We start from the raw sequence: 56,260 nt of genomic DNA on the forward strand, positions 1-56,260 counted from the left end.
ACCGGCGGGCCTGGAGATGCCCTGCGCTATGTAGGCGTAGAAGGCGCCGGCGTTGGTGACGTAGCGGCTCATTGCCGCATAGCCCACGGCGAACAGCGCCAGGATTCCGCCCAGAATCAGGAATGACAACGGCACCCCGGTCACGCCGGTGACCGCGAAGGTGGTGGTCACGCCTCCCGCCAGCACGGTCAGCGGTGCGGAGGCCGCGATAATCATGAAGGTCACTGCCGGTACGCCGAGCCGCCTTTTGGTACCGACTGTTCCAGCGGTCCTGCCCTTGACGGGGTTATCCACGCTCATAGTGTGCTCCTGCCTCGGTGCCGCGGGAGAATTGCACGGCACGGTGTCTGTCATTCCGCAATCTTCCACCGCAGGGAGCGTGCGTGACTTGTCTCACACGGCAGGGTATTTGTCGCTGCACGCAAGCACGGCGGCACGTGTGCCCCGGTGTAGAATCGTGGGCAAGCTCACGTCCGCGTTATCGGCATACCGGCCCTGAAGGCGGCGTCGCCCGCGGGCCATTGAAAGGGAGTTTGATGACCGTCGCGGCTGATACGGGCCCCGCAACCGTGGAAACCACCGTGGCGGAGTCGTTCCAGGAGTGGAGCAAAGCAATATCCACCTCCTTCGTGCCTCTGTTGGCAACGGGGCCGCGCAGTTCTTCCCTCCACGGGGCAACCTTCCACGGAACCATGCGGGCCCGGGTGCTGGGGCAGATCTCCGTGGTGGAGATTACTGCCGGACCCCATACCGTCCTGCGCACGCCGGAGCTGATTGCAAAGTCCACAGGGCGCTTCTTCAAACTCAGCATCCAACTCGCTGGTTCGGGCCGCCTGGTTCAGGACGAACGCGAAGCCGTGTTGCGTCCCGGTGATCTCTCCATCTATGACACCTCCCGGCCCTATCAATTAACGTTCGACGACGACTTCCGCACTCTGGTGCTCATGTTCCCGCACGTGCTGCTGGACCTGCCAGCCGAAGCCATGGGCCATGTCACTGCCTTGCGCATTCCGGGCGACGAGGGCCTCGGCGAATTAATCAGCCCCTTTCTGGTAAAACTGGCCGACAACCTCGAGGCCCTCTCCGGCACGAATGGGCTCCGCTTGGTCCACAACGCCCTGGACCTGGTGACCACACTCTTCAACGGTGAACTCGATCAGCTGATCGAGACGGGCCGGGATCCGCACCTCCTGCTGCTGGGCCGCATCCACGATTACATTGAAGCCAACCTCGGCGACCCGGAGCTCTCCCCCGGAACCATCGCCGCTGCCCACTACATCTCCACGCGGCACCTGCACGATCTCTTCCAGGAAATCGGGACGACCGTGGCTTCTTCCATACGACAACGACGACTCGAACGATGCCGGCGCGACCTCAGGGATCCGGTCCTGGCCGATCGACCGGTCACTGCCATCGCAGCCCGGTGGGGGTTCACCGACGCCGCCCATTTCAGCCGGATCTTCCGGGCAGCATTCGGGAACTCCCCCACCGGTTACCGCAACAGCCACTAACGGTTCCCGCAACGGGATCCCAGCGGTCGCCGTCGAACACTGGCTATGCGGCCGCCGTCGGAGCCGTCCCCCGGTCCGTGAGGGCAGCCATCTCATCCAGCATTGCTCGCAGCAGGCGATCTTCCAGCGGGGCGAATTCAGGATCGCCCGCACGGTTGACCAGTTCCCCTGGATCGGTGTTGTGATCGTAGAGTTCGGCAATCTCCGTGCCGAAATAGCGGGTCAACCTGCCCTCAGCAGTGATGACGCTTCGCATTCGGACCGGACCTGGCAGCCCTTCCAAGCCAAAGGGTTGTTCTTCCTCCACCAGCAGCGCTTCCCGATGATGTTCAGTGTCCCCTAGCAGTAGTGGCACGAGCGAGCGGCCTTGGATTCCCCGATATCCCTTGGAGCCAGTGAGCTCAATAAGCGTCGGGGCCAAATCCGCGCTGGAAACCAAGGCCCCGGTGCGCCGCGGCGGGCTGCCGGGAAGGTGCACCAGCAAGGGAACATTGGTCACTGCGCGGTAGTGGACAAAGTGCTTCAGCATGAGGCCATGGTCCCCGAACAAGTCCCCGTGATCGCTTGTGAACACCACAATGGTGTCCTCGGCAAGGCCCTGATGATCCAATTCGTCGATTATCCGCCCAATGTGCTCGTCCATCATCGTGATCAGGCCATACTGGGCGGCAGCGGCAAACCTGTACTGTTCCTCAGTAGCCGCCCACGTCATGGTTGGGTCCGCGTTTGGCTCACCACGGTGTTCCATCATGTCCCTCACATGGGCCGGCGAAGCCGAGTGGTCCTGCTCAAAGCCAAGCGGGAGTGGCAAGTCCAAGGGATCGTAGAGGTCCGAGTAGCCTTCCGGGGGCGAGAACGGGTGATGAGGGTCCGGGAAGGACACAAACATGAAGAATGGCTGGTCCTGCCCGGCGGCATCCTTCAGGTGCTCGATTGCTTTCTCGCTCACATAGCTTGTGGGGTGCACATCAGCGGGGATAGCCGTCTGGTACACCTGATCCCACCCGCTGTACTTGCTGGACGAATTTCCTGGACCTCCCAGCGTTTCCGGGTCGACGCCCCGTTCGCGGGCCCAGTGTACGTAGTGGCCGCCTGGCCGGTCCCCGTGGCCGATTACGAGGTCTACGTGCTGGTAGCCGTAGTAGTCGGAGGGGAGCGCAATGAAGCGGTCATCGTGCGCGTCGCGGTTCTCCCATTGGTCCCACCCCGGGGGAAAGCCCTGACGGCGGGCGTCGCCTACTCCGGTGTCCAATAGCAGCGGGTCGGTGGCCCGGATCTCCTCGGCCTGGTGCGGCTCAAATTCCCACCCCATATTTTGGTGGTGCAACTTTCCCACCCCCACGGTCCGGTAGCCGCCCGCTCCCAAGGACCCCGGAACGGTCTGCGTCAGCGGATCCAAAGTGATGCCATTGCACCGCGTCCCGTGTGCGGAGGGCCACCTGCCGGTCATCAGGCTGGCACGATTGGGCATGCACGTGGGATTCGCCACGGTCGCATTCTCGAAAACAATGCTTTTGTCGGCGAGCGCGTCCAGGTTTGGCGTCTTGACGGTGGCGTTGCCACCGAAACCCAGGTGGTCGGCCCGGAGCTGGTCGGCGATGATGAAGAGGACGTTGGGCCGCCGGCTGCCGGCTGCCCGGTGCTGCCCCGTCATACGGGCCTCTTAATGAGGGACAGAACTTCGGTGCGTTGCCGGGCGAAGTCCGGCAAGGAACGTGTAGTTATTTGGTCACGCGGAGCAGGCAGGTCCACGTCCACCACCTTGAGGACGCGGGCGGGCCTGGAACCCAGGACCACCACGCGATCTGCCAGGTAGACCGCTTCGTCGATGTCGTGGGTCACCACCAAAATGGTCATGTTGAAGTCCTTCCGGATCTTCAGGCACAGATCCTCCAGGTCAAACCGGGTCTGCGCGTCCACTGAGGCGAAGGGCTCGTCCATGATGAGGATCTCCGGGCGGTACGCCAGCGCCCGGGCGATCGCCACGCGCTGCTGCATTCCGCCTGACAACTGCCAGGGATATTGATTGTCGGCATGGGACAGGCCGACGGCGGACAGGGCACTATCGCAGCGCTCCTTCACTTCCGCCGCCGGCAACTTGAGGTGCCGCAAAGGAAGGATCAGGTTCTTCCGGACAGTGAGCCAGGGCATCAGGGAGCGGTTGTAGTCCTGAAAGACCAAGGCCATTTCCGGAGGTGGGCCGCTAATGGTTCGTCCGTCAATGGCCGCCCGTCCGCTACTGGCCGGATGAAGCCCGGCCAAGCACTTCAGAAGTGTCGTCTTGCCAACACCTGAAGGACCTACGATGCACACAACTTCGCCGGCATCGACGGTGAAGGTGAGATCTTCAATAACTGTGTGTGATTTTTCGCCGCTGCCATAGGTCTTGGCAAGATGGGCCACGTCCAGCCGCGGAGTGGTCGCACTGATGCGGGTTTCTGGTTGCTGTGCCATGGTGGACTTTCTGTTTCGGATGGGAAGAGTCGGGGCCTGCCGGGCGCTCATGCTGCACGCGCCATGCGACGGGACCCGATGTACCAGGACAAGACCTTGTGCTTAAGCAGGCTGAACAGGATGTTGACCAGGAATCCGATGACACCCAGGAGCAGGATCCCGGCCCACATGTCAGCGGTCATGAAGCTCTGCTGTGCAAGCAAGGTCATGGCTCCGATACCCTGCGAACTACCCAGCATCTCGCTCGCGATCATCACAATGAATGCCACCTGGAGGCTCACCTGCAGACCGGAGAAGATTTGGGGCATCGCCGCCGGCAGCAGGACATTGAGCACCCGTTCCTTTCGGCTGAGCCGGTACACCTTGGCGACGTCCATGAGGTCGTTGCTGACGCTGCGGATGCCGTCCACGGTGGCGATCATGGTCGGAAACAATGCCGCCAGGGCAATGCTGGTCACGCGCATCTGGGTTCCGAAGCCGATGAGGGAGATAAAGATCGGGACCAGAGCCACAGGAGGGATGCCGCGGAGGAAGTGGATCAACGGATCGATCATCCACCGGACGGGAGGAACCAGCGCCGTGGCAAACCCGAGGCCAATTCCGGCCACCGCTGCGATGGCAAAGCCAATAAACAAGTTCCCCAGGCTCAGAAGGACATCGGACTGGAAGTGCTCAAAGAGCCAAAGCTCCTGAAAACGGACAAGGATGCTCTCGAGCGGCGGGAAGAAGGGATCAATGGAGTTCGCGGACAGGAACCACCACGAGGCCAGCAACAGGACGGGCGTGCCTGCACCGATCACCCAGTTTCGTATTTTGACGTTTCTCATCAGGGCACCACTTCCCGGTAGGACTCATGCCAGTGCAGGACCCGGCGCTCGGCCAGCCGGGTGGCACCTTGGAACAACAGACCCAGGACACCGAGGACAATCACCAATGCGTAGAGACTGGCGTAGTCACCTGCCGCTTGGGCTTGGTAAATGCTTTGGCCGAGGCCCGGACCCCCGCCTAGGAGTCCGGCAACGACCGTCACCACCAAGGCGGCAGGAGCTGCCACCCGCATCGCCGTACCGATGTACGGCATAGCGCTGGGCAGTACCACCCGGGCCAGGATTTCCCCCTCGCCCATGCCATAGGAGCGGGCCGTATCGCGTGCCACGGGATCGGTGCCCTGCACCCCATCGACCGTTTGCATGACGATGGGGAGCAAGCACCCGAACACCACCAGGAAGAGCGACATCTCAGCGGTAGGACCCAGTACCAGCACCGCGAGGGGGAGGATGACGATGGGCGGGACGGGCTTCAGGAATTCCAAGACTGCCAAGGTGGCGTATCGTACGGATTCGAAACTGCCCACGAGTAATCCGATAACCACTCCTGCCAAGGCCGCTACAGCCAACGCGAGCAACGCGATGCCAATGGTGGCACCCAGTGCGGACCAGAACGTGCCGGTCCCCAGAATGCCTGCAAGGGTGGTGAACACCGTGGTGGCCGTTGGCAGGGCGTTTCCTGCTACGTTTGCCGCGGCGAGAACCTGCCAGATGACCAGGGCTCCGGCGATGCCCAAGGCACTGAACACATAAGGGCGGATGGATGCCTTCATGATGAATCTCCCATGTCGCTTACGGCCTACTTACCGAAAATTATGTCGGCCGGCAGTTTCACGGGTTCACTCAGGAAGCCAAGGTCAGCGAGGTTCTTGTTGGCACGCTCAATGTCTTCCAGGCGTACATCTTCCGGCCAGTAGTTGACTGCGCCGGACTTCACGACCTCCAGCGGAGTCTTGGTGATTTCGGCGCTGAGCTGCTGTGCTTCATCGATGTGGCCGTTGGCGTAGGCGTTCGCCTTGTACATGGCCGCCTTGAAACCCTCCAACGCCTTCTCCTTGGACTTCACCGTGTTCGCCCCTGACACCCAGAGGCCAATCGCGCCCTGTTCAAAGAACTCGACGCCGGGCGAGGCCAGCAGCCTGTTGCCCTCCGACGCGGCCTTGGACGTGAACGGGGCAACCAGGGATGCGGCATCGACTCGTCCGGAATTCAGTGATTGGAGTGCCGATGACGGATCGAGGACCATCCAGTTCACCTTGGCGGGGTCGCCGCCGTCGTCCTTGACGAGCTTGCTGACCGTAACCTCCAGCTGTGCCTTGCGGGCTGGAACACTGACGCTCTTTCCTTCCAGGTCCTTCGGCCGGTTGATGGCGGACGCCTGCTGCACCAGGAGTCCGGTGTCATCTACGCGGTTGAGGTCCGCCCCCTCACTAGCCCCGTCCTTGTAGCCATCGGCCGCTGCGATGATCTTGAGCGGTACGTTCTGGCTCAGTGCATTCAAAAGTGGGATGGATGGCGTGTAGGTGACGTCAATCTGGCCGCTCTGGGCAGCTGCAATACCGGCCGGCGGATTAGCTATGACCGAAATCTCGACGTTGAGACCCTGCTCCTTGAAGTAGCCTTTGTCAGCCGCGAGGCGGATACCGGCATCGGAACCGATGCCGATTGTTCCCACCTTGAGCGTGGTGGTCCCGTCGGCGGCGGGGGCGGCGGCCGGGCCCGTCCCGCCGCCGCAGGCTGCCAACGTCATGGACAAAACTGCGGCCAGGGCCAAGGGAATAGTGCGTCGCATGGTGCTCCTTGAATCACAAATGGTTGGAACGGAAGGGAATGGTTCTAGCTGGTGGATTGGTGGACTGTGCGGCCACCGCTCAGTGTGAGCCTGACCTCTGTGTCGAGGAGCTTTTCGATCTCCTCGTCCACGGGCCAAGGGTTGGAGAGAAGGCACAGATCTGCTGCCATGCCTGGTGTCAGGGCACCTTTGAAGTGCTCGGCGTGGTCCTGCCACGCGGCGTGGATGGTCATTGCAGCCAATGCCTGTAGGCCGGTGATCCGCTCCGGATCCCGCGGTTCGCCCGGTCTGGAACGTGTGGCTCGGCGGACGGCTGCCACCACGGTGCGCCGCCAATCGGTACTGGTGACGGGGGCGTCCGAGGCAAGGTTGACATGAACTCCGGCTCCCACCGCTGACTTCAGGGGCTGGTGCCGGGAGAAACGCTCCTCACCAAGAACTTGGCGCATGATGTCACCGGCCTCTTGGCGGATGAGGGGGTTGGTGCTGTAACCAATGCCGTGGGAGGCCATGGTTCGCAGTGTCCCGTGATCACCGAAGGCCCCGTGGATGATGTAATGGCGGTTCCCGGATGACGTTGGACCGCCCTCGGCACTGTCATCCGCAGCGATGATCGCCTCAACGGCTGCGGCGGTGGCCGCGTCCCCCGTGGCATGGACCCCTGCCTGCAACCCGGCTTCGTTGATCAGCCCCAGGATTTTGTGCAGCTCCGCAACCCGCTGGGCGTCGGTGGCCCCTTGGATCACCAGGCTGCCGTGCGTACAGGCTTTGCCATACGGCTTACTCATCCACGCGGTGCCGCTGCGCGGAATGCCATCGGCGAAGATCTTGACGCCCGCGATCCGCAACTGCTCCGGATTGATGCCGCGGTTCAGGTAGGTAGCGGCCAGTCCGCTGCGCAGGCCTGCTTTAACCGCGTCGGCATTGGCTCCCCCGGTTCCCGCGAAGAGCATCAGGACGTTGATTCTCAACGTCAGTTCATCCTCCGCGGCGAGGTCGCCCAGCAACTCAAGTGCCGCCGTCGAACCGGTACCGTCCATGAGCCCAGCACTTGCAGGGCCCAGGCCAGGATCCGTGAGGGAAGTGATACCGAGCGAGTGCAGGTGCTCCTGCAATGCCAACAAGGCGGGCCGCAATGTGGACGCCGGAACCGGCGGCATTGCCCTCGAGAGAAGTTCCATGGCTCCGTCCTGGAGCAGGCCTGTGGGGTTGCCGTCGGCGGTTCTCGCCACGACGCCGCCGTGCACGTCCGGTGTTGCGGCGTCAATTCCGGCCCTTCTCAGGGCTTCCCTGTTGGCTATCAACTGATGCCCTGTGCTGTCGAACGCCACCACGGGCGTGTCCGGCCTGGCGTCGAGCAGGAATCCCTGCGCCGGGCCCAGCAGGGCTTCGTCCCAGCCATGGGCACGCACCCAGCCGTCATCCCCCGCCGGCGCTGCCTCCACGACGTCGACGACGGCCGCCCAGTCAGGGGCCACAGCCGGCTCCAGGCGGACATAGCCGAAGGCGGCCATGGCCGCCGAAACGAAGTGCAGGTGGGCATCGTTGATGCCTGGAATGACAGCACCACCCGCGGCATCAATAACGCGCGTGGAGGGGCCGATCAACTGGCTCACATCGTTGTTGCCCAGTGCGGCCACGCGGCCGTCTTTGACGGCCACGGCATCGCTCCCGTGATGAGAAGCCGCCGGGTCCATGGTGTGGACCGAAGCATTCATGATCACCAGATCAGCGAAATCTTCCATCAGTTCTCCTCAGTTCACCGCATCTGAATGTGATGCAGACAACGTTCCTGAAAGAAGTATGTCGCTTGACTGGGTCACTTGACTAGGTTTTGGCGTAAAATTTCTTTCAGAGGACTTTTCCACCTCCCCGGCACGGCCAAAACGACGTCACGGCGGTTAACGCCTACGATCGATGAGACCGCCTGAAAGAGAAGAAGGTGCATGAATGGCCAGGGTTCCCGCTGAGGAAAGGCGGCTGCAGTTCGTTGAAGCCGCAGCAAGGGTGATCGCCCAGGACGGCCTCGCCTCTGCAACCACGCGACGAATCGCCAGTGAAGCTGAAGCACCGCTTGCGGCACTGCACTACTGTTTCCGGAGCAAGGACGAACTCCTTGAAGAGGTCTACAACTTCCTCAGCAGGGACTACGCCAAGGCACTGGAACCTGTGGCCGATCCGGGAATGGGATTGCGCCACATGGTGGGCGCCCATGCCAGACGCATCTGGAGCCGCATGTCAGAGAACCCGCACGAACAGGTCACGACCTTCGAATTGCTGCTCCGGCGCTTCCGGGTAGAGGCCGAAGACCAGCCACAGGCGTTGCTCATGAACCGTTCGATGTACGACGGCTGGGTTAACTCGACGCTGGAGCTGTTCCGTTCGGCCGCAGAAGCCGCCGGAGAACCTGTCCCCGCCAACCTGGAGGACATCACGCGCTTGTTCATTTCCGGGATCGACGGCATCAGCATGCAGCATTTGGCCGACCCCGACGACGAACGGTCCCTCCGGTTGGTGGAACTCATGGCCTCGTCCCTCGCCGGGGCGCTCCACTAAGCCTGAGGCTGGCGCTTCATCACCAACCACGTGAGAACGCCCAGCAGCAAAAGGCCGGCTGCAGCGGCCATCGACACGACGAAGGCCGCACCCGGGCCCTGCGTTTGCGCCAATTGCCCGGCCAGGTAGGAGCCCAAAGCTGTTCCCGCCACAATTCCGCTGGCAAGTGCCGTCATCACTGTGGCCATGCGGCCGGCCGGCGCCACCACGCCGCCGATGCTGAAGACAGTGACCATCACCGGCCCCACGGGGATGCCCAGTACCAGCAGGACAAAGATCATGGGCCAAATACCCGCCGGGAGAAGCAGCAAGAGCGACAAAACGGACATCGCCAGCGCTGCCGCTACCCAGCGGGAAGCGAGGCTGAACCGTTGCGGCCAGAATGCGACGGATAGCGCTGCTACAGCTGAGCTGAGGCCCATTACTGCGTATAGAAGTCCAGCGATTTCGGCTGTGGCGTACTGTGCGGAAAAGGCACTCAGGGCGTTTTGGGTTGCCCCAAAAAAGGTACCCATGCACACCATCGCGACAACCGGCACAGCTACCACCGCGCCTGCCCAACGGTTGCGGCTCGCAGGACTCACCGGGGCCGCTTGCTCTCCTGGAGGCACGGCGCCGGCACTCGGCTTCCGAGGTGCCGGTACAACCGCCAGCTGGCTGGGATGGATCGCAAAAGCAGGAACCAACGTGATGGTCATGACGGCTGCCAAGGCGAGCGGCAACCAGGGTGCCACCATGCTGGCGAGGACACCCACCAGGGCAGGGCCCAGGACGAAGGTGATCTCGTCCGCGGTCCCTTCATACGACAGCGCGGTGTCCAGGTCAGCCCGGTTGGCCGCGACGCTTCGGCCTCCGTTGGCTGAGGACTGGGATAGGTTGCGGGTTGTCAGTGCCATCCATCGGACACGGGCCATGGGACCCACCTGGGGGCAGCTGGCTCCCGCGAGGAAAGCTGCAATGAGGACGCCAACTGCGTCGGCCACCGAGCCGTACGCGGGAGTGAGGTAAGCCGCAGCAAGGAGCCCCGCGACGGCGATTGTGTTGATGACCGCTGCCACGAGGAGCACGATCCGTTGTCCTGCCCTGTCAGCCAGGGTGCCGAGGACGGGGGCGCCCAGGGCCGAGCCGATGCCAACCGCTCCGGCCGCCATGCCGCCGATCGCGTAGGAGTGGCTGACGGCGGTGACCAGCGTCAGGGTGCCGACTGTCAGCATGGCCAGGGGAAGCCTGGCGAAAAGGCCCAGCGGAAGGAAACCGGGTCCGGCCAATTCGGGAAGCCGCGCGAAGCGGCCCGGAAGGCGTGAAGGGCGTGCGGGAGCCGATGATAGAGGCTGTGAAGCTAGAGAAGATTTTTCCATTAATCCGGGTTCGCTAAAGAGTGCGCATCGTCCCTCCTCCCGATGCGCGCGACCCGGTGTAACGGGTTAAGTCTATCGGATAGCTGTCAGACGGGCACGGCGTCGGCAATCCGCACGCTGGAACCGTGCCTGCCCTTGACCACCTGTAGCTGGCTGGTGATGCGTTGCTTCATCTCCCCGACGTGACTGACCAACCCAACTACCCGGCCGCCGTCGCGCAGTCCCTCCAAGGCATCCATCACTTGTTCCAGGGCTTGTTCATCGAGACTGCCGAAGCCTTCATCAACAAACAGTGTCTCGATGTCCACGCCGCCGGCCTCCTGCTGGACGACATCGGCAAGGCCAAGTGCCAATGACAACGACGCCATGAAGGATTCGCCGCCAGAGAGGGTGGAGGTGTCCCGGCGCTGGCCAGTCCATTCGTCTACGACTTCAAGCCCGAGGCCGGACTTCGCTCCCCTGGCGGCCTTGGCGTCCGTATGCTGCAACGTATATCTGCCGTCGCTCATGGCCACGAGCCGCTCGGAGGCGGCGGTTGCCACTTGTTCCAGCCGCGCAGCGAGGACATAGGTGTTCAGGCTCATCCGGTAGCTGTTGTCGCCCGATCCCCTCAAGGTGTCGGCCAGCTCAGCAAGCATGTGCGCCCTGTTCCGCGGTTCGCTTCCCGCTTGTGCCAGGGTTTGATACTCCCTCCGCAACCGGGCAACAGCGGCCGCCGATTTTCCGGCCATGCCCGCAGACAAAGCCTCAGCCCGCGCAGTATTTGCGGCATTGGAAGCAATCAGCTTCGATTCAGCAAGTTCAGCTTCTCCCAAGGGAAGCTCGCCTATGTTCGCTTCCTTGGCGGCAAGGACCAGGTCCTCGCTGGCAAACAACTCATCCAAGCGGGATGATTCAGCGTCGAAATCAGCCAGGTCTTTCTCAAGGCCCACAACATCGGCCGGTGAGAGTATCTCCCGGCGAGCGTCGTCAGCGGAGGTGAAACCGGATTCCGGCAAGGCCCTTTCAAGCGACGCGGCGGCGTCTGCCAGGGCTTGCTCCGCCCGTTCCAGTTCCACATCTGCGTCCGCGACGGCTTGCAAGAGCCCGCGCTCAGCCATGAGTGCATCCAGCCGTTCACGCAGGCTCGGGAAGTCCCCCCTTAAGCCGGCCAGATCCGTTTCAAGGGCAACACATTGCTCCTGAAGCAGGTGAACAGCGGACGACGCCTGTGCCGCCTCGCTCACGGAAGCGTCGTGTTCTTCCTGCACCAGAGAGATCCTCTTGGTGAGGGCTTCCTGCCGGCCGCGAAGCTTCTCCAGCAAGCCTGCCGCCTTTCGTGCCGCCGAGGCAGCGTCCTGCGCGGATATCCGGTTGGCCTCTGCTTCAGCAGCATCGGTTGCACCCCCTTGGGCAACCAGGCCGGCAAGCACCTGGGCTGCGGAGGAAACTTGTTCGGTGAGGAGCCCCAGGGCTTTTTCACTGGCCTCGAACTGTTCCTTGGCTTCTTCCTCTTCCTGGGCCAGGGAGAGTGCTGATCGCACTGCTTCGGCAGGATTGGGGTGCTCTTGGCTGCCGCAAACAGCGCACGGCTTACCGCTTTCCAGTGCCGCGGCCAGCTCCCCTGCTGCGTTGGCCAAACGCAGCTCGCGGACGTCGAGCCACTGTTGCCGGAGGTCCTGTGACGCCGACCGGGCCTGGAGCTGCTTTCCGGTAACCTCGGCCAACTCGCTGGCAGCCGTTTCATGGCGGGCTACGATTCGAACCAGCTCAGCCGCAGCCTCAGCATTCCGTTCCAGTTCTGTCAGTTGGCCGGCCAAAGGCTCGAGGGGCTGGATTTGCGACTCCACAGTGGACACGTCTTCGCGCAGCTGTTCCAGCACGCCCGCCGAAGCCTCGGCAGCGGCTTGATGTTCCGCCGTTTGACTACGCCTGGCTGCAAGGCGCGCCGTGATCTCTTCCAATCGCTGCTCATCGGGCAGCCGGGCCTCAAGGACTGCGCTGCTTGCCTTGACGCCTTCCAAGGCAGCGGCAGTGTTTGTTGTCTCCAAGCCGACCGCGGCAAGCTTCCCTCGCAGGCCTTCCGTCCGCGCAGCCGCGGCTTCGAGTTTGCGCGCTGCAGTATCGACCGCTTCCAGATGGCCGCCGAGAACAGCGGCACGTCGGTGCTTTCCGAGCATCTCCTTGTTCTCCAGAGCCCGGGGCGCTGCCAGCTCCAGCAGGACCCGCCGCTGCATCGCAGCGCCGAGCCGCCCATGCCGTAGCGACTTCTCCTGAGCTTCTTGGAATTGTTCCATCAGGCGGGTAGCCAGGGATTCTGCCTCAGCGGCCTCGTCCTGCCGCCGCTTCCATTCAGCACTGACTCCCGCTTCCACAGCGGCAAGCCAGGCCTCAGGTTCCTGTCCTGGCTCCTTGCCGGCGGTTGGAGCGACTGCGGCAAGGCCCAGCTGTTCCTGCTCCGATGCAACCCGGTCAAGCAGCAACTTGAGATCTGACGCGTTCTCCTGCACGGCCCGGGTGGCCTCAGCTGCTTGCTGAACAAGTTGGCGTTCAACAGCTTCAAAACGGTGCGTGCCGAACAACTTTTGCAGCAGTTCCAACCGGTCGTTGGCCTTGGACCTCAGGAAAGCCGCGAAGTCGCCCTGGGGCAGCATCACCACCCGGGTGAACTGCTCCCGGTCCATCCCAAGGACGTCCGAGAGCTCGGCACCTACCTCATCGTTCCTGGAAGATTTCTCTTCCCAGCTTCCTGCCACCCGTTCCCGGAGGAGGGTCTTGGCCTGCTGGGTGGTGAATCCGTTGCGTCCGCGGGCGCTGGGCCGTTCCCACGCCGGCGATCGCGTCACTTCAAAACGCCGCCCGCGTGCTGAGAACTCACAGACCACGCGCGGCTCCGCGCCTGGCGCCGCATGGTCGCTTCGTAGCCGTTTCCCTTCCTGGCGGGCACCCGGAACGGACCCGTACAGGGCGAAACAGATCGCATCCAGAATGCTGGTCTTGCCGGCACCCGTAGCGCCGTTGAGGAGGAAAAGGCCCTGTGCGCTCACATGGTCGAAGTCAATGTGTTGGGGCGTCGCAAACGGACCGAAGGCTTCGATCTCCAAACGATGGATTCTCACAGCTCAGCCTCCTGCAACCGGACAGCTTCAAGTGCTTCCTGCAGCGCCGCTTCCTCTGCATCGCTGGCACCGCGATCCCTGACGTGTTCCAGGAATCCACAGCAGACTCCAAGGTCGTCTTCGGCAGCGGCGAGCCGATTGCTGTAACTGGTGGAAGTCCGCGCCTCTGCACCTTGGGGATCGAAGGAGAGAACCAGGGTGTCAGGGAAGCGGGTGCGCACCTTTTCCATGGCCTGCGCAGGCCGTTGCGCATCCGTCAACGTGATCTGGCAGTAAGCACTCTCTGCCCAGGCATGCTCTTCGGCGCCGAGCAGATCATCCAGCGTTCCACGCAAGGTGGCAAGGGATTTGGGGGCATCCCACACAACTTCCTCAACAGCGATCACTCCATGGGCGTCAAGGTCCACCAGCCAGGCGCCTTTATGGTGCTTGGCCTCCGAGAATGAATAGGCCAAGGGAGAACCGGAGTACCGGACATTGGGTGCCAGCTCCTGCCGCCCATGGAGGTGTCCCAGTGCGGTGTAGGTGAAGTCTTCAAAGAGATCCAGTGGAACTGCTCCCAGGCCGCCGATGCTCAGGTCCCGTTCGCTTTCCGAGGTAATGCCGCCGCTGGCAAAGGTATGCGCTAGAACCACCGGATAAACGGGTCCGGATGCGCGGCGGGCTTCAACATCCTGCCGGATCCGATCCACTGCCGCCAAGGTGACATCAAAGTGGTTGGCGTTTTCAGCGCCCAGACGCTCAGCCACAAGCCGGGGTTCAAGATAGGGAATGCCGTAAATGGCAACGTGGCCGTTTCCGGTGCCGTCCTTGCCATGCCCATCGGCGCCACGTCCATCGGCTCCGAGGGGCAAGAGGATTGGCACATCAAGATCTTCCACGCGCGTCCTCAGGTGCACTCCCCCGCGTTCCAACAGGCGGGAGGCAAAGCCCAGCCTGATGGCGGAGTCGTGGTTGCCACTGGTCAGGACAACCCCGGCCCCTGCCTGAGTAATGCGCACAAGGGCATCATCCAGCAGTTTGACCACATCCAGCCCGGGCAAGGCACGATCGTAGACGTCTCCTGCTATGAGCACCACGTCAACGGACTTGGATTCAACCAGCGATACCAACTGGTCCACGAAGTTGCGTTGGGCTTCAAGCATGCCAACGCCGTGGAATGATCGGCCAAGGTGCCAATCGGAAGTATGAAGTAACCGCATATTCTCAAGTTAACCGGGGGCACCGACAATAAAGCGCAGGCGAGCCGTCCGCCGTCGACCCCGTGCGGTTATTTGCCCTTTTTCCCGTCGAAGAAGTCACGGGCGTCATCATTGACAGGCGCAGCCGGCGCACGTCGGGAAGCGTTCCCGTCAGATTTCACAGGAGCTTCGCTGACCTGAACATCCTCAACCGGCTCGTCATTGGCGTCGAAGGAGTCGTTCACCCCATCGCTTCCGCCCTGGACGTCGTCGGTCACGGCGACGGTGGCCTGTGACAGGCCTTGGAAACCACGGAAAGCGAGACCCGCAAGCGCGGCACCCATCAGCGGGGCCACCCAGAAGAGCCATAGACCCTCAATCGCCCAAGGCGAGCTGAAGAATGCCTGGGCCGTTGCCCGAGCGGGGTTGAAGGGAAGGTTTCCCAGGACCTGCCCCAGCTGAAGCAGGACAGCCATTGCAAGGCCTACTGCGAAGGGGGCCATGGCCGGAAGAGCGCGTCGTCCAGCGGTCGCACCAAGGAATACGGCCACAATAAGGGCCGAACCGAGGACTTCGACCAGCAGAACTCCTGCCATCTGCGTTTGCGCGGAAGCATGCTCACCGAACCCCGGGGCAACGACGTCGAACGCCGCCCTGGCGTCCGTGAGGACAGGCACGGTGGTCACTACGAAATAGATCAAGGCAGCACCAACGACGCTGCCAATGATTTGGGCCGCCACATAGGCTAAGGCCGCCACGGCACGGATGCGGCCGGCAATCAAATTGCCTAAGGTGATCACCGGATTGAAGTGCCCGCCGGAGACATAGCCGAAAGCCAGCATTGCCACTGTCACCGCCAGGCCCGTGGCAAGAGCCACCGGCAAGGGCGCCCCACCAGGATTCGAAAATATCCCGACTCCCACCGCGGCAACCACAACGAACATCGAACCCAAAGCTTCAGCCGACAGCCGGGCAAGTAGTCCCGGTTGGTGTTCAGGCGTCGCTTGTACAGGAGAGGTCATGTCGAAGGGGTCCTTACGGTTGGTATGGATGCCGGATTGACCGGCCGCATGCTGGTATTGGCAGGGGTAACGCAAGCTCAAAGCCACTGAGTATCCTGCCATCAGAGTCTGGGCGGTTGCTGAATCCCGCCTCCAAGCTTATCCACCCAGGGCAATGGCAGCGATGGCAGTGGCACCAAGGCCCATCACAGCCAGCGTGCTGACCAGGACGAGCCGGGCTGATGCCGCCTCGTTTCCAACTTGGAGTTGGCGTGAGCGAACCCACACCACGGACGCCAGCACGATGGTGGCAAGTGCCGCCATGAGTGCACAGATCCCTTGGTAATCAAGTCCGGGGAGACCGGCGACGAGGTTGCCCGTGGAGGGCTCAGACGTCAGCCAGCTCCGCCAGATAAACAAGTCCACTACTACCAACGAGATCAGCGTCCGGCGCCATGCCAAGGTGGTGCGCTCGGGCTGCAACCCGGGGTCGCGGACTTCCATGCTTACCGCGCCACCAATATCAGCACAGCGAAGGCGAACGCCGCTACGGCCACCACAATGGTCATGAACAGCATGACCCTGGAGAACGGGAGCGCCTGATCGTTGCGCATCGCCGCTTCCATCTGCCCCCAACGGCGGTAGGAAAGTGCCGCCAGGCCCGCCCCGACCAGAGCCAGCAAGACGCAAAGGACCAGCCGGACGGGTGTGGGCGCGATGTTCGGAGCCAGCTGGTCAACGGCAACCGCGCCGGCGAGCAATGCCAGGGACGTGCGGATCCACGCGAGGAAAGTGCGTTCGTTGGCAAGGGAAAACCTGTAGTCGGGCGTCTTGCCTGTCCGTCGCCAAGCAGGTTCACGCAAAATGTCACTCCAAGTTTTGTCAGTGCCGTGCAGCTTCCCCACCATATCAGCGGCGGTTCACGGGCACGGTAAATTACAGGCATGAGTGTTGAGCCTAAATCCCCCGCTGTTCCTTCCTTCGAATCCCGAGTGCACGGGTCACTTCTGGGAGGAGCCCTGGGTGATTCCCTTGGTTATGCCGTGGAGTTCGACTCCATTGCCGCGATCCGTGCCCGCTATGGTTCCGGCGGCCTGACGTCCTTCGCGCAACTCGACGGCGGCAGCCACTTCTCGGATGACACGCAGATGACGTTATACACCGTTGACGGCCTTGTGGAAGCGCTCGAATGGGCCAACGACGGCCTAGCGGCGGACGAAATCGCCTGCCTTTGGTTGGCCTACCTCCGCTGGCTCGCTACCCAGGATGTTGCTGTTGCCTCCTCCGCTCCCGTGCCGCAACCGCGCTGGATCGACTCCCAGGAGGTCCTGCGTCACCGCCGGGCACCCGGAAATGCCTGCCTCAGTGGTTTGGCAACGGGGGAAATGGGAACAGTTGCACGACCCGTCAATGCCGACTCCAAAGGGTGCGGCACTGTGATGCGTTCAGCCCCGTTCGGACTCATCCCCCACATTTCAAGGGAAGCCGTCTACAAACTCAGCTCGGACGCCGCCTCGTTGACGCACGGACACCCTTCGGCGCGACTCAGCGCAGCAGCATTCAGCCTGCTGATCCACAACATCGTGGCCGGAAGCGACATCCGCACCTCCGCTATCGAGGCCCTCAGCTATGTCAACGGTGTCCCCACCAAAGCACCCGAGCTGGCGAAACGACTGGAAGCCGCCCTGCAGTCGTCGTTGCAACCTGCCCCACTGGACCCGGAAGGACTGACCACAGCGCTCGGTGAGGGCTGGATTGCTGAGGAGGCACTCGCCGTCGGGCTCTACGCTGTGCTGGCCACCAGCGGCGGCACGCCAGCAGAACACTTCCGCAATGCAATATCCGTGGCCATCAACCACAGTGGCGACAGCGACTCCACAGGCTCCATTGCGGGAAACATCCTGGGGGCCTACTACGGCGAGGACGGCCTGCCGTCCGACTGGCTCGAGTCCTTGGAAGCGCCGGACGTCATTCGTGGCATGGCGGACAGGTTGCTTGCCGTCACCACCGGCTAAACAATAGCTAGATCCGGCGGAGCGTCACGTTGTTGCAGGCCTCGCACACGTCCTCGGGGATGAGGCCCCTGCGCTGAAGGAACCCGAAGATCGCGCAGCCGAGGCAGAAACCCACAAACGCTTCCAGCGAAGCCGCCACGATCAGCAGTGCCAGCAGAATCCAGGCGGCCGGCTGGAAGCCGGTGAAAAACAGCACGACGGCGGCACTCGTCAGTGCGGCGCCGATCCCTTGGGCGAACCGCTTGGGAGGACCGGCCACAAGCTTGGCGTGCCCGATCCTTGGTGCCAACACCTTGACTGACAGAAGAGCGATCGGGGAGACTCGTGGTCCAAACAGCACGCGAAGCCAGAATCCGACAGCAAGTACCACCAAGCCCCAACCCCAGCCGGTCAGCAAGGTGGCGACGGCCACCACCACAACCAGTCCGGCCGTGATCCGGGCAGCATATTCATTAACGGGATTGGGGAAAGCGAAAAAAGCCCGCCAACCAGCCCCACCGTTTGTTGCAGCGCCAGAAGGAGCGGGACCGCTGGCAGGACGGCGCTCGGGAGCTTGGGGAAGGGCTGACTTGGTCACCCCCCAAGGCTAGGAGTGCCGCTCTTCCGGCGGGAAGGATTATTGCGCAGTATGACCGGATGACCCGGCGGCCGGAAGGTTACGCGCCGCCCACCATCTGCAGGAACTCGCCCTCAGACACAACCTCGATTTTCTGGCCCTTGGCGTGCAGTTCCAGGACCCGTTTGGCTTTGCCAGTGAGTCGGCCGGCGCGAAGGTCGCCTGCCACGAAGCCATCACCGACGATCAGCACAGTAGTGCGTGCTGTGACCCGGCTTTCCGGACGTGCACCCATGTCCGCGGCGCGGGATTTCGCGTCCGGCCTGGTGATGGCGAGGTCGCCCGTGAAGACCACTGTCTGGCCGAAGAGCGGATGTCCGGGTTCCGCAGCCGGGTTCGGCAAGGGGTTTGGGCCCTCCTCCGGCCAGCTCTGAAAACCGCTGGGGACGCCAAGTGCTCGCTCCAGTGTTCGTTCTGCGAAGCTTCCGGCTCTGGCAGCGAGTGCGGACATGGTCGCTTTGGACAGACCTTGGGCTGGATCGAAGGCCGGTTGCTTCGGCAGGTTGAGGCCAAGGGAGAGGTAGAGCTCGGCGATGCTGTTGGCGTTGTTCCGCCGGGCGATGTCCACAAGGATTCCGGCGCAGGCACGGGCGTCTTCCGCGGCGTCGTGGTGGTTGACCAAGGGAACGCCTGCCTCCTCGGCGGCATAGGGCAAAGAGTTGGACACCAAGGAGTAGCAGCGGCGGGACAGCATCACAGTGCACACATAGTCGTAGGCTGGCCCGGCAAGACCGGAGACTTCCAGGCCTGACCGGATAACGCCGAGGTCGAAGGCTGCGTTGTGCGCAGCGAGTACGTCGTCACCGATGAAGGCGCCAATTTCCGGGAAGAGCTCCCCGAACCGCGGGCGATCAGCGACGTCTTCCGCGCGGATGCCGTGGATGCGCGTGTTATGGAACTCGAAATGATCGTGGTTTTCGGGCGGGCGCATGAGCCAGGAGGCTTCCTCCACGACTACTCCGCCACGGACTTTACTGAGGCCTACCGAACACGGCGACCCCCGGAAGCCGTTGGCTGTTTCAAAGTCGATCGCCGTAAAGTCCAATGCCACTGGACAAGATTACAGGTGGAAAAGGCCGCCCTTGCCGATTTCCGCGGCGGGGCGGCCCTTCCGTCCTGCATTGTGGCCAACGCTACATTTGGATGCCTATGGGGTGGCCCTGCGAAGGGTTGTGTAGGAACCGGCCGCCAGGATGACGCACAGCAGCGCAGCCCATCCGCTGATGCTGAGCGGCGTCTGCTGGGCGAACCAGCTTCCAACAAGTCCCCATCCCTGCAAGAACGTCGTGAGGGCGGCGGCACCGATCAGGGCAACTGCTGTGCCCAGGGTTGAAACCAGCGTTCCAGTGGTGCCCCAACGCTTGAAGATGGTGGCGAACCAGAACCCGATGATGAACATGAACATCATCAGCACAAAGAAGAATGCTGCTGTCGAGTACCAAGGACCATCCGTTACCCAGGGGATATTGAAGAAGTAGCCATAGACACCCCAGCCGTTGGTTGCCCGTTCGACGACGCCACCCAGCATGTAGAGCACTGTCATCCCGACCGCGATCAGTGAGAAGAGGCCCAGGGTTCCCAGGTAGAACGCACGTCGGCTGATGCTGAGGCCCTGAGAGAAGGGAAAGACCAAGGTCATACTCTGGATTCCAAGGACCAGGAAGTACCACAAGGGCGCCTGGCTGCCGCCACCATTTTTCCCCTCGGTGACGGGAATGAGCGCGAAGATAGCCAGCGACATCAGGAAGGATGCCGCCAGGATGGTCAATGGCCATCCGATGTACGTCCACTTATTAATCAGCTGCATCCGGGCAACTGCCAGCGTCCTGCTCATCGCTTTGCCTCCATCGTGTCATCGGCGAAGTCTCCGGTAGTTGATGAGAGGCCGGCTTCGGTACCGGCCATGGTCTTCCGCACCACCAACTGCTGCAAGGAAACCGGCGACAGCTCAAGGCCCAACTCCTGGGCTTCGGTGCGTTCGGGGCCGCTGAGAACCTCGTCCACCGTGACGGAGGCCAAGGAGCCCAATGTTTCGCGGTGCAGGATCCTGCGGCCAGCCAGGAAGGCGTCCACTTTTTCTGCGGAACCCGAAACAGTGACAGCCGAACCCCGGATCTCGTCGGCATCGGCGTCCATGATGATCCGCCCCCGGTCGATCACGATGACGTGTTCAAGGAGGTTCGCTACCTCGTCGATCAGGTGTGAGGAAAGGATGATGGTGCGGGGGTGTTCGGCGTAGTCCTCCACCAGACGGTCATAGAACAGTTGCCGGGCGACGGCGTCGAGACCCAGGTACGGCTCATCGAAGAACGTCAGTTCTGCGCGCGAGGCGAGGCCAATGATGACTCCGACGGCGGACAGCTGACCACGTGAGAGCTTCTTGATCCGGCGCTTGACGGGAAGCTGAAAGTCTTCGGCGAGGCGGTCAGCGAATCCTTGGTCCCAGTTCTTGTAGAAGAGCGCCGCGGATCGGAAGGCGTGCTGCGGCTGGAAGTCGTCCGGGTATTTCTGCGATTCACGGATGAAGCAGATCCGGGACAAGACGGCATCGTTCTCGTAGGCGCTGGCGCCAAAAACCAGTGCTTCGCCGGAAGTGGCGAAGGCTTGGGCGGTGAGGATTGACATCAACGTGGTCTTGCCCGCACCGTTGCGTCCCAGCAAGCCGTAAATGCGGTTCGCAGAGAGGCTGAGGTTAATGTTGTCCAGAGCGTTGAGGTCTTTGTAATGCTTGATCAGGTTACGGGCCTCGACGATGGTGTCGTTCACAGGGCCGCGCTCCTTTCCTTGTCTGTCCCGGTTTCCGGTGCAAGCCCGGAGCTGCGTTCAATCATCGTGTTCAGCTGCTCTGGTGAGATGCCCAACTTTCGGGCCTCCATGGCGAGCGGCTTGACGTACTGCTCGAAGAATTCCTCGGTGCGGCGTGCTACCAACTGGGCGCGCGCTCCTGTGGCGACGAACATCCCTATCCCCCTGCGCTTATAGAGAATTCCTGAATCCACCAGCAGATTGACGCCCTTGGCGGCAGTCGCCGGGTTGATGCGGTGGAAAGCGGCGAACTCATTGGTGGAAGGAACCTGCGACTCTTCAGCCATGGTGCCGTCCACGATTCCGTTTTCGATGAGTTCGGCGATCTGCATGAAGATCGGCTTGCTGTCATCGATCATGAGCACCACCGCCTCACTGGTTCATTACTCATGTAACTAACCATACAACCAGCAAACCAGCAGTCAAGGGATAACCAGGAAAAATTCGACGACGGCCGTCAAGTAGGCTTGATGGGTGATCTTTTCTGCGATAAGCGACCTTGCCGTATCCACCTTCGGAGGCGCGGGACCGGTTTCGCCGCCTATGGCTTCGTTCCTGCCGGACTGGCTGAACCCCGACGTCTTCCTTCGCGATTCACCTTTGGGACCGTGGGTGGTCCTCCTGGTCTGCGCCATTGTGTTCGCGGAAACAGGCCTCTTGGTGGGGTTCTTCCTGCCCGGTGACTCCATGCTGTTTACGGCGGGACTCCTGGTCTCCACCGGCGCCATCGAGTTCAATCTGTGGGCCATGTGCGCCATGATCATCGTGGCTGCCATCATCGGCAACCAAACCGGCTACCTCATCGGGTCCAAGGCCGGCCCGGCAATCTTCAATAAGCCGGATTCACGGCTGTTCAAGAAGGAAAACGTGGAGAGTGCCCACGCGTTCTTCGAAAAGCACGGCGGCAAGGCTTTGATCCTGGCTCGGTTCGTTCCCATCATCCGCACTTTCGTGCCGGTAATCGTGGGTGTTGCGCAGATGGACAAGCGCAAATTCTTCCTCTTCAACGTCATTGGCGCAGTCCTCTGGGGCGGCGGCGTTACCTTGCTCGGTGCATGGCTTGGCCAGTTTGAGTGGGTTGGCAACAACATCGACATCATCTTCATCGTCATCGTCCTGATCTCCGTCATCCCGATCTTCATTGAGATCGGCCGGGGATTCATGGCAAAGCGCAGGGCCGCGGCCGAAGGCACCGACCCCGTGGAAGAGTTCATCGAGGAGCACGAGGGCGGCAAGCACAGCGAGCACTAAGGCTCAGACAACCTCCCAAAGCGCAGCAAAAAGGCACCCCGCACAGCGGGGTGCCTTTTGCGTTCACGAAGGAACTAGTTCGAACCGGCCTCGGACAACGCCGACACAATGGCGGGAAGCAACGCGCGGAACGCCTGCCCCCGGTGGCTGATGGCGTTCTTCTCCTCAGAGCTAAGCTCGGCACAGCTCCGATCCATCCCGGCAGGTTGCAGCACGGGGTCGTAGCCGAAGCCGCCCTCCCCACGCGGCTCGCGCAGGAGCGCCCCTTCCAACTGGCCATACTCCACGGTCTCGCGGGCAATGCCGTCGGGACCCGGGACCGCCAGCGCAGCCGCACAGACGAACGCAGCGCCGCGGAACGAGTCCGGAACGTCAGAGAGCTGTGCCAGCAACAGGTTCAGGTTGGCGACGTCATCGCCGTGCCTGCCGGACCAGCGTGCCGAAAAAATACCGGGGGCCCCGCCCAGCACATCAACGGCCAATCCGGAGTCGTCAGCGATGGCCGGGAGGCCAGTCGCTTCCGCCACGGCCCTGGCCTTGAGGAGGGAGTTCTCAGCAAAGGTGACACCGGTTTCGGCAACATCCGGGGCGCCTGCCGCAGCGGCGTCCACCACCTGGGTGTCGACGTCGAGCCCTGGAACCTGGCCCCGGAGAAGTTCGCGGAGCTCCTTCAGCTTGCCCTTATTGTGTGTTGCCAGGACGAGGCGTGGAGCCCCGGGAATCGGCGTGCCGCTCACGGAGCTTCCGCCAGCGTCTCGCGCTGGATTGCGGACAGCTGGGTGGTGCCGAGGAGGGCGAGATCAAGCAGCGCATTGAGTTCGTCGCGGTCGAACGGGGCACCTTCTGCAGTTCCCTGAACTTCCACAAATTTGCCCGAACCGGTGACCACCACATTCATATCGGTCTCCGCGCGGACGTCTTCCACGTACGGCAGGTCCAGCATCGGAACGCCATCGATGATGCCCACGGAAACTGCCGCGATGGTGTCCACCAAGGGCTCTGCGTTGCGGGCGATCAGCTTGTTCTCACGGGCAAAACGGATGGCTTCCGCCAGCGCCACATAGGCGCCGGTGATCGCGGCAGTGCGTGTACCGCCGTCGGCCTGGAGGACGTCGCAGTCCAAAACGATCGTATTTTCACCCAGCGCCTTGGTGTCGATGATGGAGCGCAGCGAGCGGCCAATGAGGCGCGAGATCTCGTGGGTGCGGCCACCAATCTTGCCCTTGACCGACTCGCGGTCGGACCGGGTGTTCGTGGCCCGGGGAAGCATGGCGTACTCGGCCGTTACCCAGCCGCGGCCTTCGCCCTTGAGCCAACGGGGCACACCCTCGGTCAGCGAAGCTGTGCACAGAACCCGGGTGTTCCCGAACTCGATCAGCGCCGAGCCCTCTGCCTGCTTGGACCAGCCGCGGGTAATGCTGATGGGTCGCAGTTGGTCAGGGGTCCGGCCATCGGCGCGGATGACGGGAGTGGCTGTAGCTTCAGAAGTCATGGTTCAAGCTTAGCCAAGCTGAGGGCCCCAACCCGACGCCCTGCAAAGTTGGATCGAAGCGAACAGCTGGGTCAAGCGGACAGCTAAATTGTGTAGTGGACCCCGGCTACGGCAACAGCCACGTCACCGGTGAAGACCGGTTTGGCTTCGGACAGCACTTTGGTCTGTGAAGTCCATACCGGGATGTGCGTCAGGAGGAGGCGCTTGGCACCGGCATTCATGGCGGCCTCGCCCGCACGTTTACCGGTGAGGTGGACGTCCTTGATGCCGTCGTCGCGGCCTTCCTCGAAGGCCGCCTCACAAAGGAACAGGTCTGAGTCCCTCGCGGCATCTTCGAGTCCCTGGCAGGAATCGGTGTCCCCCGAATACGTCAGGATCTTGGTCACGGATACGCCGTCCTTTCCCGGTTCCGTAGCCGTGACCCGCAAGGCATAAGCCTCTTCAACGGGGTGATTAACGGCGAAGGGGGTCACTGTGAACGGCCCCACTGTGACCGGCTTGAGCTCGGTCCAGTTGGTGAAGTCGAATTCCTCGTGCATGCCGGGATCCAGGTCCAGCCCATAGGCCGTGGCCATTCTGTCTGCAGTAGCTGCAGGACCCCAAACCGGCAGGCGATCCCGACCCCATCCACCGGGCTTCCACCGGACCGCGACATGCAGGCCGCAGAGGTCCATGCAGTGATCGGGGTGCAGGTGGGTGAGGAAGATCGCGTCGATGTCTTCCAAGTCCGTATAGCGCTGGATGGCGCCCAAGGCACCGCTGCCCAGGTCCATCACGATCTTCCACTCGCGCTCACCGTCGTGGGCCGTCACCAGATAGCACGACGCCGGCGAACCCGGACCGGGGAACGAGCCTGTGCAGCCCACAATGGTCAGCTTCACAGGCCACGCCCCATGGTTGTGCCGGTGCCGCCGGCGAGCGCGTCCCCGGGCTGGACGAAGTACGAGCGGCGGGACAGCCCCGCTCCCGATCGTGCCGCTTCCAGCATCTCGGGAGTAATGCGGGCAAGGCTGCCTGTGGGGTACTGGGCCGCAACATGGTCCACGTGCTTCACGGAGAGGACTTCCGGGCCCAGGAAGCGGCGGGCCAGGGTCTCGAACTGGGTGGCATCGCCAGTGGCTATGAATTCGTGGCTGGGTGCTTGGGACTCTGTCCGCTGGATGCCGTGGTTGGCCAAGGCGCGGTAGACGTCCTTGGCGGTCTCTTCGGCGCTGGAGACAAGCGTGACGTCCTCGCCCATGACGAATGAGATGACGCCGGTCAGCAGTGGGTAGTGGGTGCAACCCAGGACCACAGTGTCCACTCCTGCGTCCTTAAGTGGCTCCAGGTATTCATTGGCGGCGGCCAGGAGATCCGGACCGGTGGTGATTCCGGCTTCCACGAAGTTCACGAACGCCGGGCAGGCCACGGACGTAATCGTCAGGTCCGGAGCGGCAGCGAACGTGTCCTCATAAGCCCTGGACCCTACAGTGGCCGAGGTTCCGATGACACCGATCCTGCCGGAACGGGTAGCAGAGACCGCCCGCCGGACTGCCGGCTGGATAACCTCGATGACAGGTATGCCATACCGGGCCGTATAGCGTTCCCTGGCATCACGGAGCACCGCGGCGGAGGCCGAGTTGCAGGCGATGGTCAGCAACTTCACCCCTGAATCCACCAGCTCGTCCATAACGCCAAGCGCGTTCGCCCGGACCTCGGCAATGGGAAGTGGACCATAAGGGCCGTTTGCGGTGTCGCCCACATAGAGGATTGATTCGTTCGGGAGTTGGTCGATGATGGAACGCGCCACCGTCAATCCACCCACACCTGAGTCAAAAATGCCGATTGGCCGTGCCCCTATGAGTTCCCCGTTGCCGATGGGGGCGTCATTGCCCAACGCGCCGCTTGTGGAACCCGATGATGAAGTCATAATTATTCGAGAATAAGGCTTCCCGTGGTGTGCGGCCATTACCTGTGCTCTCCGCCTCGTGTCTGATTTGTCACAGGGCAGTCGCATTTGTTTCAGGGCAGAAGCAGCAACCCGCCATCCGGATCAGGATTTCGCCTGCCTTGCGGCCATCATCGCCTGCACCAAAGACTCCTGGAGCCATGTAGTGAAGTTGTAGACAAGGGCCAGGTAACTCTCCACGTCCTCCGCCTGGCTCCAATCCTGCATGCTGTGGATGTGCTCGGCATCCGCTTCATCACGGATGTCCAGGCGTTCGGCCAGTACAAGCCGGACGTCGTTCAACGCCATAGACCAGCGGGTAGCGTCCTCCGGCGTCAGAACGAGCTCGTTCTTGTCCAGGCCTAAAGCTGCAGCCCTCAAGGCGCCGATCTTGTTTTCCCGCACAGAGCGTTCGGTGAGCTGGCGGAACTCCAGCGAGCCGCCGTCGTCGTCCTTCATGACGTTCGGCAGGAGACGCAACAGGGCGCGGTCGCTGGGCTGCTTGACGTCCATATCCAAGCCGATCAGCGCTGCCAGCGGGTCTTCGTTTTCCCGGACATCCGATTCCAGCATGGAAATGACGTCGTCAAGCAAACCGCGCAGGAGGTCACGCTCCGCCGGCTCCAGGTATCCGCTGATGCCCTTGAGGCCGTACTTGAATGCCTTAGCCACGCTGGCGGCCGCCCTTTCCAGGTGTTTCGTTGCCGCTCGCGGCCTTTTCCACAGTGGCCCAGAGACCAAAACCGTGCATGGCCACCGCGTGCTGTTCCACTTGTTCCTTACTGCCGTGGGCCACAATGGACCGGCCCTTCTTATGGACCTCCATCATCAGCTTGTGGGCTTTGGACTCGGAGTAGCCGAAGTAACTCTGGAACACATAGCTCACGTAGCTCATCAGATTCACGGGATCATTCCAGATCACAAGGTTCCACGGGATATCAGGGGCTGTCAGGACATCGGTGGACGATTGCTCTGCAGCTTTCGTCCGCTCATCGATGTCCGTGCCATACGCAACGCTAGGGCTCATCTGTCCATTCTATGGCGGCTCGCACTAGAGTGAATCCGTGAGTAGAGCCTCGTCGTGGGACCACCCCGCAACTTCCTTGTACACAGACCACTACGAACTGACCATGCTTCAGGCAGCCTTACACTCGGGCGCCGCGCACCGCCGATCAGTGTTCGAAGCATTCGCCCGGCGGCTGCCGGACGGCCGCCGCTATGGCGTGGTGGGCGGCACGGGACGCCTGTTGGAAGGCATTGCCGACTTCCGGTTCGGCAACGACGAACTTGCCTTCCTCGAGCAGAACAAAGTGGTCAACCAGGAAACGCTGGACTACCTCGCCGACTACAAATTCAGCGGCGACATCTGGGGCTACGCAGAAGGTGACGCCTACTTCCCCAACTCCCCGATCCTCATCGTCGAATCGACGTTCGCCGAAGCCTGCATCCTGGAAACCTTCGTCCTCTCGGTCCTCAACCACGACAGCGCCATTGCTTCCGCGGCTTCAAGGATGACCTCGGCGGCCGGCACACGCCCCTGCATCGAGATGGGTTCCCGGCGCACCCAGGAGGAATCAGCGACGGCGGCAGCCCGCGCCGCCGTGATTGCCGGCTTCGCCAGCACCTCCAATCTGGAAGCCGGACGGCGCTACGGCATCAAGACCGTCGGCACAGCAGCGCACTCCTTCACGCTCCTTCATGACACCGAGCGCGAGGCCTTCGAGGCACAGATCGCCGCATTCGGTCCGGGCACTTCCCTGCTGGTGGATACCTATGACGTCGAGACGGCGGTGCGTACCGCCGTCGAGCTGGCCGGTGACAAACTCGGCGCAGTCCGGCTGGACTCCGGCGACCTCATTGCCCAGGCGCAGTGGGTACGCCAAATGCTGGATGACCTGGGCAACGTCAACACCCGCATCGTGGTCACCTCGGACCTCGACGAATTCGCCATTGCGGCCCTCCAATCCGCGCCCGTGGACTCCTACGGCGTTGGCACTTCCCTGGTCACCGGTTCCGGGGCACCGACGGCCAGCATGGTGTACAAGCTGGTCAGCCGCACCAACGACGCCGGCGAATTCATTTCGGTTGCCAAGGCCGCAAAAAACAAGGCCAGCGTGGGTGGACGCAAATACGCCCTCCGCAAGCTCAACGAACGAGGCCGGGCCACCCAGGAAATCGTTGGGATCGGCCACCGCCCCGAAGACGACGGCAACGACCGCGTCCTGCTCCACCAGTTCGTCAAGAACGGCGAAGTGCTGCCGGGATGGACCGGACCTGAAGGCGTCATCCGTGCCCGTGAACGGCACGCGGCCACCATGGCCGAGCTGCCCGCCGTCGTAAACCGCCTGCAGCGCGGCGAGGCTGCCATCCCCACCATCTACGAGGAGAACTGATGTCCAGGGCCCTGATCATCGTCGATGTACAAAATGACTTCTGCGAGGGTGGAACGCTCGCAGTCGAAGGTGGCGCCGCCGTAGCAGGTGCCATCACCGAGTACGTGGACGCCAACCAGCAACACTTTGACCACATCGTGGCCACCCAGGATTGGCACATCGAGCCCGGCGACCACTTTTCAGAGGCCCCGGACATGGTTGACTCCTGGCCTCCGCACTGCAGGGCAAGGAGCAAAGGTGCAGAACTCCACGAAGACCTTGATCCCGAGTACATCCAGGCGTACTTCCGAAAAGGACAGTTCACTGCGGCTTACTCAGGCTTCGAGGGAGTCCTGGCTCCTGAAGACGATGTACCCACCGGCGACCTGAAGGCAGGCACCGCCGTAGCGGAGGTCCTCGATGAAGACGCGATAGGGCTCGATGACTGGCTGCAGAGCCACGACGTCGAAGAAGTGGTGGTGGTAGGGCTGGCTACGGACTACTGCGTCAAGGCCACGGCACTGGATGCCGTCCAGGCCGGTTACAACACGACGGTCATCGCTGAACTTACAGCCGGAATCGCCGAGGACCTTTCGGGCGCCTACGACGAAATGGAAGCCGCCGGCGTCGAAGTCGAACGGGACTGAAACCGCCCTTATCAAGCTCAAAACCAGGGAGGGCGCCGCAACCGCGGCGCCCTCCGGTGTTTTTCGTTTCTGCTGATTTTGGAACCAGCTACTTCCTGCCGATAAACCAGTCCTGGAGCTTTCGCAGGCGCGCCTGCAGCTGCTCCTCGTTCGCTTGGGCCACAGCGGGACCCCCACACACTTCACGCAGTTTGGTATGAACCACCCCATGCGGAGTGCCGGTGCGGGCGGACCAGGCGGCCACGTTCTTAGCCAGCTCGTTGCGCAAGTCCATCAGCATGCGGTGGTCAGGCACCGCAGGCGCAGCAGCAGCTGCCAAGGGCGACTGGCGCTTCTTGCGCGATTGCTGTTCATGCTGGCGCTGACGCAACAACGTGCCTACCTGTTCGGCGTCGAGTAGCCCCGGGATTCCCAGGAAGTCCAGCTCTTCATCCGAACCGATGTCGGCACCCGTGCCAAACTCGCCGCCGTCGAAAAGGACACGGTCAAAGGAGGCCTGGGAGTCCAAGGCCTCAAACTTGCCCTTGGTGAGCTCGTCGGAGGCCTTGTCCTCGCGGTTGGCCTCCGCCATGAGGTTTTCTTCCGGGCTGAAGAGGCCGTCGTCGTCCTTTTCAGGGCGGTCCAATGCGTGATCGCGCTCGGCCTCCATGGTGTTGGCCAGCACCATCAGCGGAGGTACGGACGGAAGGAATACCGACGCCGTCTCGCCCCTCTTGCGGGCACGCACAAAGCGGCCCACGGCCTGAGCGAAGAACAGCGGCGTTGAGGTTGAGGTGGCATAGACGCCCACTGATAGACGTGGAACGTCCACGCCTTCGGACACCATGCGGACAGCCACCATCCACCGCTGATCCCCCGCGGAGAACTCCTCGATCTTGCTGGAAGCCTTGGAATCATCAGAGAGAATGACCGTGGGCGATTGGCCCGTTATTTTCTTCAGCTGACCGGCGTAGGCGCGTGCATCATCATGGTCCGTGGCAATCACCAGCCCGCCGGCGTCCGGCACGGTCCTCCGAACCTCGCCGAGCCGTTTGTCTGCGGCCGCCAGGACGGCAGGAATCCACTCACCCGTGGGGTTCAAGGCAGTCCGCCAAGCCTGCGAGGTGATGTCCTTGGTTACAGCCGCTTCCCCTAGGGACGCCGCCATCTCGTCGCCGGCACTGGTGCGCCAGCGCATCTGGCCTGAATAGGCCATGAACAGAACAGGACGAACCACGTGGTCCCGCAGTGCGTTTCCGTAGCCGTAGGTGTAATCAGCCTTCGAACGGCGAATGCCGTCCCGGTCCTCGGCGTATTCGACGAAGGGAATTGGCGAGGTGTCCGAACGGAAAGGGGTACCCGTCAGGGACAGGCGCCGCGCAGCAGGATCAAAGGCCTCCCGGAGGCCGTCTCCCCACGAAAGCGCCTCGCCGCCGTGGTGGATTTCATCCAGGATCACCAAGGTGCGGGCTGCTTCGGTCTTCGCGCGATGCAACATGGGCTTGCTCGCCACCTGCGCGTACGTGACGGCAACACCCACGAATCCCCGGCCGTGTTGGCCATCGGAGTTCTTAAAGTTGGGATCAATGGCGACTCCCACTTTTGCTGCGGCGTCTGCCCACTGCCGCTTCAAGTGGTCAGTGGGCGCCACGATGGTGATGCGGTTGACCACACCGCTGTCCAGCAGGGTGGTGGCGATGCGCAGCGCAAAAGTGGTCTTACCAGCGCCAGGCGTTGCCACAGCGAGGAAGTCCTTCGGATTGCGGGTCATGTAGAGGTCAAGCGCCTCTTGCTGCCACGCACGGAGCTTGGGCGCCGTACCCCAGGCTGCGCGCTCCGGATACGCCGGGGGCAGGGATGGTCCACCAAAAAGTGTTTCTGTCATGCTGACTCCCCCGGCCTGATGGCAGAGACGGTGTTCTCCGGCTTTCCGGGCACGCCAAAGCGGACCGTAGGCCGGTGAAGATCAGAAAGGGCCGGAGTTCTCTTCCCACCCACTACTTGGAGTTGCCCGGGCCGCCGTTTTTTCCACCGTCATTGCCGGGGCGGAGGCCTTCGTAAATCTCCTTGCACTCCGGGCAGACCGGGAACTTCTGGGGATCGCGCCCCGGCGTCCAGACTTTGCCGCACAGGGCAATGACGGGCTCGCCGGTCAGGGCCGACTCCATGATCTTTTCCTTGCGGACGTAGTGCGAAAACCGCTCGCGGTCGCCGGGCTCCACTTCCTGGCGCGTTTCTTCGCGCTCAATGGTGGCAGTGGACGTTCCGGCTCCGGAAAGCTCGCGCATGGGGTCGTTTTCGAATGGATCCGGAGGAAGCGTAGTCATGCCAAACATCTTACCGTCTACAGGCCCTGCCACTCCGGCTTGTTGTCATAGGTGTGCCGATAATAATCGGCTAGTTTCAGCGATGACGCGGCCGCCTCATCCACCAAAATCGTGGCGTGCGGGTGCATCTGAAGGATGGAGGCCGCACAAATGGCAGCCACCGGCCCCTCCACGAAATCCCGGACAGCCTGGGCCTTCTGGGCCCCCGTTGCGACCAAGACCACATGCCGGGCATCCATGATGGTTCCGAGGCCCTGGGTGACAACGTGGTGAGGAACATCGTCGATGCTGTCGAAGAAGCGAGCGTTGTCCTTCCGGGTCTGCTCGATCAATGTCTTGATGCGCGTCCGGGATGCCAAAGATGAGCCAGGCTCATTGAAGCCGATATGCCCGTCTGTTCCTACGCCCAAAATCTGGAGATCGACTCCACCTACCGCCTTAATGGCGTCTTCGTAGCCCTGGCATGCAGCCTCAAGATCCTCCGCCGCGCCATCCGGCCCATGGACGTTCTCGGGCTTAATATTTACCCGGTTGGTGAACTCGCGCCGGATGACCTCGCGGTAGGACTCTGGATGTCCTGCCTGGAGCCCTACATATTCATCCAAAGCGAACCCATGCGCCTCGCTGAAGTCCAATCCCCCTGCCTCGTACCGCCTGGCCAATTCGTCATAGATGGGCAGTGGTGACGACCCCGTCGCCAAGCCCAGGACTGCATTGGGCTTACGGCGTACCAGCGCTTCGATGGCATCGGCTGCAAGCGCACCGATCTGCTTGGTGCCAGGGAGAATGACAACTTCCATCGTCACGGCCTTTCTTAGTTATGAGCTATCTGACAAAGACGTTATCCCATGTCCCACCTACGGGCACGGTTGTTACGCAGGCTAGCGGTTCACGCTCAGTTGGGCGAACATTTCCGGACCGCGCGCATCCAACCATTTTCCACCGAGCCGAACGCCAACCACGAAGAGGACGACGCCGAGCAAAGGTCCAACAGCCAGGTTGATCCAACCGGCCTCAGGACCCCCGCTGAAGGCCTGGACAGCCACCAATGCAAGCTCCGGAACGAGCAGAAGCGCCAAAACGCCCATACCGACGGCTTGCACTGCCAGCGTCTGGGCGACATTTCCCGGCGGTTTCTTGAACGGACTGTCTCCCGGCAAAGGTACAGCGATGTTATAGCGGGCCGAAATCACCGATGAGAGCCCCAGCCCGGTAAAGAGAGTTCCCAGCGACAACCCCAGAAGGTTGGGGAGCCATTGCCAGTCCCCAGTGACGAAAAGTGGCCCAATAGTAAACACGAGCACCACTGGAAGTGAGATGGCCAAGCAGGCCAGGGCACGACCCAAGCGATCGTCAATGCCCTTGACCCCCGCCGCGAGGTGGAGCGCAAAAGCTGTGTTGTCATACGAGACATCGGCGCAGATGGACCAAGCCAGCATGAACGCTGTCAACGGTCCCAGGATCATGAGCAGACCGTAGCTGCCACTCTGCGATCCGCTGAAGAAAAAGATGACGGGAAACAACGGAACAATCACAAGGGAGGCCGCATACCTTGGATCCTTCATCCAATAGATCAAAGCCCTGGCAGCAACTGCGCCCGCAGGAGTCCCGGGAAGAAGGGCAAACAGTCCGAGTTTTCCACCCTTCCTGGCGGAGCCTCCGGAGTACGGGGGCGTCACCAAAGCACGCTGCAGCAGAAGATGCCAGCACAGAAGGAGGCCGGCAATGGTTGCGGCAGAGATCAGAAATTTCAGCGCTGCGGCGCCCGCGTTGCCGGACTCCAAGTCGCCGCCCAAGGACCAGGCCGCACCCAGCGGCGTCCAGGACACAGTGCGGGCCAACACGGGCAGGTAATCGGCACTGCCGCGGACGCCGTCCACAATTCCCACCATGATGGGCCCCAGCAGCATCAGCGGGATGAAGACAATGATGCTGCTCACGTCCTTGAAGCGTCGCGAGGAGGCAAGGCCGGCCGTCGCGGTCGTTACCACCTTGGACAGGACGATGCATGTAAGGGCACCCAGAATGGCACCCAAAAAGGCGCCGGCAGCAGCCGGAACGCTACGCCACCAGGTTCCCACCGTGCCCAAGGCGGCGAGCAACGTAGCCAAACCCGGAATACCGATGAACCCCGCCAGGGCGAGTCCGGCCAGTAGTTGCCTCGGGGGAATCGCGAACGTGGTGAAGCGAGCGGGGTCCAACGTCATGTCCGCCGCGGAAGCGAGGAGCGGAATAATGGCCCATCCCAGCACCGTGGCCGCACCGCCCAGCACTACTACCGTGTGGGCAATCTCAGCATCAGCCCAACGCAAAGCAATGAGTCCGCCAATCAGAAGGGAAAGGACGCCCAAGGCATAGAGCAACCCGAGTGCCATCCCCACCAACTGCCATGGGCTGCGTTTGAATCCGTTAAGCAGCAGGCGCCACTTCAGGCTCAGAAGGTGCGCAACCATTCGAGCCCCTCCGTCCGGTGTCCGCCGCCCACCAATTGCACAAACCGTTCTTCGAGGGTGGAACCGTTCCGAACCTCGTCCACAGATCCAGCCGCCAGCACCCGACCGCCTGCAACCACGGCGACATGGCTGCACATGCGCTGCACGAGGTCCATGACGTGGCTGGAAACAATGACAGTGCCGCCGGAAGCGACGTAGCTCTCCAATATGCCCCGGATGTTAGACGCCGAAACAGGGTCCACCGACTCAAAGGGCTCATCCAGGACAAGGAGGCGGGGCGCATGAATCAGTGCAGAGGCCAAGGCGATCTTCTTGGTCATACCGGCCGAGTAATCAACCACCAAAGTGCCGGCGTCTGCCTGGAGATCGAGGGCGGCCAGCAATTCAGAAACCCGGGAACCCACAACATCACGATCCATGCCGCGGAGCAGTCCGGAATAGGTGACCAGCTGTTCGCCCGTCAGCCTGTCAAAAAGGCGCACGCCATCCGGCAGGACGCCCATAAGCTTCTTGGCTTCCAAGGGCCGGGCCCAAACATCAACGCCGTGGACCAGAGCCGTGCCAAAATCGGGCCGCAACAGGCCGGTAGCCATGGACAGTGTTGTGGTCTTGCCGGCACCGTTGGGGCCAACCATCCCGTAGAAGGAACCCGCGGGGACCTCCAGGCTCACGCCATCGACGGCGATCTTCTCACCGAAACGCTTGGCCAGGCCGCGGATGGACAGTGCGGCCATCGGCGCGCCCTCAGCCGGGCCACTGGCAGCCAGCGGCAGGGTGCCAGCCGGTAATTGGTTGACCGGCTGCGTTGCCGAAGCTTGTGGCGGCGCGGACGCTTGTGGCGGCGCGGAAGTGGGCGTGGGTTCATGGCGTGGTTCCGTCATGGACCCAGCCTAGCCTTGCCAACACGAACCTGAGGAGGTCCTAGAAGCCGTGGCGGGGAACGGCCCTCTGGTACTGCGGAACCCACGGAATATCGTGGCCCAGTTCGTATGCAGCCCTGAGCCACCAGTGCGGATCCCGCAATGCAGCACGGGCCATGAAAACCGCATCCGCCCTGCCGTTCGCCACAATATCCTCCGCTTGCGTGGCACTCGTGAGCAAGCCCACCGCGCCGGTGGGGACACCGGCGTCATTCTTTACCTGCTGTGCAAATCCAGCCTGGTATCCGGGCACAGCCCTGATCTGCTGATGCGCTACTGCGCCGCCGCTGGAGACGTCCACAAGGTCAACGCCACGTTCGGCAGCGGCGCGGGCCAGGCGAACAGAAGCCTCGACGTCAACCCCGCCGTCAGCCCAGTCCGTCGCGGAAATGCGGAGCAGCAGCGGCATGGAGTCCGGAATGACTTCCCTGACCGCATCCACCACGGCGAGCATGAGCCGATTGCGCCCCTCCTCATTTCCGCCCCAGCCATCGGTCCGGGTGTTGATGAGCGGGCTTTGAAACTGGTGCAGGAGGTACCCGTGGGCTCCGTGGATTTCCACAGTGTCGAAACCCGCCGCAACTGCCCGGCTGGCAGCGGCGGCAAAGTCGGCCACCACGCCATGTATATCCGCGTCGCTCATGACCTCCGGTGCGGCGTAGCCGTCAAACGGATCGCTGCTCGGCCCGGAGGTGACCCATCCGCCGTCGGACTCCGGAACAGAGCCGGAGCGATCGGAAAATGGCCAATACGTAGATGCCTTGCGCCCGGCGTGGGCAAGTTGCGCCCCTATTTTGGCGTCGACGGCGCCATGCCGGTGAACGAACGCCACTACGCGCTCCCATCCGGCCGCCTGCTCATCGGAGTACAAGCCAGCGTCCAAGGGGCTGATTCTGCCTGCAGCGTTCACCGCCGCCGCCTCACTCAGGATGAGCGCGGCGCCGCCGGCTGCAAAAGAACCCAAGTGCATCAAGTGCCAGTCGTTGGGGACGCCTTCGCCGGTCTCCGGGTGGCAGCTGTACTGGCACATGGGCGATACCCAACCACGGTGGGGGACGGTAAGCGAGCGCAGCTGAAGCGGAGTGAACAGCGCGGACGGCACTAGAAGAGAACCCTCGCGAGCCCTTGGCGCGCTTTTGCCACCCGTTCGTCCTGGGTTCCCACAACCTCGAAGAGCTCAAGGAGGCGCACGCGGGCGGTCTCACGCTCGGGACCGAAATTCCTGCCAATAAATGTGATGATGCGTTTGAAGGCGTCATCGATGTGGCCGCCGGAGACGTCAAGGTCGGCCACGGTCAACTGGGCCTGCACGTTGTCCGGCTCTTCGGCGGCGAGCTCGCGGAGGCTTTCGGCCTCGGGGGCCGAGAGCTGGTCTAATCTGGCCATCAGCTCAACCTGAGCCAAACCGGCCTTGGCGTCGGTGTCTGCCGGCTGTTCGAGGAGCGCCTGCTTGTAAGCTGCGGCTGCACCGGCGTAATCGCCTACCTCGATCGCGTCAATGGCTGCCTGATGCAGTGGCGGCAGTGGTGCGGGTTCCGCGTCCTCCCCCGGTGCGGCATCACCTATGCTGCCGGTGACCCCGTTCGCTGCAGCAACCTTGAGAAGTTCCTCAACCAGGTTTCGGATCTGCTCGTCATCCGCTGGTCCTTGGAAGAGCGGGACGGGCTGCCCCTTGACCACGGCAACTGCTGTGGGAACAGCCTGAACTTGGAAGGCCTGTGCCAGTTGCGGGAAGGTGTCCACATCGGCGGCTGCAAGCACCAAGCGACCACCGTAAGTCTCAACAACACGTTCGGCGGCATCGAGGACGGCGGGTGACTCGGGCGCATAGCGCGACCAAAGAAGGAAAAGCACGGGGATCTGTGCGGACAATTGCACCAGATCCTGGAAATTTGATTCGGTTGCATCCACTCGAAGTGGTGCTTTGCCGGTTTCGCCCCCTTGGGGCGTGCCATCCGCCGGCGATCCGCCCTCTGCCGAAGCAGAGGGGGCCGGCACTGGCGGGGAGGCCGGGCGGCGCAGCGACGACAAGTCAACGGCACCGCGAAGATTGAGCTGGCTGGCAGCGGCTGGAGTGGGTCGGTATCCGGGCGAACTCATACCGTCCACTCTAGCCGCTGCCCTGCCATGGGTACGCCTTACTTGAAGCTGGCTCCGACCAGCCCGCGGGTAGCCGCCACGAGCTTCATGGGGTCGGCAGAACCTGCCGGCGGAATGTATACGGCCACGGATTCGGCGAAGTTCAGAACCATGCCCGTGGTGGTTTCCTTACCACCGGCGAATACTGCGGAATCGTCTTCAAGCACCAGCTTGTCGCCTGCAGCCTTGGGCGTGCCTTCGAAAGCGAAATCCAAACGCCCCACAACCACGGCGCCGCCGTCAGCTGTCTTCAGGACCACAGTCTGGTTGGTGACCGGCGTGTGCGTGAACTTGAAGTTTGCGCTGGTTCCGTTCTTCACAGTGTCCGCCTGGTAGGCCAGTGCCCCTGCAATGTAAGGGGATGACTGCCCATCGGCCAACTTGCTTCGGTTGGGCGACTCCGGATTCGTCAGCATTTCACTCAGGATTTCCAAGGCCTCATTACCGCTGTAGGCCAGGCCAGTGCTGTCGCTCGCCGGTACAGGCTCAGTTCCGTTGCGCGGAATGGGGAAGGACGGGAAGTTAGTGCCAGGCTGCAGCGGCGCACTGCCCCACAGCTTGTAGTTTTCACGAGGCGAAAGCTGCACAAGGGTCAGGACCTGCGGCACCACGTTTCCTTCACCCTGGGTGAGGGCGAAGACCGTTCGGGGCCAGTCCCGCTTGGTGCTGATAACGCTGCTCTGAAGCTTGGTGGCCCGCACCGGCATACGCGGCTCGTAGGCAGACACTGCGGACCGGATCTTGTAGTTCTGGGTCCGGATCTGGAGTTCCATCTTGTCTACTCGCGGGGCCAGTTTAGCCGCGTCCTTGGCTGCGTCCGCCGCATCCACAGTGCTCGCTACCTGCTCAAGGATCCGCTGCAGCTGAGATTCCAGCATGACAGGCGTGGCGGCCTCAGCGTCGGCCGCAGCTGACGAGGTCGTGGTGGCCTCGGGGGTCGCGGTGGCTTGGGCGGCGACTGCCGTCCCTCCGACCAGGACGGCGGCCATCGTAGCGGCGAGGGCCGTGATGCGGAGGGTTGGACCTTCAGCGCCGGCACCAGGACGACGACCTTTGTTGCCAGCAGGCGGCTGAACAGTGGGCGACTGGGTAGTAGGCGCCTCAACGCCCGGCGACTTGGCAGTAGAGGGCTGAACCGGGAGCGTGGTGGTCTCTCCGCCATCGCGCGGCTCGTCGTCGTCGTCGTGCTTGCGACGGTTACTGAGCGCTTTGGCGATGAACGGCAGCGCCGCTCCGATCAGGATGATGATGATGCCCAAGACAATCAGCGGCACTGCCCAAGGGGTGGTGGCATTGTTCGGGAACGTCATGGAAATCGACGACGGCGCGGGCTGGGTACCGTCGCCGGCAACCAACAGGGACCACTCACCATCGGCGGGAGGGTTCCAGGTGTAGTCCAAATCGCCGCTGGCGTCCTCGGTGCTGACCCACAAATCGGATCCAGCCGGGGAAGGCGCCGTGGCCTCGCCGTCAGCAGAGGACACCTCCAGCGACTTCTGGTCCGCAGAGACTCCGGTCAAGGTGTTGTGGGCCGTCTCGCCGACCCAGGCTTCGACGTCGTCCGGGCGTCCCGTAGCGACCATGAAGTTGCCTTCACCCTGGATCTTGATCTTCACCGGCCCGTCATGGAGGGCGATCAACTTTTGGTCGATCACGGTCAGCGGGGCAGCTTTGGTATCGCTGGGAACCGAAGCCGTCACGGTCTCGGAGGGGGCCCAAAAAGTCAGCTGGCCAATACCGGCCAGCATCGTCAGCAGGCCCAGCAGCACCAGCAAGGCTGCAGTCTTCAAACGCACAGGATCACCTATCATCAGCGGTCGTTGAACTTCAAGGGTAACCGTTTTGTTATCAGAGAGTCAGATCGAGGTGATCTCCCCGACATCCCGAAAAGCCCGCCACCGCGCCGCTGCAGCGCCAATCCGCGCTCCTGATAGTGTGGCGATGATCATGATATACGGGCCTTCCAGCGCCTAAGTCCACCCTGTACCACCACTGAAAAGGCAGCCAAACCGCGTGAAAGACCACATGGAGCCCCGTCCCGTCGATGAGCCCGGGTCAAGTGCGGTGGATACCCCCTCCGAGGGCACTGCCGCGACGGTTCCGGCTGCGACGGTTCCAGTCCGCACCGGACGCCTGGCTGCAATCAGCCGCAGGCTGAGGCAACCCATCCCCGGCGCCCGGAACCGCGTACGTTTCGAGATGCCCCCGGAAGCTGAATCGGATGAAGGCCGCGAAGGCTTCCGCCCCGAGGACGACCACGGCTTCGGAGCCCCTGGCCCGCGGATGTCTTCCCAGCACCCTGTATATGTCGGATTCATGGGTACTGCAGGTGTAGGAATTGCTTTGGCCGTGTTCTACATCGCCAGCAACACCACCCAGCTCATCTTGTGGATCGTAGCGGCACTCTTCATCGCCCTCGGACTTGATCCCGTGGTCCGCTGGCTGGAAGGCCGCAAAGTGCCCCGGCCCGCCGGCATCCTCATATCCGTCTCAGCCCTTGTGCTCGCGGTGGCCGGATTCTTTGCAACGCTGATTCCCACCATCGTCGAACAGGTATCGGAAATCGTCCGCCAAGCCCCGGACTGGATCCGCAGCTTCCTGGACTCGGACTTCTTCCGCAACGCAGACAGCCAATTTGGCGTACGTGACCGCATCACCACCGAACTGGACAAGTTCGTCAAGGATCCCGAAGCGATGGGCGGAATCTTCGGCGGTGTGGTCGGTTTCGGGTCCACGGTTGCCAACGGCCTGTTCGGTTCCCTGATCGTACTGGTCCTCAGCCTCTACTTCCTGGCAGCCCTGCCATCGATGAAGAAGTGGGCCTACCGCCTCGCTCCCCGGTCCCGCCGTCCACGTGTTGAGGCGCTTTCCGAAGCGATTACCGACTCCGTGGGCAACTACGTCATAGGCCAGGTTTGCGTTGCCCTGCTGAACGCCATTTTTGCCTTCATCCTGATGACCATCCTGGGCATCCCCTTCAGCGTCCTGCTTGCCTTCGTAGTTGCCCTGCTGGCGTTCATTCCCCTGGTAGGCGGCATGATCGCCGCCGTCGTGGTCATCCTGGTAGCCCTCACCGCCGGCTGGCAGACAGCCGTGATCTATGCGATCGCCTACTTCGCCTACCTGCAGTTCGAGGCGTACTTCATCTCACCGCGCATCATGCAGCGTGCAGTAGCTGTACCGGGGGCGGTGGCGGTGATCTCGGTGATTGCCGGCGGCAGCCTGCTCGGCGTCCTTGGCGCACTGATCGCCATTCCGACGGCGGCAGCCATCATGCTGCTGATCAAGGAAGTATTCATCGTCCGCCAAGATCGGCACTGAGTACCCCGCCCTCCACAGGTTCTTCAGACAGATAATGCCCCTGAACACGATGTGTTCTTAGGGGCATTATCTGCACACAGGCTCAGCGGTTCGCGACCGGGTCAAGCACTCGCGACCGTACTAGGCACTCGCGACCGGCCCCGCCCATTCGCGTGGCAGGCCGTCCGCTCCGGCACCCGCCGGAGTGACGTCGTCGACGATTTCATCCAAGACGCGGGCCGCGTACTTCTCGCCCACCCAAAGGTGTTTTGCACCGTCGACGCCGACAAGCCGGGCCTGCGGCACCAGGCTGAACCGCTGGGCTGCTTCGGCAGGCTGCAGGTAGTCGTCATGCTCCGGCACCAGGACCGTGAGCGGCTTGCCGGAGGCGGCCCACTCCTTGAGGTGCACATCAGTGGCGCGGTGCAAGGGTGGGGACAGCAGCACTGCACCTTCGATTTCCGGGGCCACCGGCTCCACCGCCCCGTACATGAGGGCGAGCTCGGTACCGAAGGACCACCCGACGAGCCAGCGTTTCGGGAGCCCGCGTTCCACGGCGAAACGGACGGCAGCCTCAACGTCGTAGCGCTCCCCAATGCCCTCCTCGAACCGGCCATCGCTGGTGCCACGCGGTGATGCCGTGCCCCGCGTGTTGAAGCGCAGGACTGCAACTCCCGACAGCGCGGGCAACCGGTAGGAGGCCTTCCGGTAGACGTGGGAATCCATGAACCCGCCGTGCGTGGGCAGCGGGTGGAGGGTTATCAACGTCGCGGTGACCTCCCCTGATTCCGGCAACGCCAGTTCGCCCAGCAATACCTTGCCGTCCTCGGTGGTGAACTCCACGTTCTCGCGGCGGGCGGGAAGGACCGTGGAGGCGCGGATCTCCGTTGGCGCGTCCTGCGGGGTAAACACGAACGAGGCGGGGTCGAAAGTCATGCAACCAAGCCTAAGGGAATCAGCGGTAGCGGTACGTCCTGCCCGTCCAGCAGTTGGTGTGCCAGTGCCTGCGTTCGGCCAGCCCTGCGGCTTGTCCAAACAGGTGACTGTCGGACCACACCACCAGATGCGCGATGCCGGGGACGATGGCGGTGGAGCAACCAGGGCAGATGTATTGCTTTTCCGCCTTCTTGGCCGTCATGGTCCGCACCATCCAGTCCCCGTCCGGTGCACTTTCGCGCCGGGCGATACCACCGCGCGCCCGCTCAAGGTCGAGCTCCGGCGTCGGCTCCGTCCATTTGCTGCCGCCGGCGCTGCCGGAGCGTGTGCTGGACGCGTTGCGACGAGGACGGTTGGAGCGGGGCATGCTTCCATTCTGCCCCAGCCACCCTGTTGTAGATGGTGAGACGGTAATGTGGGGCGGGTGCGACTCGTCATAGCCCGTTGTTCTGTTGATTACGTTGGCCGCCTCAAGGCCCATCTTCCCCTCGCTACCCGGCTCCTGCTGGTCAAAGCGGATGGTTCGGTGTTGGTGCATTCCGACGGCGGTTCCTACAAGCCGCTGAACTGGATGAGCCCCCCTGCAACACTTCGTGTGACCACGCCTGAGGAAACCGAAGTGGAAGAAGGGGTGGTGGAACAGTGGACCGTCCAGTCCGCTAAGACGGATGACCGCCTCATCATCAACATCTACGAGCAACTGCATGACACCTCGCACGAGCTCGGCACTGATCCCGGCCTGATCAAGGACGGCGTCGAAGCAGATCTCCAGAGGCTGCTGGCCGAGCAAATCGAGCTTCTGGGATCCGGTTACTCCCTCATACGCCGCGAGTACTTCACCGCTATCGGCCCTGTGGACATCCTGGCCAGGGATGCTGACGGCGCCACAGTTGCTATTGAGCTGAAACGGCGCGGAGACATCGACGGCGTCGAACAACTCACGCGGTATCTCGAACTGCTCAACCGCGACCCCCTGTTGGCTCCCGTGAGGGGGATTTTCGCCGCTCAACAAATCAAGCCCCAAGCGAAAGTACTGGCCAACGACCGCGGAATCGATTGCGTCACGCTGGATTATGACGCCATGCGCGGCGTGGATGACAGCGAGTCACGGCTCTTCTGAGTTTTCCCCTTCGGGAGACTGTGCCGCAGGCCACTAGAATCAGAATTATGACTGTCGCATCCGGATTTCCCTCTTCCTCCGCTCCGAGCCACCAGATCATCCGAGGAACGCTTGTCAGCGACGGGGAGGTAGTGGAAGACGGCCTGGTTGCCGTCGACGGGGACAGAATTGCCTACGCGGGGCCGGCCAAAGGCTTCGATCCCGAAGAATTTGAGGGTTTCCAAAGCGCAATCCGCTTGGGGATTCCCAGCGGCAGCTACCTCTTCCCAGGACTCGTGGACGTTCACTGCCATGGTGGCAACGGCGGCGATTTCCCTGGCGGCGAAGAAGGCTCGGCGCGCAGGGCAGTGGAGTTCCTTCATCGCTCAGGGACCACCACTTTCCTCGCCAGCATGGTCACCGCTCCCCGGGCAGATCTCCTTCGAGGCATCGAGCTTTACGTGAAGCTAGTGGATGAAGGCCTCGTGGCCGGCATTCATTTGGAAGGCCCCTTCCTGTCCCATGCCCGCTGCGGGGCCCAGAATCCGGAATACCTGCTGGAGCCCGACCTGGAGCTCATGGACGAACTGGTGGGAGCCGCGGCCGGTAAGCTCGCCACCATGACTTACGCCCCGGAGCTTCCGGGGGCAGCGGCCTTGGTGGACTTGATGACTTCCCATGGAGTCACTCCCTCCTTGGGGCACACGGACTGCGACGACGCCACAGCCGCCGCGTCCCTGGCTGCGGCCCGCGAGGGACTCGAGTCAGCAGGATTCGACGGCGTCAGCTCGCTTCCCACGGTCACGCACCTTTTCAACGGAATGCCTCCCCTGCATCACCGCGCCCCTGGTCCCGTTGCGGCATGCCTGCGCATGGCCCAGGAAGGGAAGGCGGTTGTTGAACTCATTGCTGACGGAACGCATTTGGACCCCAGCACCGTGGCCACCGTCTTCCAGTTGGTGGGAGCGGGCAACATCGTGCTGGTAACGGATTCCATGGCGGCGGCAGGACTGTCCGATGGCAACTACATGCTTGGCCCGTCGCCGGTCACTGTCAGCGACGGCGTGGCCACGCTGGATGCCACCGGCTCCATCGCCGGAGGCACCTCCACGCTCCTGGAAGTCGTCAGCAAAACGGTGGCAGCCGGCGTCGCGCTTCCCGACGCCATTTGCTCGGCAACGGCGGTCCCGGCCGCTGTCCTGGGACTTTCCGACGAAATAGGCGGGCTCCGCCGGGGACTGCGGGCTGATGTCGTTGTAACAAACGAGGATCTGGAACTGACAGGCGTAATGCGCAATGGCCAGTGGTTGTCTTAGTTGAGCGACTGCCCTGGTTGCAGGAAAAGGACTTTGGTAATTGCAGAAGCCGACGTTACCTTCTTTTTACCGAAAATTTTCCTGAATTGCCCAAAACACCGTTGACCTCCGGCAGAGCTCATGAAAGTGTTGTAGCAGTCTTTGTGTAGGTGGTTTTCATGCTCGCAAGACCAGTTGCGAGCGTGAAGCTCCTGCGATCAACCAAGCCCCGGCTTGTGCGGTATTCAGGTCTTCTCGCGGAGTAACAAACCCGGTACGAGGTGTATCGGACTGATGTTCCACAATGAGGAGAAATACATGGCACTGGGAACCGTCAAGTGGTTCAACGCTGAAAAGGGCTTCGGCTTCATCACCCCGGATGACGCGGATGGGGACGTTTTCGTTCACTACTCCGAGATCCAGACCGGTGGCTTCAAGACCCTCGATGAGAACCAGCGCGTTCAGTTCGAGATCGGTCAGGGAGCCAAGGGCCCCCAGGCAACCGGCGTTACGGTCGTCTAGTCTTACCCGTTGATCTCTGCTTGTTGCAGATACAACAAACACGTTGACCCTGGCTTTCGAGCCGGGGTCAACGCGCCTTAACCTAAGGAATGCCCGCCGCAATATACGGTTTGTCAACAAGGCCTGTTACTAACCGTGGAGAAATACCAAAAGGGTCCTTCGGATAAGTAAGTGTTGACAATTCAACCAACCAAGCTACGGAGCAGCCGCGCCGAATGCCGGACTGACAATCCCGGAAGATAGGCCCTGCTGAGCGCACGCCCAATTGCAGGAAGATGCAGCGGGTCTTGGTAATACATGTACAACGTTCTGTACTCGGGCTGGAACCTCGACTTAAAGGACGCCAGCGACCTGAATCCGTAAACAGGTTCCAAGGCGTGCCCCACCACCTCCAGTAGTCCTGCCAGACCTTTGGCCCGCTGCTCGATTTCGCCCTTTTCCCGGGCTAAAGGCGAACCGGACAAAGAAATCAGCTCCACCGAATCCCGCAGGTGCAAAACGGCCGAAGCTATCAGGAACTCCATGACCCCCGGGAAAGCATCGCCCCGCCGCCGCATGAAGTCCAGTGTCCAACTGACAATCACACCTTCCTCATAGACGGGAAGCCAACTGGTGACGCCATAGACAAAACCCTTGTCGTCCAAAGCGACGCAGCACAGGACGTCGTCGTCATCCAACTCGTCCAGGCCTCCCATGGTGAAGCCCATTTCCGGGATTTTTTTCTGGGCAGCCCATTCCTCGGAAACCTCACTCACTTGGGCACGCACTCCATGCGGGAGTTCGGAGTATCGGCCCCACCTGGCCGTGATCCCCATCTTCGCGGCACGGTTGAGGGATGTTCTGACGTTTTGCCACTCCTTGCCCTTGAACTCCAGGCCCCTGATCCGCAGTCGAGTCTCTTGGGCAACCGGCACCCGGCGGAATCCGCGCGATTGCAGCATGGGCCAGAGTTCGTCCGTGCAGGAGTAGAGGCATGGCGTCAACGCATGCTGCGAGCAATACTCCAGGAAGCCTTTGGCGGTAGCCGCGTGATGCTGCCTTGCTCCGAAAGGACCGGCCAGCGTCAACGCCACGTGGCTGTGCTGCTGGTAGGCGACTCCCCCGGTACCTTCGGGAGTGAACCAGTATTTGTTTGGCTCCCAAAGAGCCATCCATGACAAGGAATCTCCGCCCCGCTTCACCAGGGCACGTGCACCCTGACGCGCCTGACGGTCAAGTCCACCCGTGTGGTGTCCGCGGATCAGCAGCACCCATACGCCTATCAAGGCAACGAGCCAAAACAGCGTGCCGGAGTAGGAAAAGAGGATAACTTCCAGCACATCGCGTTCAGCAAAAACCTTGCGGTAAACACCTGGAAGCGGAACGGGGAGATACTGTCTGGCGAGCTCAGCCACCAGACCCAGCACACCGCCGTCGCGAACCAAACCACCGGAAGCCAGCCACACCGCTGCGTAGGCCAAGCCCAGCCCTCCCCCAGTCAAGCCGACCACCCAGAACACCTTTCGGCGAAGGTGGTCGGAGGTCACCACCCGGAAGTGGCCACGATAGGCGAACAGGAGAAGCGCCAAAGCCATGGGGACCAGCACAAGCGGAATGATGTGAACCACGGCCGAGTTGAGCATCCCCACATGTGGGCGTCCCGCCGGCCGCGGCATACCGGCAAAAAGGCCAAGATAGATCGTGGACAAGACGACCACCACCAACTGCACGCCGATGGCAATTCCCAAGGCGAGCCGTCGTCCGCGCCTCATGCCGTCGGCACAGATCAAGAGCAGGACAACCGGCACCACTGCCAAGGCCAAACCGAACGGTCCCGTGTAACCCTGGCGTGCAATCTCGAGGCAAGCGACGTCGATGGTGCCCCCGCAGTTGCTTTCCAGTTGGCTCAGGGTTGGCAGCGGATTAAGGATGACGTCACGCAACAGGGCCAACGGCCCCGATGGACTCTTGGCTGCCGCGGTCACGATGGGACCCACGGCGAAAATTGCCATGGTCAGTGAAAGGAGGTTCCGGACTTCACGGCTGGTGGACCTATGAAGGTGGAGATGGCCTTGGCTGCTTTGCATCCACCAGCCCGCGAGCAAGCCAATCAGCGCGCCCAGAAAACCAACAACTGTCTCCGCGTGACCCACGTAGAGCACCAGCAACAGGGAAATGGAAAGCACCACTGTGCGCAGGCGACGCTGCCACAATGTGGGCAGGAGTGCGCTCGCGGCCAAAACCGTAGCAAGAATTGCACCGTATGGTCCGATCAGACGGGTAAGAGCCATCTCGGAAAGCCACCCGTCATCGACGTATTGCGCCACCTGGGTCACCAAGAGGAACGCCGATATACAGCCGAACTGGCTGCCGAAGAACACTCCAGCCGTTTTGAGGGAGCCCAACTGCCGCTCTGCAAGTCCGAGCAGGAGCAAAATCATGAGGACGGCAGTGGCATAGGCCAACGGATTGGTCGTGAAGAACAGCGACGTCCAGATGGACCACCATTCCCCCGAGCGCAACCCATCCAGGGACACACTGGCCACGGCAAGCCACGGCCGGGGTGGTCCGGTCAGGAAGCTCCCGGAGGCCAACGACAGGCCCACAAAAACGGCAAGCACGAGCAGGGTGAACGGCGTTGACCGCAAATGCCGGCCCGCCTGCCTCAGCGCAGACTCCGCCACACCTCTGAGGGTAAGGCTCACCGCGGCAACCCCCACCGGGTGGCCAGGAAGTCGAGTCCGCCGGGCATTCCACGAATCACGGCATCCCAGGAGTGTCCGGCCTGAGGAATTGAATGATCTTCGGTTTCAAAACCAGCGTTCCGTGCCGCGTCAGCAAGCTCATGCATGTAGTCAGTGAACTCGTGGTCAGCTTCGCCCGAAACCAGATACACCCCGCTGCCGGCAAAGTTGCGCTGCTGCATCAACACCAGAGGTGTCCGGGATTCGAAAGCTTCAACATCGCCGTCGAACGAGTCCGAAATCGTCTTGCTTCGATCTTTGGCCAGGGCCGGTTCCCTTTCTGCGGCGAAAGGCAGAATGGATGCGAACAGATCCGGGTGCAAAGTTCCCATTTGCATGGCGCATGTGCCGCCAAAAGAGAAACCGCCAACGGCCCACTGCTTGTGATCAGTCGCGACATCCAAAGTCTGAGTGATCCAGGCCGGGACATCCTTCGAAAGATAGGTGTCCACCGAGGCGATGTTGCTGTCCATGCACATGGTGTTGGCGTTGGCTGATCCGTTGGGGTCGACCACCACTGTGACAGGAGCAATCCCGTGATGATTTTCAGCGAACTGGTCCAGCAGGGAACGGAGCTGGCCACCAGTCAGCCAATCCGCCGGACCACCCGGCTGCCCGGCGAAGAGCACCAAGACAGGCAGGCTGGGACGGGATGCGGTCTGATAGGCGGGTGGCAAGTAAACATATGCTTCCCGTGCGTTAAAGCCGGAGACCGTACCGGGAATGTCAGCTCTGCGCAGGACGCCGTTTCGGGGCATGGAGTCCGGGGCTTTCCATGCGGAGGGGGCCTGACCGGGCTTCGCGTCTACAGCGCGTTTGAGGCTCGATTCCAGTGGCTGTATGCGCGCCACCGCAGTACCCAGCAGGTCCGAGACCGTGTTATTCAATCCGAAATAGAGATTAATCTGGACCACGCATAAGAGCACGACGCCGAGCATCGCCACCACACTGAACGAGCGGCCGCGCCAGGAGTTTCGGGGGAAGCGCGCAGCGCACAGGAGAAGGGCTGCGACAGCGGGGACTGCCCAAGCTACAGTCTGAAAGGGAAGGTTCTCCGAGAACGTGGCCATAAGATCCACCAGGATCCAGTGAATCAGCGCCACGACACCTACAGCGAGCAGTAAGCTGCTTGCGACGAAAAGAGGCCAGGAACGTCGTCGACGCCATAGGAGGTAGGCCCCGCCTGCTGCACCACAGGCGATGCTGAACCAGAGGAACGGCCCATCAACCAGACTGACGTCCGAAAGAAAGTCCATGGCGCCTAGCGCCAGGTTCCGACGCCAATGACCGGCCCAGCTTCAAGCCAGGACGACAAACCCGCATAGGCATCGAAATTCATGGCGAGCATGAACTTCTTGCCTTCGTACTGCAGTTCAACCACAACCACACCAGGTTGTATCCTGACGAGTTCTTCTTCCGTGGGCTGGCGGCGGCCAAGCAGTTCAAGTGAGCTGCGCGTGAACTTGTGCTTGGGGATGACGCTCAGGGACATCAAGCGGAACCACTCGAGCTCATTGTCCTGATAACGACAAACCCCCATTTGCCAGCTGTTTCCAGCCATGCAAATGGAGGCGTCGACCGTGCCCAGGGCGCGCCGCAGATTGAAGCGGCGCACCCCGAAAAGGCACAGTGAAATGATCAGCAACGTAAACGCTGTTGCCAAGGCGATGAACGGAATAAGGGAATCGTCCATCAAGGTCGTGCTATCGGATCCCCGCTGTAGCCGCTTCGCCCAATTTGGCGTTGTCAGCAACAATGACCACGCGATCGTTGTCGACGGAGAAGAATCCGCCGTCAACAACTACTGCAATGCGATCACCGGAAACCGGCTGGATTGCCAGCTCGCCCGCGGCCATGATGGCCAGAAGGGGCGAGTGGCCCGGCAGGATTCCGATTTCACCATCACTGGTGCGGGCCTTCACCATCTTGGCCGCACCGGACCACACGAAGTGGTCCGCTGCGACAATCTCAACCTCGAGCTCAGCCATACTACTTGGTCTGTTCCTGGATCTTGGCCCACTGACGCTCGACGTCATCCAGGCCGCCGACGTTGAAGAACGCCTGCTCTGCGATGTGGTCCAGCTCGCCGTCACAGATGGCCGTGAAGCCTTCAACAGTGTCCTTGATGGACACGGTGGAGCCCTCGACGCCGGTGAACTGCTTGGCGGTGTAGGTGTTCTGGGAGAGGAACTGCTGGATACGACGTGCACGCGACACGACGATCTTGTCCTCTTCAGACAGTTCGTCAACACCGAGGATGGCGATGATGTCCTGGAGTTCCTTGTTCTTCTGCAGGATCTGCTTAACACGAACGGCCGTGTTGTAGTGATCCTTACCGATGTACTGGGGATCCAGGATACGGGACGTGGACGTCAGCGGGTCAACGGCCGGGTACAAACCACGGGAGGCGATTTCACGGGAAAGTTCCGTGGTCGCGTCGAGGTGTGCGAAGGTCGTTGCCGGAGCCGGGTCGGTGTAGTCATCAGCCGGCACGTAGATGGCCTGCATCGACGTGATGGAGTGGCCCTTGGTGGAGGTGATGCGCTCCTGGAGCAGACCCATCTCGTCAGCAAGGTTGGGCTGGTAGCCCACAGCGGACGGCATGCGGCCGAGCAGTGTGGAAACTTCCGAGCCTGCCTGCGTGAAGCGGAAGATGTTGTCGATGAAGAGCAACACGTCCTGGTTCTGAACATCGCGGAAGTACTCCGCCATGGTCAGGGCGGACAGGGCCACGCGAAGACGCGTTCCCGGCGGCTCATCCATCTGGCCGAATACAAGGGCGGTGTCCTTAAGAACGCCTGCCTCTTCCATTTCAACCCAGAGGTCGTTACCTTCACGGGTACGCTCGCCAACACCGGCGAATACGGAAGTACCACCGAAGTTGCGGGCAACACGGGTGATCATTTCCTGGATCAGAACGGTCTTGCCAACGCCGGCGCCGCCGAACAGGCCGATCTTTCCACCCTTGATGTACGGGGTGAGAAGGTCGATGACCTTGATGCCGGTCTCGAGCATCTCCGTGGAGCCCTCGAGGGAAGCGAAGGACGGAGCCTTGCGGTGGATCGGCCAGTAGGCGTCTGCCTTGATCTCGGACTCTTCGACGTCCAGCGGCTTGCCGAGAACGTTGAAGATGTGGCCCTTGACGCCGTCGCCGACGGGCACGGAGATGGGAGAACCGGAGTCCCGCACAGTGGTGCCACGGACGAGGCCGTCGGTTGCCTGCAGGGAGATGGCGCGAACGAGGTTGTCACCCAGGTGCTGGGAAGTCTCGAACGTGATGGTTTTCGTCTGGCCGTTGAGAGTGATCTCAGTGGTCAGAGCGTTGTAAATCGAGGGGATTGCGTCAGCCGGGAATTCGACGTCGACAACCGGACCAATAACACGGGCAATGCGGCCGGTAGCACCGGCCGTAGCTACGTGTTCGGTAGCAGTGGCAGTCATCTCTCTCACTTCACTCAGTAGATGGCGTGGGTTTAAGTTTATCTGTTTGGTGCAGGTGCGGCTTCGAGCCGAATTCGTTGAGGCTAAGACGCGAGGGCGTCTGCGCCGGCCACGATTTCGGAAAGCTCCTGCGTAATCTCGGCCTGGCGGGCCGTGTTGCGAAGGCGCGTGTACTTCTTGATCAAGTCGGTAGCGTTGTCACCGGCCGACTTCATAGCACGCTGGCGGGCTGCGAGCTCGGAAGCTGCGGCCTGCAGCATGGCTGCGAAGATGCGGGACTCGATGTAACGCGGCAGCAGTGCGTCAAGCACCTGCTCTGTTTCCGGCTCAAACTCGTACAACGGCAACAGCTCGGATTCCGAGGCTGCTTCCTCTTCGACGACCTCCAACGGGAGCAAACGGATGACCGTCGGCTCCTGCGTCACCATGGACTTGAAGCGGGTGTATACAACGTGGATCTCGTCCACGCCGCCCTCTTCAAAGTCAGTGGAGAAGTCTTCAAGAAGTGCAGCTCCGACTTCCTGCGCGGTTTCGAATTCCGGTGCGTCGGTGCCGCCAGTCCATACGCGGGCGTAGGACCGGTTGCGGAAATCGAAGTACGCCTGCGCCTTACGGCCAACCAGGTATGCCTTGACTTCCTTGCCTTCTGCGTGAAGAAGCTCGGTGAGACCTTCAGCCTGCTTGAGCACGCTCGCGGAGTACGATCCTGCAAGGCCACGGTCCGACGTAATGATCAGGACTGCGGCGCGGCGGATCTGCTCCGGCTCGGTGGTCAGCGGGTGGTCGATTTCGCTCTGAGTTGCGACAGCAGAAACGGCGCGGGTAATCGCGTTCGCGTAAGGCAGTGAAGCTGCTACGCGGGCGCGGGCCTTACCGATGCGCGAGGTAGCGATCAGTTCCATCGCCTTGAAGATCTTGCGCATCGACGTCGTCGAGCTGATCTTCTGACGGTAGACCCGAATCTGGGCTCCCATACTTATCCTTTCCTAAGTTTCCGATGTGCTGCCCTGCCGGGGCCCTTGCGGACCCCGGCAGGGCAGGTGATCGGAACTAGCGCTTCTGCTTGACGATCTTTTCCTGGTCGACGTCGCCGCCGGAGATCGCTGCGTGCTCCTCGTGGCCAGCGCCAACCAAGTGGTTGTCGCCCTCGCCGAAGAAGCCCTTCTTGAAGGAAACAATGGCTTCCTTCAGAGCTGCAGCGGTGTCGTCATCCAGGACGTTGGTCTGAGCCAGCGTTGTCAGGATGGAGGACTTGTGCGTGAGGTGCTCCAGGAACTCGGACTCGAAGCGGCTGATGTCCTCAACCGGAACGTCGTCCAGGTAACCGTTGGTGCCGGCCCAGATGGAAACAACCTGGTTCTCAACGGGGAACGGTGAGTACTGGCCCTGCTTCAGCAGTTCCATCAGGCGTGCACCACGGGTCAGCTGCTGACGTGATGCAGCATCCAGGTCAGAGGCGAACATAGCGAATGCCTGCATGTCGCGGTACTGGGCCAGGTCCAGCTTCAAGGTACCGGAGACCTTCTTCATGGACTTGACCTGTGCAGCGCCACCAACGCGGGAGACGGACACACCAACGTCAACAGCGGGACGCTGGTTGGCGTTGAAGAGATCCGACTGGAGGAAGATCTGACCATCGGTAATGGAGATCACGTTGGTCGGGATGTACGCGGAGACGTCGTTTGCCTTGGTCTCGACGATCGGAAGACCGGTCATCGAGCCGGCACCGAGCTCGTCGGAGAGCTTGGCACAACGCTCCAGCAGGCGGGAGTGCAAGTAGAAAACGTCACCCGGGTACGCTTCGCGTCCCGGCGGACGGCGCAGCAGCAGGGATACGGCGCGGTAGGCTTCGGCCTGCTTGGACAGGTCATCGAAGATCACCAGAACGTGCTTGCCGCCGTACATCCAGTGCTGGCCGATGGCCGAACCTGCATACGGTGCCAAGTACTTGAAGCCGGCAGGGTCAGATGCCGGGGACGCCACGATGGTGGTGTACTCCAGCGCGCCGTGGTCCTCAAGGGTCTGGCGAACGGCTGCAATGGTGGAAGCCTTCTGGCCGACACCAACGTAGACGCACCGAACCTGCTTGGTGACATCTCCCGAAGCCCAGTTGGCCTTCTGGTTGATGATGGTGTCCACAGCGATGGCGGTCTTGCCGGTCTGGCGGTCACCAATGATCAGCTGACGCTGGCCGCGGCCGATCGGGATCATGGCGTCGATAGCCTTGAGGCCGGTCTGCATCGGTTCGTGAACCGACTTGCGTTCGGTAACGCCCGGAGCCTGAAGTTCCAGTGCACGGGTGGCTTCGGCCTTGATCTCGCCGAGGTCATCGATGGGCTGGCCCAGGGGGTCGACTACGCGACCCAGGAAGGCGTCGCCAACCGGAACGGACAGGATCTCACCGGTACGGTGAACTTCCTGGCCTTCTTCAATACCGGTGAAGTCACCGAGGATAATGACACCGATCTCGCGGACGTCGAGGTTCTGGGCCAGGCCCAGCGTGCCATCTTCGAAGCGAAGCAGCTCGTTCGCCATGACCGAGGGAAGACCCTCAACACGGGCGATGCCGTCACTTGCGGTGGTCACACGACCAACCTCTACGCGCTCTGCGTTACCGGGTTCGTAGGACGCCGCGAACTCGTTCAACGCATTACGGACGTCGTCGGCGTTGATGGTCAATTCGGCCATCTGCAGTCCCTGCTCTCCTGTTTTCGTGATCATCGTTGCTCACGATGACCGGGTTTTATATCAGTTAAGTTGTGCTTTGTCTTCGCTAGCCAACGAGCTGGCGGCGGAGTTCGGACAGGCGGGCGATGACCGAAGCGTCAAGCACTTCGTCACCCACCTGAACGCGAATTCCACCGATCAGTGCGGGGTCAACATTGACGTTGACCTTCAGTTCGCGGCCGTACAGGGCATCAAGCCCGGCCTGCAGACGGCTGGCCTGCGTTTCCGTCAACGGACGGGTAACGCTGACAGTCGCAATCCAGCGCTGCTGGCGCTTGGCTGCAAGCTTGGCGAATGACTCGACGAGCTTGCTCGGCTTGACACCGCGTGGCTGCGTAACTGCCTGGCGGATGAGAACCTTTGATTCCTCGCTGCTGCCAGGAACAAGTTTCTCGGCCAGTGCAATCTTGGCCGCAGGAGATGCCTGCGGTTCAGACAGAGCACGTTGTACTTCGTGGCTGGAGGCGACGGCCTGGTTGAAGGCAAACAGATCGTTTTCCAGCTCTTCCAGCCCCGTGATACCGGAGGCAGAAACGGCCGACTTGTTTTCAGCTACGGCAATGACAACCGTGGCGGCAAGCGTCTCGAGTGCATCGCCGATATCACGGGCCGATGCCCAGCGCGAGCTGGCCAATCCGCCTGCAATTTCAGCAGCATCAGCGGAGACTTTTCCGCCAACCAGCTGCTTGACCAGCGCCGACTTCTCGTCACCGGAACGGGACGGGTCAGTCAGGGCGCGGCGCAAGCCAGCCGAGCTGTCCACCGTTCCCAGGATTCCGAAGAGGTCCTTAGCCAACTGCAGCGAGGCGAAGGGAAGCTTGGCTTCCAGCTGCGCCAGCGCTGTGGTCAGCGATTCGCTCGATATACCTGCCATTACTTAGCTGCACCTGCGCTCTGGGTCTCCAGATCTGCAAGGAAGCGGTCCACAACACGTGCGGCGCGCTGGTCGTCGGTGAGTGCTTCCCCAACGATGCGGCCGGCCAGTGTGGTGGCCAAAGTGCCAACCTCGGAACGAAGCGAGACAACAGCTGCCTGGCGCTCCGACTCGATGGCAGCGTGTGCCTGCTCGGTGATGCGTGCAGACTCTGCTGCAGCCTTTGCCTTCAGGTCCGCGAGGATCTGGGCGCCTTCGGCGCGTGCTTCTTCACGGATTCGGTTGGCTTCGGCACGGGCATCAGTGAGCTGCTGCTTGTACTCTTCGAGAGCAGCAGAAGCTTCTGCCTGTGCCGCTTCGGCCTTTGCAATGCCACCTTCAATTGCTTCGGCGCGCTCTGCGAAGGTCTTCTCGAACATCGGAACAATGAACTTGATCACGATGTACAGGAGGACCGCAAAGCCGACGAGGACGACGCCCATTTCCCAAACATTGGGAACGAGAGGGTTAGCGGCCTCTTCGCCTTCAGTGGCGGCTGAGATGATCAGCTGATTCATATTTCACCCGTCCTATCTACTCGGTTGCGGAATTCGCTTGTTCTGAATCCGAAGACTAGAGAACGAACGCGAAGACGAGGCCGAGGATGGCGAGAGCTTCGGTCAGTGCCAGACCAAGGAACGCGATCGGCTGCAGCACACGCTGAGCTTCCGGCTGACGAGCAACACCGTTGATGTAAGCCGCGAACACGAGACCCACACCGATACCACCGCCGATTGCGGACAGACCGTAACCTACGAGGTTGAGATTGCCTTCCATTTTTTTCCTTTCAAGATGCCACCCATGTGGCAGGTTGTTTGGTTTACTTCAATCCCCACAAGGGGAAGTTTGGGAGCCTAGTGGCTGTCGGCGTGCAGTGCGCCTTCGATGTAAATCGCGGTCAACAGAGTGAACACGTAAGCCTGCAGGGCCATGATCAATGCTTCGAGCATGTACATGGCGATTGCCCCAACCAGGACCAGGACCGAGGTGCCCTTCAAGAGGACGTTCTCCTGCATGACGAGATACTCGATACCGGAACCGGCAAGCATGACGATCAGGTGACCGGCCAGCATTGTTGCGAACAGACGGAGGCTGTGCGTGACAGGGCGGACCAGGAAGTTGGAGATGATCTCGATCGGTACGACGATCGGGAGGATGTACCAAGGAACACCGGACGGAACGGTGGCGAGCTTGAAGTACTTCAGGCCGTTCTTCTTGATACCGATGATGATCCACGTGAAGTACACGATGCCGGCCAGCACGTAGGCGCCGCCAACGTGTGAGAAGCTCGGGAGCTGGATCACCGGGATGGCGCCGTAAATGTTGTTCACCAAAATAAAGAAGAACAGGCTGAACAACAGCGGGACGTACTTGATGAAGTCCTTGCCGCCGATGATGTCCTTGGCGATGCTGTTGCGGACGAAGCCGTAGGCCATCTCGCCTGCGAACTGCAGCTTGCCGGGAACCAGCTGCTGCTTACGTGCAGCGAGGATGAAGAATGTAGCGATAATGACGACCGAAAGGATCACCAGCAGCATCTGCTTGGAGAATCCGTCGTGTGCACCCCAAGGCAGGATTGCCGGCAGGTGCATTTCGTCGATTCCGGGTGGGGTGAATGACCCCGAATCCTGGGCGGGGAGCGCAAGCGCGATCAACGCGTTTCCTCTCTGCTGTGTCCATCATTGGGCATTGGTTGGAATCCGAACGCGTTGGACGCATTCACAATCCATGTGAAATTATTTGGCATTACTGTCCCCGTCCGTGGACGGACCGCTGTCTGCGTTGCTCTCGCCAGAAGGTTTGGAGCTTTGCCTGGTGAGGCCGTGCATATGGGAAAGATAGAACCCTCCTGCGGCTCCCAGCAGAGCGCCAAGGAGCACAATCCAGCGGGTCCCCCACAGATTATCCAGACCCCAGCCTATCAAACTCCAGACAATGATCCCGCCAATGATGTAGCTGAAGACAGCGATGCCGGCGTTGTATCCGCCGTCGTTTCCTGCTTCGGCGGATTCATTGTGGTTGGCCGGTTGCTGAGCAGTGGCAGCCGGGCGTGAATAACGCTTACGCGGAGACATCCGGGCCACCCTTCGGTTCTGCGGGATCGTTGTAGATCTGGAGGCGGGCCTTGCTGAAAGCGTAGATCTCTGCGGCCTGCCAGAAGACGACTGAAACAACCGCCCCAATGAGGAACCACCGGCCTTCGAGCCAGTCCGGCTTACCAAGCACAAACAGCACTACGGCGAATCCGATGACTTTGATGAAGTAAGTCGCAACAAAGAGTCCGATTGCGCCGGAAGGATTGTTCCGGCCAACGAAGTGGCCAATCAGGAGACTGATGCCAAAGAAGAGCATGACCAGCAGGGCGCCGAGAGCAGCCGAGAGTGCGCTCTGCCCGCCGGCAACGAGGGCCGCAATGACGCACGTGACGGCGGTGGCTGCCAGTGCAGCAACGACGCTGAAATAAAGCAGCCGGAGCCAGAGATTGGTGGTCGCACCGGAAACTCCAACACCACGTTTACCGGACGGGCGTCCGGTTTCGGCGTTGGATGTCATGGGGATACCAATCCTCGTGGCACAGGTGCC

57 protein-coding genes (1 of these 57 running past the window's edge) are annotated in these 56,260 nt (G+C 61.8%); 10 read left to right on the top strand and 47 right to left on the bottom strand.

Annotated elements, in window-relative coordinates; genetic code table 11:
- On the bottom strand, positions 1 to 300 hold the beginning of the coding sequence (locus tag AC6CH8_RS05760; protein WP_420178376.1) for an APC family permease. 1,176 nt of this gene lie to the left of the window's left edge; the window shows 300 of its 1,476 coding nt (coding positions 1-300); the start codon lies at positions 298 to 300; its stop codon lies off the left edge, out of view.
- Between the two features lie 236 nt (positions 301 to 536).
- Between AC6CH8_RS05760 and AC6CH8_RS05765 the strand changes: the two genes are divergently transcribed.
- Positions 537 to 1,511 carry an AraC-like ligand-binding domain-containing protein gene (locus AC6CH8_RS05765; RefSeq protein WP_420178377.1) on the top strand — a complete coding sequence of 325 codons (975 nt, stop codon included), beginning with the start codon at positions 537 to 539 and terminating at the stop codon, positions 1,509 to 1,511.
- 43 nt (positions 1,512 to 1,554) lie between these two features.
- Here the strand turns inward: AC6CH8_RS05765 and AC6CH8_RS05770 are convergent, their stop codons facing one another.
- From AC6CH8_RS05770 to AC6CH8_RS05795, 6 genes are read right to left on the bottom strand one after another with little or no spacing between them, the layout of a single operon-like run.
- A complete protein-coding gene (locus AC6CH8_RS05770; protein ID WP_498189332.1) occupies positions 1,555 to 3,165 on the bottom strand; it encodes a sulfatase family protein in 1,611 nt (536 codons plus the stop codon).
- Positions 3,162 to 4,016, bottom strand: a complete 855-nt coding sequence (locus AC6CH8_RS05775) for an ABC transporter ATP-binding protein (RefSeq protein WP_498189334.1) — start codon at positions 4,014 to 4,016, stop codon at positions 3,162 to 3,164. The genes AC6CH8_RS05770 and AC6CH8_RS05775 overlap by 4 nt, the downstream gene beginning before the upstream one ends.
- Positions 4,013 to 4,792, bottom strand: a complete 780-nt coding sequence (locus tag AC6CH8_RS05780; RefSeq protein WP_420178380.1) for an ABC transporter permease — start codon at positions 4,790 to 4,792, stop codon at positions 4,013 to 4,015. The genes AC6CH8_RS05775 and AC6CH8_RS05780 overlap by 4 nt, the downstream gene beginning before the upstream one ends.
- On the bottom strand, positions 4,792 to 5,565 hold the full coding sequence (locus AC6CH8_RS05785; protein WP_420178381.1) for an ABC transporter permease: 774 nt from the start codon (positions 5,563 to 5,565) through the stop codon (positions 4,792 to 4,794). The genes AC6CH8_RS05780 and AC6CH8_RS05785 overlap by 1 nt, the downstream gene beginning before the upstream one ends.
- Before the next feature lie 26 nt (positions 5,566 to 5,591).
- Entirely contained in the window at positions 5,592 to 6,584 is a 993-nt protein-coding gene (locus AC6CH8_RS05790; RefSeq protein WP_420178382.1) for an ABC transporter substrate-binding protein, read from the bottom strand.
- Between the two features lie 44 nt (positions 6,585 to 6,628).
- Positions 6,629 to 8,329: an amidohydrolase gene (locus AC6CH8_RS05795; RefSeq protein WP_498189337.1), complete on the bottom strand. Its 1,701-nt coding sequence runs from the start codon at positions 8,327 to 8,329 to the stop codon at positions 6,629 to 6,631.
- Positions 8,330 to 8,534: 205 nt separating this feature from the next.
- Here AC6CH8_RS05795 and AC6CH8_RS05800 point away from each other — a divergent pair, with 205 nt between their 5' ends.
- Positions 8,535 to 9,140, top strand: a complete 606-nt coding sequence (locus tag AC6CH8_RS05800; RefSeq protein WP_420178384.1) for a TetR/AcrR family transcriptional regulator — start codon at positions 8,535 to 8,537, stop codon at positions 9,138 to 9,140.
- Here the strand turns inward: AC6CH8_RS05800 and AC6CH8_RS05805 are convergent.
- From AC6CH8_RS05805 to AC6CH8_RS05830, 6 genes are all read right to left on the bottom strand, one after another.
- Positions 9,137 to 10,498, bottom strand: coding sequence for an MFS transporter (locus AC6CH8_RS05805; protein ID WP_498189339.1), 1,362 nt, complete (start codon positions 10,496 to 10,498; stop codon positions 9,137 to 9,139). The two genes, AC6CH8_RS05800 and AC6CH8_RS05805, sit on opposite strands and share 4 nt — an antisense overlap.
- An 86-nt stretch (positions 10,499 to 10,584) precedes the next feature.
- Positions 10,585 to 13,596, bottom strand: a complete 3,012-nt coding sequence (locus AC6CH8_RS05810; protein ID WP_498189341.1) for an AAA family ATPase — start codon at positions 13,594 to 13,596, stop codon at positions 10,585 to 10,587.
- Positions 13,593 to 14,798, bottom strand: coding sequence for an exonuclease SbcCD subunit D (locus AC6CH8_RS05815; protein ID WP_474662219.1), 1,206 nt, complete (start codon positions 14,796 to 14,798; stop codon positions 13,593 to 13,595). Before AC6CH8_RS05815 ends, AC6CH8_RS05810 begins: the two co-directional genes overlap by 4 nt.
- A 68-nt stretch (positions 14,799 to 14,866) precedes the next feature.
- Positions 14,867 to 15,799 (bottom strand): MIP/aquaporin family protein, encoded by a 933-nt coding sequence (locus tag AC6CH8_RS05820; protein ID WP_420178388.1) that lies wholly within the window; start codon positions 15,797 to 15,799, stop codon positions 14,867 to 14,869.
- Positions 15,800 to 15,937: 138 nt separating this feature from the next.
- Complete coding sequence (locus tag AC6CH8_RS05825; protein WP_091468324.1) at positions 15,938 to 16,282, bottom strand: DUF202 domain-containing protein; 345 nt, start codon at positions 16,280 to 16,282, stop codon at positions 15,938 to 15,940.
- Between the two features lie 2 nt (positions 16,283 to 16,284).
- Entirely contained in the window at positions 16,285 to 16,641 is a 357-nt protein-coding gene (locus tag AC6CH8_RS05830; protein ID WP_175538584.1) for a YidH family protein, read from the bottom strand.
- Between the two features lie 81 nt (positions 16,642 to 16,722).
- Here AC6CH8_RS05830 and AC6CH8_RS05835 point away from each other — a divergent pair, with 81 nt between their 5' ends.
- Entirely contained in the window at positions 16,723 to 17,793 is a 1,071-nt protein-coding gene (locus AC6CH8_RS05835) for an ADP-ribosylglycohydrolase family protein (protein WP_420178389.1), read from the top strand.
- A 7-nt stretch (positions 17,794 to 17,800) separates the two neighbouring features.
- Here AC6CH8_RS05835 and AC6CH8_RS05840 read toward each other — a convergent pair whose 3' ends face one another.
- The 5 genes from AC6CH8_RS05840 to AC6CH8_RS05860 all read right to left on the bottom strand — a co-directional run bounded on the left by AC6CH8_RS05840 (position 17,801) and on the right by AC6CH8_RS05860 (position 21,573).
- Positions 17,801 to 18,370 carry a DUF4395 domain-containing protein gene (locus AC6CH8_RS05840; RefSeq protein ID WP_498189344.1) on the bottom strand — a complete coding sequence of 190 codons (570 nt, stop codon included), beginning with the start codon at positions 18,368 to 18,370 and terminating at the stop codon, positions 17,801 to 17,803.
- A gap of 79 nt (positions 18,371 to 18,449) precedes the next feature.
- Entirely contained in the window at positions 18,450 to 19,460 is a 1,011-nt protein-coding gene (locus tag AC6CH8_RS05845; protein ID WP_498189346.1) for a 3'-5' exonuclease, read from the bottom strand.
- A gap of 96 nt (positions 19,461 to 19,556) precedes the next feature.
- Positions 19,557 to 20,243, bottom strand: a complete 687-nt coding sequence (locus AC6CH8_RS05850; protein WP_498189348.1) for a hypothetical protein — start codon at positions 20,241 to 20,243, stop codon at positions 19,557 to 19,559.
- Positions 20,240 to 21,175 carry an ABC transporter ATP-binding protein gene (locus tag AC6CH8_RS05855; protein WP_498189350.1) on the bottom strand — a complete coding sequence of 312 codons (936 nt, stop codon included), beginning with the start codon at positions 21,173 to 21,175 and terminating at the stop codon, positions 20,240 to 20,242. Before AC6CH8_RS05855 ends, AC6CH8_RS05850 begins: the two co-directional genes overlap by 4 nt.
- On the bottom strand, positions 21,172 to 21,573 hold the full coding sequence (locus tag AC6CH8_RS05860) for a GntR family transcriptional regulator (RefSeq protein ID WP_208295805.1): 402 nt from the start codon (positions 21,571 to 21,573) through the stop codon (positions 21,172 to 21,174). Before AC6CH8_RS05860 ends, AC6CH8_RS05855 begins: the two co-directional genes overlap by 4 nt.
- Before the next feature lie 130 nt (positions 21,574 to 21,703).
- Here AC6CH8_RS05860 and AC6CH8_RS05865 point away from each other — a divergent pair, with 130 nt between their 5' ends.
- Complete coding sequence (locus AC6CH8_RS05865; protein ID WP_178997619.1) at positions 21,704 to 22,465, top strand: DedA family protein; 762 nt, start codon at positions 21,704 to 21,706, stop codon at positions 22,463 to 22,465.
- Positions 22,466 to 22,539: 74 nt separating this feature from the next.
- On the opposite strand, the gene rdgB is transcribed toward AC6CH8_RS05865, so the two are convergent.
- The 6 genes from rdgB to clpS form a co-directional block, all read right to left on the bottom strand.
- Positions 22,540 to 23,202 (bottom strand): RdgB/HAM1 family non-canonical purine NTP pyrophosphatase, encoded by a 663-nt coding sequence (rdgB, locus tag AC6CH8_RS05870; RefSeq protein ID WP_091468346.1) that lies wholly within the window; start codon positions 23,200 to 23,202, stop codon positions 22,540 to 22,542.
- Positions 23,199 to 23,957 carry a ribonuclease PH gene (gene rph / locus AC6CH8_RS05875; protein ID WP_011775233.1) on the bottom strand — a complete coding sequence of 253 codons (759 nt, stop codon included), beginning with the start codon at positions 23,955 to 23,957 and terminating at the stop codon, positions 23,199 to 23,201. The genes rdgB and rph overlap by 4 nt, the downstream gene beginning before the upstream one ends.
- Before the next feature lie 83 nt (positions 23,958 to 24,040).
- The gene (locus tag AC6CH8_RS05880; protein ID WP_091468347.1) at positions 24,041 to 24,838 is read right to left on the bottom strand and encodes an MBL fold metallo-hydrolase; all 798 of its coding nucleotides are present in this window, start codon (positions 24,836 to 24,838) and stop codon (positions 24,041 to 24,043) included.
- Positions 24,835 to 25,866: a glutamate racemase gene (gene murI, locus AC6CH8_RS05885; RefSeq protein ID WP_420178396.1), complete on the bottom strand. Its 1,032-nt coding sequence runs from the start codon at positions 25,864 to 25,866 to the stop codon at positions 24,835 to 24,837. The genes AC6CH8_RS05880 and murI overlap by 4 nt, the downstream gene beginning before the upstream one ends.
- A gap of 123 nt (positions 25,867 to 25,989) precedes the next feature.
- On the bottom strand, positions 25,990 to 26,556 hold the full coding sequence (locus tag AC6CH8_RS05890) for a DUF2017 domain-containing protein (protein ID WP_178996802.1): 567 nt from the start codon (positions 26,554 to 26,556) through the stop codon (positions 25,990 to 25,992).
- Positions 26,549 to 26,911: an ATP-dependent Clp protease adapter ClpS gene (clpS, locus tag AC6CH8_RS05895; RefSeq protein WP_011775237.1), complete on the bottom strand. Its 363-nt coding sequence runs from the start codon at positions 26,909 to 26,911 to the stop codon at positions 26,549 to 26,551. Before clpS ends, AC6CH8_RS05890 begins: the two co-directional genes overlap by 8 nt.
- Before the next feature lie 37 nt (positions 26,912 to 26,948).
- Here clpS and AC6CH8_RS05900 point away from each other — a divergent pair, with 37 nt between their 5' ends.
- The gene (locus tag AC6CH8_RS05900) at positions 26,949 to 28,277 is read left to right on the top strand and encodes a nicotinate phosphoribosyltransferase (protein ID WP_498189354.1); all 1,329 of its coding nucleotides are present in this window, start codon (positions 26,949 to 26,951) and stop codon (positions 28,275 to 28,277) included.
- Positions 28,277 to 28,903: an isochorismatase family protein gene (locus AC6CH8_RS05905; protein WP_498189356.1), complete on the top strand. Its 627-nt coding sequence runs from the start codon at positions 28,277 to 28,279 to the stop codon at positions 28,901 to 28,903. The genes AC6CH8_RS05900 and AC6CH8_RS05905 overlap by 1 nt, the downstream gene beginning before the upstream one ends.
- Before the next feature lie 88 nt (positions 28,904 to 28,991).
- Here AC6CH8_RS05905 and AC6CH8_RS05910 read toward each other — a convergent pair whose 3' ends face one another.
- From AC6CH8_RS05910 to AC6CH8_RS05945, 8 genes are all read right to left on the bottom strand, one after another.
- A complete protein-coding gene (locus AC6CH8_RS05910) occupies positions 28,992 to 30,767 on the bottom strand; it encodes a DEAD/DEAH box helicase (protein ID WP_420178398.1) in 1,776 nt (591 codons plus the stop codon).
- A 112-nt stretch (positions 30,768 to 30,879) separates the two neighbouring features.
- The gene (locus AC6CH8_RS05915) at positions 30,880 to 31,218 is read right to left on the bottom strand and encodes a DUF3039 domain-containing protein (RefSeq protein WP_089595519.1); all 339 of its coding nucleotides are present in this window, start codon (positions 31,216 to 31,218) and stop codon (positions 30,880 to 30,882) included.
- Between the two features lie 8 nt (positions 31,219 to 31,226).
- Positions 31,227 to 32,009 (bottom strand): glucosamine-6-phosphate deaminase, encoded by a 783-nt coding sequence (gene nagB, locus AC6CH8_RS05920; RefSeq protein WP_498189557.1) that lies wholly within the window; start codon positions 32,007 to 32,009, stop codon positions 31,227 to 31,229.
- Between the two features lie 81 nt (positions 32,010 to 32,090).
- A complete protein-coding gene (locus AC6CH8_RS05925) occupies positions 32,091 to 33,662 on the bottom strand; it encodes a transporter (protein ID WP_498189359.1) in 1,572 nt (523 codons plus the stop codon).
- Complete coding sequence (locus AC6CH8_RS05930; protein WP_420178400.1) at positions 33,644 to 34,543, bottom strand: ABC transporter ATP-binding protein; 900 nt, start codon at positions 34,541 to 34,543, stop codon at positions 33,644 to 33,646. Before AC6CH8_RS05930 ends, AC6CH8_RS05925 begins: the two co-directional genes overlap by 19 nt.
- 40 nt (positions 34,544 to 34,583) lie before the next feature.
- Positions 34,584 to 35,684: an NADH:flavin oxidoreductase/NADH oxidase gene (locus AC6CH8_RS05935; protein ID WP_420178401.1), complete on the bottom strand. Its 1,101-nt coding sequence runs from the start codon at positions 35,682 to 35,684 to the stop codon at positions 34,584 to 34,586.
- Complete coding sequence (locus AC6CH8_RS05940) at positions 35,684 to 36,682, bottom strand: co-chaperone YbbN (RefSeq protein ID WP_498189361.1); 999 nt, start codon at positions 36,680 to 36,682, stop codon at positions 35,684 to 35,686. Before AC6CH8_RS05940 ends, AC6CH8_RS05935 begins: the two co-directional genes overlap by 1 nt.
- A 38-nt stretch (positions 36,683 to 36,720) precedes the next feature.
- Entirely contained in the window at positions 36,721 to 38,532 is a 1,812-nt protein-coding gene (locus tag AC6CH8_RS05945; protein ID WP_498189363.1) for a DUF8094 domain-containing protein, read from the bottom strand.
- A gap of 202 nt (positions 38,533 to 38,734) precedes the next feature.
- On the opposite strand from AC6CH8_RS05945, the gene AC6CH8_RS05950 reads away from it, so the two are divergent.
- A complete protein-coding gene (locus AC6CH8_RS05950) occupies positions 38,735 to 40,042 on the top strand; it encodes an AI-2E family transporter (RefSeq protein ID WP_498189365.1) in 1,308 nt (435 codons plus the stop codon).
- Positions 40,043 to 40,162: 120 nt separating this feature from the next.
- Here the strand turns inward: AC6CH8_RS05950 and AC6CH8_RS05955 are convergent, their stop codons facing one another.
- A complete protein-coding gene (locus AC6CH8_RS05955) occupies positions 40,163 to 40,957 on the bottom strand; it encodes an alpha/beta hydrolase (protein ID WP_498189367.1) in 795 nt (264 codons plus the stop codon).
- 19 nt (positions 40,958 to 40,976) lie between these two features.
- Positions 40,977 to 41,324: an Rv1322 family protein gene (locus AC6CH8_RS05960; RefSeq protein ID WP_091468381.1), complete on the bottom strand. Its 348-nt coding sequence runs from the start codon at positions 41,322 to 41,324 to the stop codon at positions 40,977 to 40,979.
- Positions 41,325 to 41,381: 57 nt separating this feature from the next.
- Here AC6CH8_RS05960 and nucS point away from each other — a divergent pair, with 57 nt between their 5' ends.
- The 3 genes from nucS to AC6CH8_RS05975 all read left to right on the top strand — a co-directional run bounded on the left by nucS (position 41,382) and on the right by AC6CH8_RS05975 (position 43,873).
- Positions 41,382 to 42,077: an endonuclease NucS gene (nucS, locus tag AC6CH8_RS05965; protein WP_178996812.1), complete on the top strand. Its 696-nt coding sequence runs from the start codon at positions 41,382 to 41,384 to the stop codon at positions 42,075 to 42,077.
- Positions 42,078 to 42,124: 47 nt separating this feature from the next.
- Positions 42,125 to 43,372 carry an N-acetylglucosamine-6-phosphate deacetylase gene (locus AC6CH8_RS05970; protein ID WP_420178405.1) on the top strand — a complete coding sequence of 416 codons (1,248 nt, stop codon included), beginning with the start codon at positions 42,125 to 42,127 and terminating at the stop codon, positions 43,370 to 43,372.
- Between the two features lie 297 nt (positions 43,373 to 43,669).
- A complete protein-coding gene (locus AC6CH8_RS05975) occupies positions 43,670 to 43,873 on the top strand; it encodes a cold-shock protein (RefSeq protein ID WP_017199737.1) in 204 nt (67 codons plus the stop codon).
- A 182-nt stretch (positions 43,874 to 44,055) separates the two neighbouring features.
- On the opposite strand, the gene AC6CH8_RS05980 is transcribed toward AC6CH8_RS05975, so the two are convergent.
- The 13 genes from AC6CH8_RS05980 to AC6CH8_RS06040 form a co-directional block, all read right to left on the bottom strand.
- Positions 44,056 to 46,572 (bottom strand): bifunctional lysylphosphatidylglycerol flippase/synthetase MprF, encoded by a 2,517-nt coding sequence (locus tag AC6CH8_RS05980; protein WP_498189370.1) that lies wholly within the window; start codon positions 46,570 to 46,572, stop codon positions 44,056 to 44,058.
- On the bottom strand, positions 46,554 to 47,852 hold the full coding sequence (locus tag AC6CH8_RS05985) for an alpha/beta hydrolase (RefSeq protein WP_498189372.1): 1,299 nt from the start codon (positions 47,850 to 47,852) through the stop codon (positions 46,554 to 46,556). Before AC6CH8_RS05985 ends, AC6CH8_RS05980 begins: the two co-directional genes overlap by 19 nt.
- A 5-nt stretch (positions 47,853 to 47,857) precedes the next feature.
- Positions 47,858 to 48,289: a DUF2550 domain-containing protein gene (locus tag AC6CH8_RS05990; RefSeq protein WP_091468392.1), complete on the bottom strand. Its 432-nt coding sequence runs from the start codon at positions 48,287 to 48,289 to the stop codon at positions 47,858 to 47,860.
- A gap of 10 nt (positions 48,290 to 48,299) precedes the next feature.
- Positions 48,300 to 48,584 (bottom strand): F0F1 ATP synthase subunit epsilon, encoded by a 285-nt coding sequence (locus AC6CH8_RS05995; protein ID WP_014922172.1) that lies wholly within the window; start codon positions 48,582 to 48,584, stop codon positions 48,300 to 48,302.
- 1 nt (position 48,585) lies between these two features.
- On the bottom strand, positions 48,586 to 50,037 hold the full coding sequence (gene atpD, locus AC6CH8_RS06000; RefSeq protein ID WP_091468394.1) for a F0F1 ATP synthase subunit beta: 1,452 nt from the start codon (positions 50,035 to 50,037) through the stop codon (positions 48,586 to 48,588).
- 83 nt (positions 50,038 to 50,120) lie between these two features.
- Positions 50,121 to 51,011, bottom strand: a complete 891-nt coding sequence (locus AC6CH8_RS06005; protein WP_011775258.1) for a F0F1 ATP synthase subunit gamma — start codon at positions 51,009 to 51,011, stop codon at positions 50,121 to 50,123.
- A 76-nt stretch (positions 51,012 to 51,087) separates the two neighbouring features.
- The gene (gene atpA, locus AC6CH8_RS06010) at positions 51,088 to 52,725 is read right to left on the bottom strand and encodes a F0F1 ATP synthase subunit alpha (protein WP_011775259.1); all 1,638 of its coding nucleotides are present in this window, start codon (positions 52,723 to 52,725) and stop codon (positions 51,088 to 51,090) included.
- A gap of 85 nt (positions 52,726 to 52,810) precedes the next feature.
- A complete protein-coding gene (locus tag AC6CH8_RS06015) occupies positions 52,811 to 53,638 on the bottom strand; it encodes a F0F1 ATP synthase subunit delta (RefSeq protein WP_091468397.1) in 828 nt (275 codons plus the stop codon).
- A complete protein-coding gene (locus tag AC6CH8_RS06020) occupies positions 53,638 to 54,195 on the bottom strand; it encodes a F0F1 ATP synthase subunit B (protein ID WP_017199730.1) in 558 nt (185 codons plus the stop codon). The genes AC6CH8_RS06015 and AC6CH8_RS06020 overlap by 1 nt, the downstream gene beginning before the upstream one ends.
- Positions 54,196 to 54,250: 55 nt before the next feature.
- Positions 54,251 to 54,454, bottom strand: coding sequence for an ATP synthase F0 subunit C (gene atpE / locus AC6CH8_RS06025; RefSeq protein ID WP_009356484.1), 204 nt, complete (start codon positions 54,452 to 54,454; stop codon positions 54,251 to 54,253).
- Between the two features lie 77 nt (positions 54,455 to 54,531).
- Positions 54,532 to 55,332, bottom strand: coding sequence for a F0F1 ATP synthase subunit A (gene atpB / locus AC6CH8_RS06030; protein ID WP_017199729.1), 801 nt, complete (start codon positions 55,330 to 55,332; stop codon positions 54,532 to 54,534).
- 81 nt (positions 55,333 to 55,413) lie between these two features.
- Positions 55,414 to 55,752 carry a hypothetical protein gene (locus AC6CH8_RS06035; RefSeq protein ID WP_498189374.1) on the bottom strand — a complete coding sequence of 113 codons (339 nt, stop codon included), beginning with the start codon at positions 55,750 to 55,752 and terminating at the stop codon, positions 55,414 to 55,416.
- Positions 55,739 to 56,230 carry a Cg1360 family ATP-synthase-associated protein gene (locus AC6CH8_RS06040; protein WP_498189376.1) on the bottom strand — a complete coding sequence of 164 codons (492 nt, stop codon included), beginning with the start codon at positions 56,228 to 56,230 and terminating at the stop codon, positions 55,739 to 55,741. The genes AC6CH8_RS06035 and AC6CH8_RS06040 overlap by 14 nt, the downstream gene beginning before the upstream one ends.
- Positions 56,231 to 56,260: the final 30 nt, after the last annotated feature.

This window comes from Paenarthrobacter sp. GQ52 (genome assembly GCF_059759005.1).

Coding starts and splice junctions, on each gene's coding strand:
- AC6CH8_RS05765 (WP_420178377.1), top strand. CDS start 537: ATGACCGTCGCGGCTGATACGGGCCCCGCAACCGTGGAAACCACCGTG.
- AC6CH8_RS05770 (WP_498189332.1), bottom strand. CDS start 3,165: ATGACGGGGCAGCACCGGGCAGCCGGCAGCCGGCGGCCCAACGTCCTC.
- AC6CH8_RS05775 (WP_498189334.1), bottom strand. CDS start 4,016: ATGAGCGCCCGGCAGGCCCCGACTCTTCCCATCCGAAACAGAAAGTCC.
- AC6CH8_RS05780 (WP_420178380.1), bottom strand. CDS start 4,792: ATGAGAAACGTCAAAATACGAAACTGGGTGATCGGTGCAGGCACGCCC.
- AC6CH8_RS05785 (WP_420178381.1), bottom strand. CDS start 5,565: ATGAAGGCATCCATCCGCCCTTATGTGTTCAGTGCCTTGGGCATCGCC.
- AC6CH8_RS05790 (WP_420178382.1), bottom strand. CDS start 6,584: ATGCGACGCACTATTCCCTTGGCCCTGGCCGCAGTTTTGTCCATGACG.
- AC6CH8_RS05795 (WP_498189337.1), bottom strand. CDS start 8,329: ATGGAAGATTTCGCTGATCTGGTGATCATGAATGCTTCGGTCCACACC.
- AC6CH8_RS05800 (WP_420178384.1), top strand. CDS start 8,535: ATGGCCAGGGTTCCCGCTGAGGAAAGGCGGCTGCAGTTCGTTGAAGCC.
- AC6CH8_RS05805 (WP_498189339.1), bottom strand. CDS start 10,498: ATGGAAAAATCTTCTCTAGCTTCACAGCCTCTATCATCGGCTCCCGCA.
- AC6CH8_RS05815 (WP_474662219.1), bottom strand. CDS start 14,798: ATGCGGTTACTTCATACTTCCGATTGGCACCTTGGCCGATCATTCCAC.
- AC6CH8_RS05820 (WP_420178388.1), bottom strand. CDS start 15,799: ATGACCTCTCCTGTACAAGCGACGCCTGAACACCAACCGGGACTACTT.
- AC6CH8_RS05825 (WP_091468324.1), bottom strand. CDS start 16,282: ATGGAAGTCCGCGACCCCGGGTTGCAGCCCGAGCGCACCACCTTGGCA.
- AC6CH8_RS05835 (WP_420178389.1), top strand. CDS start 16,723: ATGAGTGTTGAGCCTAAATCCCCCGCTGTTCCTTCCTTCGAATCCCGA.
- AC6CH8_RS05850 (WP_498189348.1), bottom strand. CDS start 20,243: ATGAGCAGGACGCTGGCAGTTGCCCGGATGCAGCTGATTAATAAGTGG.
- AC6CH8_RS05860 (WP_208295805.1), bottom strand. CDS start 21,573: ATGATCGATGACAGCAAGCCGATCTTCATGCAGATCGCCGAACTCATC.
- rph (WP_011775233.1), bottom strand. CDS start 23,957: ATGACTTCTGAAGCTACAGCCACTCCCGTCATCCGCGCCGATGGCCGG.
- murI (WP_420178396.1), bottom strand. CDS start 25,866: ATGACTTCATCATCGGGTTCCACAAGCGGCGCGTTGGGCAATGACGCC.
- clpS (WP_011775237.1), bottom strand. CDS start 26,911: ATGAGCCCTAGCGTTGCGTATGGCACGGACATCGATGAGCGGACGAAA.
- AC6CH8_RS05905 (WP_498189356.1), top strand. CDS start 28,277: ATGTCCAGGGCCCTGATCATCGTCGATGTACAAAATGACTTCTGCGAG.
- AC6CH8_RS05910 (WP_420178398.1), bottom strand. CDS start 30,767: ATGACAGAAACACTTTTTGGTGGACCATCCCTGCCCCCGGCGTATCCG.
- AC6CH8_RS05915 (WP_089595519.1), bottom strand. CDS start 31,218: ATGTTTGGCATGACTACGCTTCCTCCGGATCCATTCGAAAACGACCCC.
- nagB (WP_498189557.1), bottom strand. CDS start 32,009: ATGGAAGTTGTCATTCTCCCTGGCACCAAGCAGATCGGTGCGCTTGCA.
- AC6CH8_RS05925 (WP_498189359.1), bottom strand. CDS start 33,662: ATGGTTGCGCACCTTCTGAGCCTGAAGTGGCGCCTGCTGCTTAACGGA.
- AC6CH8_RS05930 (WP_420178400.1), bottom strand. CDS start 34,543: ATGACGGAACCACGCCATGAACCCACGCCCACTTCCGCGCCGCCACAA.
- AC6CH8_RS05940 (WP_498189361.1), bottom strand. CDS start 36,682: ATGAGTTCGCCCGGATACCGACCCACTCCAGCCGCTGCCAGCCAGCTC.
- AC6CH8_RS05945 (WP_498189363.1), bottom strand. CDS start 38,532: ATGATAGGTGATCCTGTGCGTTTGAAGACTGCAGCCTTGCTGGTGCTG.
- AC6CH8_RS05955 (WP_498189367.1), bottom strand. CDS start 40,957: ATGACTTTCGACCCCGCCTCGTTCGTGTTTACCCCGCAGGACGCGCCA.
- AC6CH8_RS05960 (WP_091468381.1), bottom strand. CDS start 41,324: ATGCCCCGCTCCAACCGTCCTCGTCGCAACGCGTCCAGCACACGCTCC.
- AC6CH8_RS05970 (WP_420178405.1), top strand. CDS start 42,125: ATGACTGTCGCATCCGGATTTCCCTCTTCCTCCGCTCCGAGCCACCAG.
- AC6CH8_RS05975 (WP_017199737.1), top strand. CDS start 43,670: ATGGCACTGGGAACCGTCAAGTGGTTCAACGCTGAAAAGGGCTTCGGC.
- AC6CH8_RS05985 (WP_498189372.1), bottom strand. CDS start 47,852: ATGGACTTTCTTTCGGACGTCAGTCTGGTTGATGGGCCGTTCCTCTGG.
- AC6CH8_RS05990 (WP_091468392.1), bottom strand. CDS start 48,289: ATGGACGATTCCCTTATTCCGTTCATCGCCTTGGCAACAGCGTTTACG.
- AC6CH8_RS05995 (WP_014922172.1), bottom strand. CDS start 48,584: ATGGCTGAGCTCGAGGTTGAGATTGTCGCAGCGGACCACTTCGTGTGG.
- atpD (WP_091468394.1), bottom strand. CDS start 50,037: ATGACTGCCACTGCTACCGAACACGTAGCTACGGCCGGTGCTACCGGC.
- AC6CH8_RS06005 (WP_011775258.1), bottom strand. CDS start 51,011: ATGGGAGCCCAGATTCGGGTCTACCGTCAGAAGATCAGCTCGACGACG.
- atpA (WP_011775259.1), bottom strand. CDS start 52,725: ATGGCCGAATTGACCATCAACGCCGACGACGTCCGTAATGCGTTGAAC.
- AC6CH8_RS06015 (WP_091468397.1), bottom strand. CDS start 53,638: ATGGCAGGTATATCGAGCGAATCGCTGACCACAGCGCTGGCGCAGCTG.
- AC6CH8_RS06020 (WP_017199730.1), bottom strand. CDS start 54,195: ATGAATCAGCTGATCATCTCAGCCGCCACTGAAGGCGAAGAGGCCGCT.
- atpE (WP_009356484.1), bottom strand. CDS start 54,454: ATGGAAGGCAATCTCAACCTCGTAGGTTACGGTCTGTCCGCAATCGGC.
- AC6CH8_RS06035 (WP_498189374.1), bottom strand. CDS start 55,752: ATGTCTCCGCGTAAGCGTTATTCACGCCCGGCTGCCACTGCTCAGCAA.
- AC6CH8_RS06040 (WP_498189376.1), bottom strand. CDS start 56,230: ATGACATCCAACGCCGAAACCGGACGCCCGTCCGGTAAACGTGGTGTT.